The sequence below is a fragment of the Helicobacter cynogastricus genome, from assembly GCF_900197855.1.
In the GTDB taxonomy this organism is placed as follows: domain Bacteria; phylum Campylobacterota; class Campylobacteria; order Campylobacterales; family Helicobacteraceae; genus Helicobacter; species Helicobacter cynogastricus.
In genome coordinates, this window is sequence record NZ_FZMQ01000005.1 from 504,470 (window position 1) to 556,287 (window position 51,818).

Consider the following 51,818-nt stretch of genomic DNA (forward strand, 5'->3'; position numbering starts at 1 on the left):
TTGACATGCCAAATAGGGTTTTCTACACTACAGCCTGAAGCTGTGAGGTTTTTAATGTGATAGGTATTTTGATTGGCATGGGCAATATCTGCACTAATCCATATCCCACTCACACTATCTTGTACATAAAAGGGAAAAATGAGCTCATAACGCTCATTGAGTTTGATCTTGATGTGCTCGGCACGCACTAAAAGCCCCTCACCTCTGTAAATCTTGACATTTCCATTAAGAGTGGCCTCTTTTGTCTCTGTGTTATAGGAAACTTCATCAGCCATGATATATACATCGTAGTTGAGCAGGATCGCATGTCCAGTGGCTGTAACAATGCGATTTTTAGCTTCCACATGGTCGGCCAAAAGCTCAAAAATTTTATGATTTTTCTTGTCAAATTTTTGCACAGCAACTTGTTGCTTTGCTTCCACACTTGTCCACAAAATCCAACATAAAAGAACAAAGCGCCAAAGCATTCATTTGGTCATGATAATCAAAGTCTTAGCCCCTCTATCATGGAAAGTGCGCTGAAATTTATCTCTGGAAAGATAAAAAAAAGGACACAATAGGGCAAGCTCTTTGAGGGCATAACGCTTTAATCTCTCTGAAAAGGTGGGTCTATCTAAACTTTTTAAACTCACAACCCGTAAATGAAAAACCAATTTCCCCACACTTGCCCAAAAAAAACCCATAAAAACCCCCTCATAACACAAATGCAGAAAAGCATACAGCAGAATGTAGCGCAAAAAAACATGAGTATTGAGCAAAAAACCCAAATGTAGAGCGTCTAACCAATGCGTGTTAAAATCCCAAGCTACCAACCCCACCAAGAGCATGTCCACCCCATAAGCCCCCACACGACACCACCAAGGGGCAAGCACAAGTCGTTCTTTATAAATTGTTTCTTCAAGTTTGTAATAATCGGACATCAAAAGCCGATATCCTCGCGGAACTGCATGCCTTCAAATTGCACCTTGCGCACCAAATTGTAAGCATGCCCTCTAGCTTCCAAAAGCGTCTTACCCATTCCCACGCACACACCCACACGCCCTCCAGAAACTGAAAAGACTCCATTTTCTTGAACAATCTCACCCAAATCCAAATGCCCATTTTTTTCATCCATTGGATCGATATAGACGCTCTGACCTTCTGACATTTGATAAGGGTAATCCTTAGAAGCAAGCACCACGCCTAAGCAGTGTTGGGAGTGCAACTCTAGTTGCAATTCCTGCAAATTGCCCTCTAAAGTCGCTTGACAAAGATCCAATAAAGGAGTCTTGAGCAAAGGAAGCAACACGCAACACTCTGGATCTCCAAAATGCACATTATATTCGAGCAAATAGGGTTCTAAAGTTCCTTCCTCTTGAATAGCCATAACACCAGCATACAAAACTCCTACAAAAGGCTTGTTTGCAACTTGCATCGCCCTTAAGATAGGCTCAATAATTCTAGTTGCGATTTTTTGTTGCAAAATCACATCGCATATATCTGCGGGCACAAAAGCCCCCATCCCCTCTGTGGTAGGCCCTCCTCCGGCAAGCTGTTTATATGTCTGACAAGGAGGTAACAAAAGATAACTATCATGGTGTGCAAGGGCAAAAATGGAAAGCTCTACACCTTCTAAATAGCTTTCGGCCACTACTTTTTTTTGCCCCTGTCCATTAAAGAGATGATCCAAAGCTGCCATACTTGCGTCTTCATCTTGTACAACCACCACCCCGTCGGTACACAAACCATCAGCCTTAAACACCAAGGGGTAGCGCAATCCTTGAAGTTGATCTAAGTTAGGGCTTGTGAGGATTGTAAAGGGAGGGAGTGGCACATGATGGAGCTTGGCCATTTCCTTAGCAAAGCTCTTGGAGCTTTCTAGCAAGCTAGCTTGCTGGCTAGGTCCAAAAACTTTAAGCCCTGCACTCTGGCAAAGATCGCTCAAACCTTCCACTAGAGGTTGTGTAGCCCCTACCACAATTAGATCGATCTTTTTTTCTAAGGCGAATGCGACCAGCTGTTGGTGATCAGAATAGCTAATATTCACTCCAAGACTTTGAGTCCCCCCATTGCCCGGGCAAAAATAAATATCGCCCACACGCGTATCCTCCCTAAATTTGCGTCCCAGCGCATACTCGCGTGCCCCACTCCCCATGATTAAAATTCTCTTCTTCATCTAAACCTTACATTCACCCAGATGATCGTTACTATGTTGCGTAGTTCAATGAAGCTACGAATAAGCCATGAGGGCTTTCTTAGGTGGCAGATCCTTTAAAAAGGAAATACCAAGCACACAAAAGCCACTACACCAGCCTCCAAAGATAATAATAAACGAACTTACCAAAAGTAGAAACGCGAATCATCCAGGCTAAATTTGGCATGGCATTATACTTTAATGTAACTTAGATTGCGATAGTGATTGTATTAAAGTGGGTATAAAAAACATGGGCTCCGGGGGTTTTGGGCGCAAATTTGACATTTTTTCTTTGCGTATAATCCACGCGTACCTTAAGGGATTGCCTACTAGGATTTGGGCAAGTCAATTTAGCTAGTAAAGTGCAAGCCTTACTTAAAAGGGTTTCTGAGGGGTTGAAAGGGTGGGAAAAAATCACCATGTGAGAACCGGGCATATTATAAACATGCGCCCAAATATCGCGCGTACGCGCCATTTTAAGCAGATCGCGATTTTCCTGTTGGTTGCGCCCAATCACCACGCGCACCCCCTCAATTTCAAAAGTCTCTAAACGCATATTTTTGGCCATATGGCGGGTAATTTTAGGTTTCACTAGCTCCAAATCTTCTAACTTAGCCTCTTGTAAAAAATGGAGTTTGGCTTTTAAAAAGGCGATCTTGGAGGTGAGATTTTCTGCTTGCAAAGCAATATGGACAGCTTTTTGAGCACTCTTTTTAGCCATTTTGAAAAGTTTATTTGCCGCGTCGCTAAAGGATCGAGAACGCGGTGGCAACACGATACACTGATCTTCTAAAAAAATCTGTGGCGCGTAGAGATCGCTACTTTTGAGGGTGTGTAAATGAATGAGGAGTAAATTAGCGTGTTGTCGCTGTTCTAGGGCGTTTTGTTCAAGTTGTGTAGCACTGGGCAACCCAGCTAGAATAGTTTCTAAATTATCCTGTTTCTTGCGCCATGTTTGGCGGAGTTGTGTTTTTGCTTGCTCAAGCTTTTGCAAGCTGTATTTGGTGTGGATATCCTCCAAAGTGTGTAAGAGGGCAGAGGTGTCCATTTGCTCTAAAGGAGGGCGCATAAAGGAAGTTTTCTTGAGAGGAGCTAGGGTTTTGTGTTTGAGTACGGGGCGATAACTCTGCTCTAAGGTTAGAAAATGCAAGGCTTCTAAAACCCGTCCTTGAGAGTCCAGTAAAATAGCGTTGCTGTGTTTACCGGTAAATTCAAGCTGTAAAAAAGCTTGGATTTTTTTATAGCTGTGCGCGCATTCTAGGGCGATTTTGAGGATACGATCCTCATTTTCCAAAAATGCGTCCAAAATGGTGGCGTTAGAGGCATATTTCTCTAAAGCAAGATTGAGAGGGGTTTTAGGATAATTGCGCTCTTTGGAAGAATCCACAAAAATATAGCTTTGCCCCTTTTGCAAGCAAGCCTTAAAAAGATATTTTGGGGTGTCTAAAGAAAAAATATTTTGGTGGTGGCGGATGGTGATCTTGGGTTGTTGTCTTAAGAGTTGGGCGGTATTATATAAAAGATTATAGCTAAGAGCACTCAAGTTTCATCCTTGCATACGCTAGAGCTTCCTGCCCCAAATTAGAATCCACCATGCGCGCAATTTCCAAAATCTGCTCTTGTTTATTGAGTAATTTAGCCCGAGTGTTCTCTCCATCTTTGTAGACTAAAAAATGTGCATCGGCTAGGCTGGGAAGATGAGGGGCATGAGAGATAGCGATCACTTGATACAGAGCGCTTAATTCTTTGAGAATATTAGCCACACACGCGCTCTCTTGCCCGCTTAAATTGGTGTCTAATTCATCCACTAAAATCGTTTGCATAGATGTATCTTGTTGGCAACGCTTGGCTTTGATAGCTAAAATCGCTAGACGCAGACGATTAAATTCCCCCGCACTCAATGTAGCAGACACGCTATTATTCAAAGACAGCTGGAGATTATCTAGCCCGTGCGCGCTTAAATTTGTTGCTTCTAAGCGTAGCATGGGGTTTTTAAGCAAGAGTTTTACGCTGTATTCCTCTAGCATAGCTTGCATGGCGGGCAGATGTTCATGGCGGGCTTGTCTAATTTGTAAACCTAATTGCATACAAGTATTTTCTAAGCGCGTCATTGTATTTTGGGCTGTTTGAAGCGCGTCATCGTGATTGCAGTAGTGTTGATAATCTTTTTCTAGTTTCTCTTTTTGGGCGCGCGCTTGCGCTTCGCTTCCATATTTACGCAAAACGCTCCCAAGTTTTGCCATTTCATCTAGCAAAGCTTCCATATCAATATTTTCTAATTCCTCAAGTTTAAACACTTCATCTAGCAAAATTTGACGGGCATCTTCAAGATTTTGCATGAGCTGTTGGACAAACTCCACTGAAGCAGAGCTAGAAGTCAAAGCTCTATGAATAATACTTATGTTCTCTAAGGCTTGTAATCCTTCTTGGATACGCTCCCCTCTTTCTTCCTTGTTGCGGTGCTGGGCTTTGAGGGTTTCTAAACGCGCATACGCCCCTTCTTCTAAGTTGAGTGCGCGTAATTTAGAAAGCTCAAAATAAACCATCTCTTTACGCGTTTCAATGTCCTGATTTTCTTGTTGGAGTCGTGTTAAGCGATCGCACGCCTCCAAATAGCCTTGATACGCTTCTTGAAATTCAAGGCGTAAATTTTGATCCAAATAACTATCTAAAATCTCTAAGAGAAAAAATGATTGAAGTTCATAGGTGTGCTTGTGGCTGGAAATGTGTAAGATATGCGGATTAAAGCGCGTAGCAAGAAGTTTTTTAGAAATGGGCGCACCATCGCAAGCATAACGCGTTTGTTTCTCTTTAGAGGCGGTGATTGTATGATTTATAGGCACTTTCCAAGAAACTTCTAGGGTTTTAGCGTGCACAGGTGCGCGCCCAACACTCCCCAAGATACACGCCAATAAAACGCTTTTCCCACTTCCACTCACCCCGCTAATCACATTCAAACAAGGATGGAAACGCAAAGACAGGGTTTCAAAAACTAAAGCATCGCGTACCTCTAAAATCTCTATCATATTTTTATGCTACTACACAGAAGTTTAAAGCCGACTAATTGCGCCCGCCCCAAGAAAATTTTTCGCGCAAGACTTTAAAATAATCTCGATCAAGGGGCTGAAGCAAGATCGCCTGTTGAGAAGCGCGTTTGAGGATGAGCTTTTGGTAGGGGTGCATGAAGTAGTGCTTTTGCCCATCTACCACTACCATGCAGGATTTTTTAGGCCGTACTCCCAAGCGCATATGCGCGCCTAAAATTAAAGGTCTTTGTGTGAGGGAATGGGGGGCTATGGGTGTGATGAGGATATTTTCACAAAGAGGGTGCACCACTGAACCCCCCACACTGATATTATAAGCACTCGATCCTAACGGAGTTGCAAAGATGAGTCCATCCACTTGATAAATATTAGCCAATTTGCCATCTACAAATAATTCTAATTCTAAAATGCCATAGACATCTTTACGGCTCACTACCATGTCATTCACACATGCAAAGGGCGTACTTTTATCCTCCCCATCTTCAAAGTAAGCTTCTAACATCATGTGTTTTTCAATTTTGTAGTGCCCTCTTTTTAATTCCTCTAAAAAGTTCCCTAAATTTTCCAAATTTATCGCGCTCAAAAATCCCAAATGCCCCACATGTACTCCAAAGCATGTTGCCCCGCTCCGCAGAGCCCCTAAAAGTGTGCCATCTCCACCCAAGCAGAGTACAATTCCTTCAGACTTAGGGTTAAAATCATAGGCGATCTGAGCAACTTGCAAAGCTTGTTCAAGATTGCATATACACTCTGGGGGCACTAGAGGTCTGAGGATGATATGCACAAAAGACACAGGAGGGTTACTCATTTATAAAACTTATCTTTTAAAATCAAAAACCCCAAGAGAAAACCCCTTGGAGCTAAAAGGAGGGGACACGACCTTATCTAGTTTCTTCTAAGAGCTTTCTTAAAAAGCATAGCGCATGCCCACATTGCCCGTAATGTTGATGTCCTGGTAATTAATTCCAAAACGCGCACCGATTCCGGCATTAATGTAAAAAGAACGCCATAAGCGCACTTCGCCTCCAGTTGTTAGACCCGCAAAAGTGTTATAGAGTCCGCCCTTGCGGTAACTCAAGGTGTCATCTCCAATGAAACGCACTAACTTATCACCTCCTGAGCGCACAAAAAGGTCGCGTCCAATATCAGCCAGAACAAAGTAGTAGGAATTTTTCCCAAAGTAATGCCGACTTTCTAAGGCAAGATTGAGGGTGAAGACGGATTTGTTGGCCGGATTGGCGTTAGCTTTAAATTGGCCATAAAGGGGGTTATCCATTACACCCCGCAAACCTGAAAGACCAATGTAGTAATAACGCAAAGCAACTTGGGGTTTGAGCACCACATGTTTATTTTTAAAGAAGAAATCATAGCCGTAGTTAGCACCAACATTCGTAGTCCAAGTGCTATAGTTGTAGCGTTGATTGACAATAGTTAAAATGGGGTTAGATGCTTGGATATAGGTTTTATTATACCCCCAAGTCTCATTAGCACTCAAGGTGATCTCACTCCGCTTAACAAACACGCGGCTATAAACCCCCACATTGACATTATTAGAGCCAGAGTTAGCGATATTGCCCCGAAAATTGCTATACCCATAAGCCATATAGCCCCCCACAATCACCCCTTTTACAAAACGATCGTAACCTACATTGATTCCATAGAGTGTCCCTGTACCTCCAGCTACAAAACTAGCCCCACCCACACCCTGCATCCATAGGTTATTTTTGAGCACATCGCGTTGGGAGTATTTGAGGATCACATCCATCGCATTGGGCACAGCACTAGCAAATTTTTTGCCTCTCAGACTTTCTAGCATGTCTGCAAAACTAGGGGTGTCAGGCAGAGGACTAGAGAGTTTTGTCAAACGACTCATCTGTTGGGTGTAGGTGTTGATCTGTAAAATATCTGTAGAATTTGCCTTAAGATTGGGAGAGGCGATCAGATCGATGCTATTGGCGATGTCTTTAGCCACCTGTACTAACTCTTTGATGGAATGATCTTCTAAATAATAGGGTGCAAAGAGGGGGGAGTTTTTGGTGTTGATTAAGAGCTGTTGTAGCCAATTCATCACCCGCGCTCCCCCGGCTTGGTAGATGGCATCTACACTGCTTTGCCCTTGAATTTGTTGGATATAGTTTTGGACATTGGGCACGGAGATGTTGAGAGCTTGATTCACCCCTACTTGCATTTTATTATAAGCGATGGACGCGCTGACTATCTGTCCGTCTTGGTTTTTGTAGCTGACAAGCAGACCATCTTTGCCAATCTGCACCGCCTGACCATTGTAGGTTAAGCCATTCCCTTGCGCGTTGAGCTGGAGTTTTTGCCCATCGATGTCAAGGTAGGTATAAAGTGTGAGATAGTCTTGCCAACTATTGGGGTTGAAAGCTTGATTAACCAATCCATAGCGAATCCATTTATTGGCATCTATAAGAGTGTAAACTCTCTGAGTGGAGGCATTAGAAGTGGCTACCTGTGCAAGTGTGCTTGTTTGGGTCTGTGGGGTTGGTGTGGCTTGTGGGGTTGGGGCGGTGGTGTTAAGAATGAAAGCGTTCGCGCTGTTAGGATTGAGTGTGGCAACCCCTGCTACACTGATAAAGGGGTTATTGACACTTTGGGCATTGCTATTAAAAGTCATCGTGCCATAGCTGTTCAAATTCCCGCCTACATTAATTCCCCCCACCCCCGTGCTCAGAGTCGCTCCATTATAGAGGTTAAAATTTTGCGCCACACTCAGAGCACTACTAGAGGCGTTACTAAGTGTTGTGATAATGCCGAGATTATTGGCTTTTAAAGACGCGTTAGTGCCTAATTGAATCGTGCCAACTTGGGTATTTTGAGTTACTCTTGAGAGATCGATGCTCCCCCCTTTTGAGGCATCGATTGTGCCTCCCATGTAGAAATTTTGCGCATTCACTACCAAACTTTCATAGGGGTTTGTGGTAGCAATCGTCCCCTTTTGCACAAAGAGATTATTAAATTGCGCGTTGATATTCAAACCATCGCTAGCATTTAGCGTAGTGAGATTGATATTAGAGGTGTCATTAGAGAAAAAGTTAAGCGTGCCCTGAGAGTTGGTAAAATCAATGCTATTTTGTCCCATAAAGACAATCTGCTTGCCGGCTACAAAGTTTAAAGCCCCGCCTGTCGCGTTGCTAAAACTGCTATTGGACACCAACACATCCCCATTAGCCAAAAAGTTAAAATACCCCTTCTCCCAAAAATTGCTCAATGCCTTAGGAGCTAAGAGCGATCCCACCCCCAAACTTTGCAACTTTTCTTGTAAAGATTGGGGCAGAATGCTCCCCAAACCATTTGCCCAAATTCCCCCTAGTCCTTTGCCCGCGATGAGGGCTCGGACCACCTTTTGCACATCCTGATCTTGTTGGAGGTTTTTGAGCGTGTCCATTGCCTGAGCCCCAAAGATTTGGCTGATGATCTTCTCTCCAATATTTTCTGCCGCACTCACCATCTCTTTAGAAGGGTTGAGAGCATCTTGAAGCGCAACACTGATCATCTCGCTAAGAATTTGTGGACCTAACCACTCCACGGTTTTATTGAGCAAATCAGAATTAGTTAAAAGCCCCTCAAAAACCTGCCCAAAGGTGTTGTTTTTTAAGAAATTATTGAGCGCAGCCTGCCCTTGGGGGGTGTTAGGAAAATTGAGCATGCCATTGACATTCATATGGGAAATGGGCGATAGGGATCCAATGAGATTAAGCAAAGTGTCATTGCCAAAAAAACCATTAGCTAAGCTTGCAACAGTCTGAGACCCTCCTAGTGGCAACATTTTATTAATCTCGCCAAAAATTCTATTCTGCTCCTCTTGGCTCAGACTATAAACCAGCCCACCACTCCCTAATACAGAGCTCACGGTTTTAGTGCTCAAAATATCTTTGATCACATTCTCCATGCCCGGCATTTGCAAAAGCGCGCCCATGTCTTGAGCGCTCAAAAAATCGCTCAATTTGAGATTTTTAAGCTTATCGCCCAAATCTTTCACTAAGGGCGCGGGGAGAGAATTGGTGATCCCATTGGGAATCAAATCGGGGAAGATTTGAGAGCCGGAAGCTACGCTGTAAATATAATTGCCTAGCATCTGCGGGAGACCTTTCTGCCCCAAGAGTTTTTCAACCCCCCCCTGCCCCAAGAGATTAAAAATCCCATCCGTAGCCTGTGCTTGGATTTTGGCATCATTGAGGGTTAAATTGGTCGAACTATTAAAGGTAACATCGGCACTCCCCCCCATGCCCCACGCATTCCCACTCCCTACAGTCCCAGTGATGTAAATATCTTTAGCATTAAATTGGGTTTGAATATAGCCCATCGCTGTAGCCGTGGAGCCAAAAAGTTGTCCTATATTGGTGCTTCTGAGAGCTTGGCATCCAGAATCGCCAATAGCACAAGGTTGGCTATACCCATTGCCCCCAAACCACACCACGCTACTACTTCCAGTTTGACCTGCCTGCGGACTCCCCACGACCAAAGTTCCATTGCTAAAAGTTTGGTTGATATTGCTAGAAAGCCCGTCGATGAGGTCTAAGAGTTGGGTTTTTTGATCGGGAGTAAGGCTAATATTAGCACCCAACAAAGCCTGCAAGGCCTTATTGGGATCGTTTAAATCATTGAGGATTCCACTCTTGAGCAAATTCTCCAACTGAGGCACAAGGCTTGAGGCGATGTTATAGAGATTGTTAAAAGTGTCTTTACCCAAAATGCTATTAGAGATATAAAGCCCTTGAAGAGGTTGCCCATTAGCACTATAAGTGCCCGGGACAATAGGAGTAGCTACTTTACCATCTGTGCCTTTAGGCGTGAACGCCCCTTTTAAATTGCCATCTAAAAAGAAAGTCCCGGCGCGATTATCGCTGTAGTTAAAATCCGCCCCTGTGGTGTTTTGTTTGGATTGTTTGTAAAAATAGAGCTCGGGGGCGATGTTGTAATAAGAGGTAGCTACAGGGTTAGAGTTTTTAGAAATTTTGATGGTGAGTTTGCCATCTTTGATCTCTTCTGTGATGGTTTGCGCGCCATCAAGGGGGTTTGTAAAGCTCCAGCTTTGAGTCTGAGTCCCATTGGTGCTAGAAGTGCTGTAGGTGGCATCATCAATCTTGATGCCATAAAAATCAATCTTTTGATACCCATCTGCCCCACTGATCCCCTCGATGTCTTTAGCCTGTAAAATGTCATAGATGGTGCTCGCGTTATTGGCTGAGAGGGGTGCGGAGAGATCGATATTAGCAAGATTGAGCAACCCGCCTTGAGCGCCCAAACTAAAGGTGTCGTCCACTTTGATGAGGGGTTGGGTGTTACCACTCCCCAAAAGCCCGCTAAATTTCAATACTCCGTTGAGATTAAAGGCATTATTAAAAGTAAATTGGCTATTGCCCTGCAAATTTAAATTGGTGCTCCCGCTTGCTACCCCGCTAGTTGCCTGCACCTTAGAGTTTTGTAAGAGAAAATTCCCCCCATTTAAGCTAAGAGTGCCCGCATTCAAAAGACTATTAGCCATGTTCACGCCGACATTTTGGCTAAAAGAGGTCGCCTTACTTTCAATCGCGGCACTATTGAGGGTGAGGGTGGCATCTTGGTTAAAATTCAGGTTTTGAAATTGTGCTTGGTAGTTGGGTTGGGTTTTATTTTGCTGGTTTTGTTGTTGTGGATTTGGAGGTGTGTAATCGCCGGATACATTTAAAAAAGACTGATCGCTAAAAGTCGTGCTGGGGTTAGTAGGCGTGGGCACGTTGGGGATTTTTTTTTCTTCTTCAGTTGGGAGAGAAGTGGTGTTAAAGGTAGCGCTAGTCCCCTTGGTCAAAGTGATACCCGAATCGTTGCTAAAGGTCGTGTTACCTATGAAGGTGGCTTTAGCACCATTGATTAGATTGAGATTGGCATTGCCTGAAAGGGTAGCTCCTTGCCAAAATGCGATCGTGCTATTGTGATCCAGATTGAGGATAGTTGTCCCTGAAAGCGTAGTAGGTCCGTAAAAATCCGCACTAGAACCTAAGTTGAGAAAAGAAACCGTGTTATCAAGAGTAGTTTTGCCATGGAACCAAAGACGGCTTTGTTGGTTGAGGTTGAGCGTGCTGTCATTCATTTGCACGCTGATGTCTTTGAGATAGCCAGTTCCGCCGGACGCTTGGTTAAAATCTAGCGTGCTCCCATTTCCTAAGAAAAAAGCGGAGTTTGTAAGAGAGGTTTGGGGCGAGTAGATAGTAACCTGTGTAGCACTTCCTTGTATGGTGCTTTGCTCAAAACTGATACTCTGGTTCCCGGTAAAAGAGAGAGTTCCTGCTATATTTTGCTGAAAAGAGGAGTTATTGATGTTTAATGTCTTTGCTTGAAAATACGCTTGGGATTTTTGAATCAACTCTGGGATGAGTAGCTTATTAAGACCGGGGAAAGCGGTAATGTAGTCGTGATAAGTGAGGCCATCAGTGGTAAGGTTATTGCTTGCCTGAAAAGTCATACTAGCCCCCCCCCCACTCAAGGAGCTCGTGCCCACATTAATGGTATTGGTCATAAAAATATTATAGGCATTAAATACATCGGTGATGTAGCCTAGATAACCTATTTTCCCAAATTGAATCGTCCCCCCTGTGGCAGCTTGCGTGGCGTTGTTGCCAATGATTAAAGTTCCCGTGCCTGTTACGGTGAAAGTGCCCCCATTGCCCACCCCCGTCCAAGTGTTTAAAAAATTCCCATTGGGGTTATTGTAGGGTTCGGATTGGTATTTGAGATTGGGATCGATGTAAAAAATCCCCCCATCTTTGCCATCAAAAGTATGTTGGGGTGGGTTTTTATAGCAGTAGTCCCACACGATTCCGCTTCTTTGCATACAATACACATCGGGCCAAATGTCTTGGATATTGGTCAAGAGTTGGAGGCTAAATGTTTTATCATTCAGGGTTTCTGCTATTTTAACAGTGGTCCCCCCAAAATCAAAGCCCACAATGTAGCTCCCATTTTGTTCCTCTAAAAGTTTCCCGGCTTGGCCTTTAAATTGGATCAAGTTCCACAAACTTTTACCCGCATCGGCATAGGTATCGCCATTCCAGTTGATGGTGTTGCCTGATAAAAGGGTGTAACTTGCTTTGTATGCCAAACGCATCACATCAAATAAGGCCTTACTGCCCAATGTGATCTGTCCTCCAAGCTTTGCAAAGGGGCTAGCGGGTGTGCCCTGATTGGTGGTGCTAATGGTAGTAGTGCCCTCAAAAGTAGTCTTTTGCAAGCCCGGAAAGCTGTATTGAGAATAGCCATTAAAGGTGTCGTTGTTAAAAGTGGCGTTTATGATTTTAAATTGGTTGGAAGAGTTAGAGTCATAGCCCGTGGTGTCAAAGGTGGTGTTGTTAAAAGTGGCATTTTGTGCGGTGATATTGATTTGCTTGCTTTGATCAAAGGTGGTATTGTCTGTGGTGAGATTTTGCACGGCAGCGGTCGTGTTGTTATTACTGCCTGCGCCCAAAATGCGCACTTGGTTATTGTTCCCCTCAAAAGTGGTGTTGTTTAAGGTGATATTTGCACCCTCTAGGGAGATCGTGCCCGCACTGCCCGAACCATCCCAAGGATCATTAAAAGTCGTATTGTTGATGTTAATGGTGTTGTTATTAGAAGTGTAGCTATTGTTATTGTCATGGACATTGAAGGCAAAATTGGTCCCATTGCCAGTAAATTGTGCGTTGTTAATCGTGGTGTCTTGGGAGTTAAAATACATCGTCCCACCGGTGGTATTGAAGTGGGAGTTTTGGATATTAAGCTTTTGTTGGGCTGTGAACCAGTCGGTGGAGTAACTATATATCCCAGCTGAAACCTCCCCATAATAGGCGGTGAATTGTAGGCCGTCCATAGTCATGGTGTTATTGGCTTTAATGCCAATATTTCCGGTGCCATGTAAATTAAAAGCCCCTACACTTGCAGGTCCAATCACTAAGTTATTGGTCATAAAAACATTATCCGCGGTGAGGCTAGTATTGGAGTGATAGGTGCTAGCTTCGTCCGGATCGATGTAAATGGTGGGGCGTTTATTGATCTCCTCTTGTGTGCTGGGCATACTAGCGGCCGTGGGGGTGTTATTCCCAATGACTAAAGTCGCGTTTGTGCCTTCAACAATGGTGCTAGAGCTTGTGAAAGACTTAGAGGGCCACCATTGGTAGTGAGCATTAGCCGATAGGGAGTTGTTGGAGGCGTTATACCCCGGATCGTTGTGGTTATGGGCTGGATCGATGTAGGCGATTCCATTTGTGCCCACATTGGGTCGCCATGTTTGTGAATCGTTCATATCGTAGACATTTTTCCAAATGTCCATGCTCTTTGTGATAGAGATAGAAATATCTTTATTGCTAAAAGTTTCCCCAAAGATGTATTCCACGCCACTTTCATTAAACACCACATGGTAAGTGCCCAAACCGGTTGGGTTTATGCCTGTCAATGTCCCGCTTTGACCTCGGTAGTGGATGAGTTGCCATAAGTTATGGAGATACTTGCTGTCATAGTCGATAGTCTTAGAAGTGCTCAAAAGCTGGTAACTACCCACTGAGCTTAAGTCTTTGGTGATATTGAAAATGGTGCCTTCAAGTTTAATCGTGCTATCAAGATTATTTAGAGGTGAGTTTTGCTGTAGGGTAATGGTATTTTTCAAGGTAAGAGTGCCATTATCTGCAATGGTACTATTAGCACTATTACTAAAGGTAACATTTTCAAAGGTGATATTATCACTCTTAAAGTGAAAAGGGGCGTTGCCAGTAAAGGTGGTGTTATTAAAACTCTCGCTTTGAGCATCGAGATTCATGCCCTGAGAATCATTGCTTGCGCTAATGGTTACATGGCTACCATTATAGCCCTGAGTGGTGATACTCTCCGTGGCTTGGAGGTTGAGGTTATTATAGTTTGTGGTGAGGTCTTGGCTAATGGTAATGTTGCCAGCCTTAAAAGTGTCGTTAAAATAGTTGTTGTGATAGTAAGATCCAAATTCATTCCCTCCAACCCCATTATTTCCCGGGGTGTAGCCTAAATTTAAATCAGCGTTGCCCAAATCAAGGTTAAAATTCCCCCCACCTTGCCAATTAAATCGAGAGAGATAAAATTGTTTCAGATTGTTATTATTGTGCAGGGTTACGGGGTTATCGGTGTTGCACCAATAGTTGGCACAATAATATCCCTGTTGTGTGTTGTGGTAGAAGTCATTCCCATGATACCACGCAAGCCCACGCCAAGTAACACTATGCCGATTGACATACCCACCAATATGGGACTGGTCATCTAAATTGGAATCGCGTAACCACCCATCATAGTAGGCTCTTAAGGGGTTGAAACTAACCGCCACAACCCCCAAAACCCAAAACCCTTTAGAAAAAACAGAACCCACCCCTAGAGATTTATTCTTTTGAGCGCGTTTTTTTAGAGGTTTTTTGTGAGTCAATAGACCCAACCTCTTGAGCCGTTCTTTAGTCGTGGCGCGCCCAACTAACACATGCCTAATCTTGAAAACGATTCGACCCCTACTAAATTTTACCATACTTCTCATAGTTAACATTCTAACATGATTGTGTTTAATACGGGCGTGCGCGACTAACATGTTAAAATGCAATTTTGGCTTAAAGGATTGGGATGGGAATTATGGAATTGGGTCTATTTGCTCTATTAGGGGTGGGAACGGGTTTGCTTTCCGGATTTTTTGGGATTGGGGGGGGGATGGTGATTGTGCCTGTGATGCTGGTTTTAGGGCATTCTTATGATAGTGCGGTGGGTATTTCCATTTTACAAATGGTCTTTTCTTCTGTGGTGGGGAGTTGGACTAATTTCAAAAAAGGGTTTTTAGATGTGCGCACGGGGATTTTTGTGGGGCTTGGGGGAATGGTGGGGGCGAGTTTTAGCGGGCTGATTTTGCGCACTTTTTCGCATAAATTCCTCTTAGGGATTTTTATTTTAGTGACTCTTTACTCTTTTTTGCGCTTTGCTTTTAAAAGTAAACGCTCTGCTGTGGATAGCTATCAAGACCTTAACTTGGACACTAAAAACAAGCTCATTTTAGTAGTTATTGGCGCGCTCACAGGGATTTTTGCCATTAGCTTAGGCATTGGAGGGGGCGTGTTGATGGTGCCCTTATTGGCTTACTATCTGAAAATCCCTCCTAAACAAAGTGTACCCCTAGGGCTTTTTTTTGTGATTTTTTCTTCTGCAAGTGGAGTGCTCTCTTTAGCTGGGCATGGTTTATTGGATTTACACGCCCTGCAATGGGGTTTGATGGTAGGTGTGGGGAGTGTTATGGGTGTAGTCATAGGAGTGCGTCTTATGCCCTTAGTGCCTGCCATTTGGCATCGGCGTGCTCTTTTAGTAATTTATGCAATTGCAATTGCAGTGTCTATTTACAAATGGTTTTAAAACGCTGGGGAAGTGGCAGTCTTTTAAAACGCAGACCGCGTGCAAACTGAGCTAAAGATCGTTTTTCTTTAACTCCGATTTGATAGTGAATGTCTCTTAAATACTCAAGAATCTGCGCGCGGGTAAGTCCGCTCTGCACCGCACGCTTTTGTAAGAGATAATGAGGGATTTTAACCCTTTTGCGTACAAAGGCGCGCGCTAGGGGGGCATATAGACTAGCATAACGCCCCACACAGAGTCGCCCAAAGACAAATGGCAGGTGAGTTTTTTCATGCCAACGCGTAGCCAAATCAATAAAGGAGCTAGGCGGATTGTTGTAATAAAAACGCAGGGCTTTATCTCCAATCAAAACTTTGCCTTCAATCCCTAAAAGCGCGCAAAGAGCGTTAGAGCTGGCTGACTCGCTATCAGTTTTAGGGGGCTCTTTAATGGCTAGCACACTGCGCACCTGCTTAGAAGCGATGATTCCACAATCTAGGGCGTGCGGGGCGCGTAAACTTGCAATAGAAGAGATAAACCCTGCATCAATACGCCTAAATAGAAAATCTTGATTGAGCTTAGCTGGGTAGGTTTTTTTGAGGTGTAAAAAGGTTTTAAATCCGGGCAAGCACAGGGGATAGGCTTTGATAAACACATCAAAGGGGAGCAAATTCAAATAATCGATCTTGCCAAAACGCATGCTAAACCTTTTTATCCCATTTTACTCCAAAAACCCACGCTAAAAATCTTAATCCTCTTTATATTCATAAACTATGGGCATAGGGTGCCAGTCCACCACGCCATCCCCACAAGCCCCCTGCCCAAAAAAGATCTCTAGCCATTCTTGCTGTTCTCCATAATCTTTTAAAGCGGGACAATTGGATGCAATGGTACAAATCTTGTCTCCAAGATAAGTATCCTCGTCCCCACAACCCCCGTAGCCATCGCTACGATCCAAGGCGTTGTAAACCGCTTGAATCCACGCGATTCTTGCGCGGTTGTCCTTGAGACAATGGGCTTTTTGAATCAGAGGCTCTATGTAATAATTATCGTAAGCCCATTTGCTCTCTGTGGGCACTAGGTGGAGGGTTGCGTTTTTGAGCATTTGGGGCAAATTCTTCACGATCTCTAGGCTACGCTTGTAGGCGCGCATTTCGCTAAGATTCTCGCCATTTCCGGCTGCTAAAAGGATGTAGAGTTGTTTGGCACGGGGGTTTTCAGAGCGCAAAGTGATGATGCTGGACTTGGGGATACGATCAAAGAGGGTGTTGAAGTCATGGGTGTAATAGCGTTCATTGGCTTCTTTTACCCATTGGATACTTTTTGTCATCTCTTTAAGGACTTGTTTAGGTCCAAAGGCATGCTCTAGACGGATAGCAAAACTCAAGTTTTGATCTAAAAGCCACGCGCTGTAGGTGGAGGTTTGTTCCCCATAAAATTCATCCTTATGTGCTTGATTATAATCCTTGATAATGGCAATTTGAAAAGAGGTTCCGGGTAGGAGCTTTAGAGACAAGAGGGCGGGAAATAGATAACTCACCTCTTCCTCTTCTTCATTGACTCTTTGCCTGAAAAGGTCTTTGATTTTAGGGGGCGTGGCAGCTAGAGCGCGCGCTTCTTGCACGCGTGCTTGGATAAAAACTTTTTGTTTGGGTGTGGCGCGCTTTAAAAAATCCTTAGCTAGATAAACTTGGGTGTTGTCTTGATTGGCGACAACGGCATAAATTTTTTCTCCCTCTTTTAAAATGCGCACATTAAACGCGCTGTCTAAACGGGTGGTCTCTAAGAGGCTTGCATCGCTCAAGTCTACCCCTCTTAAGAGAACAAAAGCGCATATGCATAACAAGGTAAGACGCATGGAACTCCTTTAGTGGATTTGGTAAAGTAGGGGCAAATACGGCTCAATGCCCTTTAATATGTCAAATTTGGACGCCAAATTCAAATTCTCTTGAATACGATCCAAAAAGGGCTCTTTTAAGGGGTCTGTGTTAGCGGACATGTCTTGATCGCTCCATTGTTTTAAAAGCGCGATTTTTTCTGGTGTGCTAGAGATTGCTTGCAAACCCTTGAGATAGCCAGCCGCATCATAGGAATCGCTTGTATCATCCTCATTAGGAAGTGCGCCCAACAACACCACATACACCCTTGCCTCTTTGAGTAATTTTTCTAGCTTGGCAATAGAGGTGAGGTTTAAATCCTGTTGTCCCCTAGCAAAAAAGTAAAATTCCTTAGAAGGGTGCTTGGAAAGAGATTCTAAGAAAATCGTATTTTCTGAGGGCAAAGCCTTGATCAAGGCTTGAAAATCTTTGTGGTGCACGATAAAAAAATTGTGTTTGACAACTTGTTTATATAAAGATCGCAACTGCGCGCTCTCTTTTTTATCTGGTAAAATAAAATCCCTACCCAACAACACCCTCAAAGAGCTTTTATTATCGACAAGCAAGATCTGTTGGATTTGTGCTTGGTTGTTTTGCACCAAGAGGACTTGAAAGGGGAGTGGAGCGTGTAAGCGTACTTGTTTTAAGATTTTGAATTGGGCGTTGAAATCTGAGGGATCAGCCATAAGAATTTGGCAAGCTAGGCAAGTTGCAGTGGTTATTTTAGCCAAGCTAAGCATCAAAGTATCCTTTAATCAGATGACTATGACCATCCGCAAGTATTTCAAATTATTATATACTACGATTAACACCTATTTTATTAAGGAGTTATATGCAAACTTTTATCCAAGAATATAAAGCCACCCAGCAAGAACGCGCGCAAGAAAACATCCCCCCTTTGCCCTTGAGTGCTAAACAAGTAGAGAGTGTGGTAGAAATTCTCTTGCACTCTAAAGATAACGCGGAATGCGCCTTTGTTAAGGAATTACTCATCCACAGAGTGAGTCCGGGCGTGGATGAGGGCGCACAGGTCAAGGCGGAGTTTCTAGGCAAACTCGCGCTTAAAAAGCTTACATGTGCGCATTTTAGCCCCTTAGAAGCGGTGGAGTATTTGGGCACGATGTTAGGGGGCTATAATGTCGCTCCCCTCATTGAAGCGTTGCAAAGTGGCGATCAGCAAACCGCCAAAGCCGCTTGTCAAGCCTTAAAATCCACTCTTTTAGTTTATAACGCCTTTGAGAGTATCGCTAACTTAAGCAAAACCAACCCCTTAGCTAAGGAAGTTCTAGAATCTTGGGCAAATGCCGAATGGTTTACTAATAAGCCCGCTCTGCCTGAAAAGCTAGAGCTATGCGTGCTTAAAATTGATGGGGAGACCAATACAGACGACTTGAGCCCGGCTAGCGATGCTTTTACGCGTAGCGACATCCCTTTACACGCTAATGCCATGCTCAAAAACCGCGTGGAAAATTACCAAGAACGCCTAAAAAACATCAAATCTAAGGGCGTGCCTGTGGTGTATGTGGGCGATGTGGTGGGTACGGGGAGTTCGCGCAAGAGCGCGACTAACTCCATCATGTGGCATTTTGGCACGGACATTCCCTATGTGCCCAATAAGCGCACTGGGAGCGTGGTGATTGGAGGGGTCATTGCCCCCATTTTCTTTGCGACATGTGAGGATAGCGGGGCGTTGCCCCTTGTAGCCGATGTGAAAGATTTACACGAGGGGGACATGATTGAAGTCTACCCCTATAAGGGCGAAATCCATAAAGGGGGTCAAGTGGTGAGCACCTTCAACTTAGAGCCCACCACTCTAGCGGATGAATACCGCGCAGGCGGACGCATTGCCTTAATTATTGGGCGTGGATTGACCAATAAGGCGCGCAAATTCTTAGGGCTAGAGCCCTCAGAAGTCTTTGCCAAACCCAAACAACCCGCCCAAAGCCAAAAAGGCTACACTTTAGCCCAAAAAATGGTGGGGCGTGCATGTGGGCTGGAGGGTGTGCGCCCGGGCACTTACTGCGAGCCCATTACCACCACTGTAGGAAGCCAAGACACCACCGGAGCGATGACACGCGATGAGGTTAAGGAACTCGCTAGCTTGAGTTTTGAAGCCGATTTTGTGCTGCAATCTTTTTGCCACACCGCCGCCTACCCCAAACCCTCCGATGTGAGTTTACAAGCCACCTTGCCCCAGTTTTTTACTAGCCGTGGAGGAGTCGCGCTCAAACCCAAAGATGGAATCATCCACTCATGGCTTAATCGCATGGGCTTACCCGACACTTTAGGCACGGGCGGGGATAGCCATACGCGTTTTCCTATTGGGATTAGTTTCCCCGCTGGGAGTGGTTTAGTGGCCTTTGCTGCGGTTACGGGCACGATGCCCTTAAACATGCCCGAATCGGTCTTGGTGCGCTTTAAAGGAGAGATGCAACCCGGGGTTACTCTGCGCGATCTGGTGAACGCAATCCCTTATTATGCTATTAAACAAGGTTTGCTCACCGTGGAGAAAAAAGGCAAGAAAAATATCTTTAATGGGCGCATTTTAGAGATCGAGGGCTTGGGCAATATTAAGATTGAGCAGGCCTTTGAGTTTAGCGATGCGAGTGCAGAAAGGAGCGCGGCAGCTTGCACCGTGCGCTTGAATAAAGAGCCCATTATTGAGTATTTGAGTTCCAATATTAAGCTCATTGAGCAGATGATAGAAAGCGGGTATGAGCATAAGGAAACCTTGAAAAGGCGGGCGCAAAAAATGCAAGAGTGGATTGATAACCCCGTGTTATTAGAACCCGATCCGGACGCGGAGTATGCCGCTGTGATTGAGATCGATCTCAATGAGATCAAAGAGCCCATTTTAGCATGCCCTAATGACCCAGATGATGTGGCGACCTTAAGCGAGGTACTAAACAACCCCAAACGCCCCCAAAAAATCGATGAGGTCTTTATTGGTAGTTGTATGACCAATATTGGGCATTTTAGAGCCTTTGGGGAGATTGTCAAGGGAGCGGGGGCATCGCCTATTCGCCTTTGGATTGTGCCCCCCACTAAAATGGACGAACAGCAACTCATCAAAGAGGGGTATTTTGCTATTTTTGGGGCAGCTGGGGCGCGCACAGAGGTGCCCGGCTGTAGCTTGTGTATGGGTAACCAAGCACGGGTGCGCGATAATGCGGTGGTGTTCTCCACTTCTACGCGTAATTTTGATAACCGCATGGGCAAGGGGGCGCAGGTGTATTTGGGCAGTGCGGAGTTGGGTGCGGTGTGTGCGCTCTTGGGCAAAATCCCCACGCCTCAAGAGTATTTAGATTTGGTGGCTTCCAAGTTAGAGGCGCGCAAAGAGGAAATTTATCGTTACATGAATTTCCACTTGATGGAAAAAATGGCACTCTAAGTTTTTAAGCGCAACCTTAGCTTATTGTTCTAAGATAGGGGCTTTTGAGGGGGTGGAAAGGTTGCGGTTTGGATTTAGACTGGGAATTTATGCGCCATGCCCTCCCTGCTTTTGGGCGGGGGCTTTGGCTCACCTTATATATCTCCTTTGCGGGCATTGTGGGGGCTTTGGGCGTGGGTTTTGTGTGCGCACTAGGGCTCTATTTTGAGGGCTTTTATAGCAAGCCTATCGCCTTTTATGTGCAATTAGCGCGCAACACGCCTTTACTCATCCAGCTTTTCTTTTTATACTATGGAATCAATCAGATCGGTTTTTCTTTGAGCGCGGGGGCGTGCGCGGTGATCGGGCTAAGTTTTTTAGGCGGAGGATATATGACTCAGAGTTTTTTACTAGGGCTTAAAGCCCTGCCTAAAATCCAGTTAGAATCGGCGTTAAGCTTGGGTTTAAGTCGCCTGCAGGTCTTAAGATATGTCCTATTCCCCCAGAGCTTGGCGATCTCTTTGCCCTCTTTGGGAGCCAATGTGATCTTTTTGCTCAAAGAGAGCTCAGTTGTGAGCGCGATCGCCCTAGTGGATGTGATGTTTGTCGCCAAAGATTTGATGGGCATCTATTATAAAACTAATGAAGCCCTTGTGCTCTTGATTTTGGTATACTTGGGGGTGCTCTTGCCTTTAAGCGCGCTGTTTGTGTGGCTAGAACGCTATTATAAGAGCAAAACATGCTAGAGGCGTTGTTTTCTGCGGACAATTTGGCGCGCTTGGTAGGGGGGTTATGGGTTACACTATATACCTCTTTGATTTCTATTGTGATCTCTTTGTTAGGTGGGGTGATCTTGGGTGTGGGGATGGCTTTTGGGGGGCGATGGCTCAAAGTGTTTTGCCGTGTTTATTTGGAGAGTGTACGCATTATCCCCCTGCTTGCATGGCTTTTTTTAGTCTTTTTTGGGAGCGCGACTCTGCTTGATTGGCATGTGAGCGCGTTAAGCGCAAGCGTGATTGTCTTTAGTTTGTGGGGAGTAGCTGAAATGATGGACCTAACACGCGGGGCACTCACTTCCACCAGCGCACACCAAATCCAAAGCGCGCGCGCTCTAGGACTCAATGGCTCTCAGGTGATTAACTATATCATCTTCCCCCAAGCCTTTTTGGCTCTTTTACCCGCTAGTATCAATCTCTTTAGCCGTATTATTAAGACCACTTCCTTAATGTCCCTCATTGGCGCGGTAGAATTGCTCAAGGTGGGGCAGCAGCTCATTGAGGTCAATATTTTAAAAATCCCAGATGCCAGCTTTTATGTTTATGGCCTGATTTTTGTGCTTTATTTTGTGCTCTGTTATCCCCTTGCATATCTAAGTCAATATTTAGAGAAAAAATACCAACACAATCGAGGCTAAATGGCAATCTTGCAAACCATCCAATTAGAAAAACGCTATGGCGATCATGCTGTGCTAAAGGGCGTTGATTTTAGTTTGCACAAGGGGGAGGCGGTGGTGATCTTAGGGCCTAGTGGATGTGGGAAGAGCACTTTTTTAAGGTGTTTGAACGGACTAGAGCCTATACAGGGAGGCAAGATTATTTTTAATGCTCAAGAGATCAGCGCGCCTAAGATTGATTGGAATGTTATCCGTCAAAAGATCGGTATGGTGTTTCAAAATTACGAACTCTTTCCCCATTTGAGCGTTTTACAAAATATTTCACTCGCCCCCCTCAAAGTGCAAAAAAAACCAAAGGAAGAAGTAGAGGCGCGCGCGATCGCGCTTTTAAAACGCGTAGGGCTAGAGCATAAAAAAAACGCCTACCCCAAAGAACTCAGCGGGGGACAAAAACAGCGAGTCGCCATTGTGCGCGCACTGTGTATGCAACCTGAAGTGATGCTTTTTGATGAGGTTACGGCTAGTCTTGATCCAGAAATGGTTAAAGAAGTCTTAGAGGTGATCTTGGAGTTAGCCAGCGAGGGGATGAGCATGGTCATTGTAACCCATGAGATGAAGTTTGCTAGAAAAGTGGCGCACCGCATTGTGTTTTTTGATCAGGGCATAGTGGTGGAGGAGAATAGTCCGCAGGGTTTTTTTGAAAACCCTCAATCTGAGCGCGCCCAAAAATTCCTAGAGATTTTCCATTTTTTAGGGAATTGTTGAATTTATTATGTTAAAAATTCAGTTTAAAAAAAGTTTGGTTTTTGTTTGAGGAGCGTTTGTGCGAACATGGACGAAGATATTAGCTACTTTTTTAGCTGTTTTGGGCTTAGGTTTAGCTGGCTGTGGGGATCACAAAGATCGGGCTAAGGGTGGCTTGGCTATGGTCAAAGAGCGCGGAATACTTAAAGTGGGTGTGTTTAGCGATAAGCCTCCCTTTGGCTTTGTAGACAGCAAAGGGCAGTATCAAGGCTTTGATGTTTATATTGCTAAACGCATGGCTAAAGACCTCTTAGGAGATGAAAAGAAGATTCAATTCGTTCCTGTGGAAGCGGCTGCGCGCGTGGAGTTTCTCAAGTCCAATAAAGTGGATGTCATCATGGCGAATTTCACTAAGACTAAAGAGCGCGAAGCGGTGGTGGATTTTGCACACCCTTACATGAAAGTGGCTTTAGGGGTGGTCTCTAAAGATGGAGAGATTAAGAGTATTGAGGATCTCAAGGATAAACCCTTGATTGTGAATAAGGGCACGACCGCAGACATTTACTTTTCTAAACATTATCCTCAAATTTCCTTGCTTAAATACGACCAAAATACCGAGACTTTTTTAGCTCTGAAAAACAACCGCGCGCCTGCCCTAGCCCATGATAACACCTTGCTCTTTGCATGGGTAAAAAACAATCCGGAATTTAAAGTGGGCATTCCTAGTTTGGGGGATCAAGATGTGATCGCCCCAGCGGTCAAAAAAGGGAATAAAGCTCTGTTAGATTGGCTTAATAATGAGATCGACAATCTCACCAAGAGTGGGTTTATTAAAAAAGCTTATGATGCTACGCTCAAACCCGTTTATGGAGATGAGATCGATCCTAAGGCGGTGATTTTTGAGTAAACCTTCCCCCCCCCCCCAGTCTTTGGGGGCGTTTCTCTGCATGTCTTGATAAATATTATCTTGTTAAAATTAGTAGCAATATCAACCGATTATGAGGATCGGAAGTCGGAAATAGGTTAGTGCCGACCCCCCCTTAGAGCCCATGCGCTCTAACCAGTTCAGTTATTACTAAGGAGATTCGCTTGTTTTTCATGAAAAAAAAGAATAATACGCATATGCAAAATATTGCCGAAGAATGCCACGAGTTGAAGGCAGTTTATAAAGCTATTGATAAATCTGCTGCTATGGTGGAATTTGACCTAGATCGCAAGGTGATCAGCGCGAATGAAAATTTCTTAAATCTTATGGGATATACGCTAGATGAAATTCAAGGAAAATCCCACGCCTTGTTTTGCGAACCTGAATATACAAACAATACAGAATATCACCAACATTGGGATACCTTAAAGTCTGGACAATCCATGTGTGGCACTTTTAAACGCGTGGCTAAGGGAGGTAAAATTGTCTTTTTGGAGGCAAGCTATACGCCTGTTGTGAATGCTCAAGGCAAACTCTATAAAATCTTAAAATTCGCTGCAGATGTTACTCCGCGCGTCTTAGAATACAATGACCTAAAAGCAGTTTATAATGCCGTCAATCGCTCAATGGCTGTGATCGAATTTGATGTTCAGCTTCATGTACTGAATGCAAATGAAAATTTCTTAAAACTCATGGGCTATACTCTCAATGAAATTAAAGGTAAGTACCATGCAATATTTTGTGATCCTGTCTATGTTAAAACCCCTGCATACACGGCCAATCATGACAAGTTGCGTGGCGGACAATTTATTGGAGGCACATTTGAGCGTATCACAAAAAGTGGAAAAAAGGTGTACTTAGAAGCTACTTATAACCCCGTTTTTGACGATCAAGGCAAGGTCTATAAAATTATTAAAATCGCTCACGATGTTACCAGTAAAGAGGATGATACAAAAAATAAACTTGCCATGACTTTGGAACTTATCAAAGAAAGTCAGCAACTTACCAGCGATGGGAGTGCTATGGTAGAAAAAACCGTGACCAATATTCAAAGTGTAGCCGACACTATGAAGAGCAGTACAGATTTAGTAGACACATTAAATTCACAATCTGAGTCTATCTCCTCTATAACCCAAACTATCAAAGACATCGCCGATCAAACCAATTTACTAGCTCTCAATGCTGCCATTGAAGCGGCGCGGGCGGGCGAACACGGGCGAGGTTTTGCGGTGGTGGCTGATGAAGTTAGAAAACTAGCCGAGCGCACGGGCAAATCAGTTGCTGAAATTGGGGCGATCATCGGTTCGATCCGCGAGATCACTTCCCAAGTGGTAGGACATATCACAGCTGGAATGGAAGCCTCTGATAAAACCGTGGAGTTATCTCAACAAAGTAAGGCTTTGATGGATAAAATTAAAGAAGCAAGCGACAAAGTAGCCCAGCGCATGGAATGTGCTAATCTCTGTGGCAAAAAGTAAAGGAGAAACAATGAAAGTTAAAGCGGTAATGCTAGAAGCAGATTCCTTAGGGCGAACTAACAAACTCGCCCCATTAGAGGAATTTGTTGACTTAACCTCTTATCCAAACACACCCAAAGAGTTAGTGTTAGAGCGGTGCAAAGATGCCCAAATTGTCATTCTTAACAAAATTGTAATGGACGCACCCACACTTAAAAGTCTGCCTAAACTTAGGCTCATCTGTGTTACTGCTACAGGGACAGATGTTATTGACCATGCTTGTGCTCAAGAATTAGGTATTGCGATCAAAAATGTAGAAGGGTATTCCACCCACAGCGTAACCATGCATACCTTTGCCTTAGTCTTTGCCCTTTTGTCAAATATGGCCTATTACGATCGTTATTGCAAGAGTGGGGAGTATTGCAAGAGCAAGATTTTTACTCATTTTAATAAGGATTTATTGGCTTTGGAAGATAAGGAGTGGGGAATTATCGGTCTGGGCAATATTGGAAAAAGTGTGGCTAAGAGTGCATTAAGTTTTGGAGCGCGAGTAAGCTACACTTCCACGAGTGGGCGTAACCACAATGACACCTACCCTCAAAAATCTTTAGAAGTTTTGCTAAAAACTAGCGATGTGATCACCATCCATGCCCCGCTCAATGATCAAACCCGCAATCTTATCAACGCCTCTAATTTACCTCTCTTAAAAGAAAAAGCAATTTTGATCAATGTGGGACGCGGGGGAATTGTCAATGAAGAAGCAGTGGCTAAGGCACTAAAAATACAGAATTTTTACTACGGCGCAGATGTGTTTGAAAAAGAACCTATGCGCGCTGATCACCCCTTTTTAGACCCCACGATACAGCCCAAACTTTTACTCACTCCCCATATCGCTTGGGGTTATGGCAACACTATCAAAAAACTTGTAGCAGGCACGATTGAAAATGTCAAATCCTATCTGGCAACTAAGGGCTAAGTCTAATCCCTATTCCAAAGCGATTAGAAAACACATTGTATTCATAAATCCCATCTCCATAGCCATTAAAGTATTGGGCATAAATGCCCACAAAGGGATTAACACGGAAGGTGTAACCCAAGCGTACCGCGCCATGCCAGCGTTTGAATTTCCAGTAAGGGGTGAAAATGTCATAAAGGCGCATTTCAAAATGGTGTCGCCCACGCCTATATTCTACAAAGGCATTCCCATAACCCATATAGTCGATCAGGTTTGGATTAGACTGATTATAGGGAATATAGGGCCAGTAGGAAATTCGAACCTTTAGCCCCCCCTTTTGCCATCCTAGACGAAAAACCGGGCGCACCCCCGCACTCACAGAGCGACAACCTCCCTCAATCTCTGTTTGACCATTGCTATATTTCACCACACGCACCGGACCCCCGGGAAATGCTCCTAAGGCGTTGCCATCTTTATATTGTTGGTAGCATTGTCTACCACCAATTCCATTAGAAATATGTTGTCCTCCGATCCAAAACTCGCTTAAAGTTCCCAATTTGCCATGCCAAATGCGAAGATTGAGAGGGTAAACATAAAAAAGTTCTGGCATGTAATTGACCATACGCATGGGCGCGCTTTGGGGGTTATTGTAAGTTTGAAACCAGTTTGTTTGGGTGTAGGCTAAATAGAGTGTGCCTTTGGTAAAAAGAAAATTCCTAAAGACTGGCACCTTAAAGCTAATTTGAAATTTAAATTCCGTATTCTGATAGCGGTTAATATCAGGATGATACCACTGGTAAATGGGAGTAAAGCTGTGGTAATAGGGAAGAAAATAAGTTCCTCTATACTCCATAAGTTCTAAATATTTTTGAGCAAAATCAAGAAAGGGATGAGATTTTTTGGGCTTGTTGGGGGCGATTTCCCAACTATTCTTGAGGCTATAAAAATCCGGCTTGTAAAAATCATCACGAGGTGCGCTGATATAGCCCGTGTTCTTGAGTTGGGACTTACTGAGTCGTCCTCCAAATTCTTCGCCCTCCAAACATAGAAGACAGCAACCAAAAGCTAAAACGAATTTACGCACTTTTGAAAAACTGCAGACACAAGATTGAAGCCACTACCACAGGGGCAATAAAACGCACACTAAAAAACCACACCAAAAAAGCAGGGCGGCTCAAAAAGCGCGCGCTAGCCTTATAAATGCGTTTTTTCTGCATAAACCACCCCAAGAAAATCAAAGAGAATAGCCCACCCAAAGGCATCCACACCGCCGAAGTGATGAAATCCGCCCAATCAAAGACACTCTTGTGAAAAAAAGTTAGGCTCTTAGCATAATCCTTGTGATTAGAGAGAATCACCAGCAAGCCCAAAAGAAAAATTCCTAAGCCCACTAAATAAGACGCTTTGAAACGACTCCACTTCAAGCGGTGCATTAAATAGAGGATCGCAGGTTCGATCAAGGACACCGTGGAAGTGATTCCTGCAAAAATCAGGGCTAAAAAGAATAAAAAGGCGATGAAAGAGCCCGTTGTGCCCATGCTATGAAAAATTAAAGGCAGAGAGATAAAAACCAGTCCTACACCCTGAGAAGGTTCGCCATTAAAATTGAAAATAAAGGTGAAGATCATCAATCCTGCCACTAAAGAAATTCCAATACCGGGCAAGACAACCCACAGCGAGCTACCCAAAAGATTTTCATCAGAGCGCGTGAAGGCCGCATAAGTGGTGATCGTTCCCACCCCCAAACTCAAAGAAAAAAACATCTGCCCCAAAGCCTCTAAAATTACCTCAAAATTAATCTTGCCAACATCAAAGTTAAACATGTAGACAAGTGCCTTAGAAAAACTAGGCAGAGTCATGGCATAAAAGAGCAAACCAATGAAAACCAAAAATAACAAGGGCATTAGCCACAAACTCAAACGCTCAATCCCCTCTTTGATCCCCCTAGAGACAATCCACACGGTGAGCCATAGCCAAAGGCTAAACCCAATCACCTGCCAAAGTAAATCGCTAGAGCTCAATATACTAAAGGTCTGCTTGGCTTCTTGCAAGGAAGTGGGTAAATGAAAACTCACTTTGAGTAAATAATAGAGAATCCAGCCCAGCACCACGGTGTAAAAGGACATGATGATAGGCCCACCCACCAATAAAATCGCACTCCAAGACCAAATTTTTCTGTGTTTAGTGTCAAGGTGTTGGTAACAAGAAACCACATCTTTGCGCCCCAAATTGCCAATCACCATGTCCACTAGGAGCATAGCCACTCCCAAAGTGAGAGTAAGTCCTAAATAAAGTAGCACAAAAGCCCCGCCCCCATTGCTCCCGGCCATGTAGGGAAAACGCCAAATGTGCCCTAGCCCAATAGAACTCCCCAAAGTCGCTAAGATGAAGCCTAATCTAGAAAAGCCCATACTAGCCCTGCAAAATCTTTACGGCCCAAATCACTAAAATCACAATCGGCGCGATGAATTTAAGCAAAAACACCCACACTGAAAACATCCATCGGCTTAAAAAGTGTGAACTTATTGCATAGAGTTTCGTCTTACTCACCACCCAACCCACAAAGATCACAGACACTAACCCCCAAAAGGGCATTAAGAGGGAGGTAGAAAAAAAATCGGTGAGTTCAAAAAGACTTTTGTGGAAGAAAGTTAAATGCGCACCATATTTAGCATGCAAGGAAAAGATCAACGCCACGCCCACGACAAAGACTGCCCCAGTAATTGCCCATGTTGCCTTGAAACGAGAATAATTTTTATCTACCAAATACTGCACGGGGGGCTCTAAAAGAGCGATTGTGGAAGTGATGCCTGCAAAGGCCAAGGCGCATAAAAATAAGATAGAAACCACACTTCCCATCATTCCCATTTTAGAAAATACCACAGGCAAGGAGACAAAAATAAGCCCCGCACCTTCTGAAGGATTAGCCCCATATTCAAAGACAAAAGTAAAGATCATCAAACCGGCCATCAAAGAAATGGCAATGCCAGGCAAGACAATCCAAATTGCGCTTTTGAGCAAATCCTGTTTGCGATGTGTAGAAGAAGCGTAGGCGATGTTGATTCCTATACCCAAACTCAAGGCAAAAAAGACCTGCCCTAGCGCGCTCACAAAGGCTTTTTGATTAAACTCAGCCAAGCGAATCCCAAACATGAAATCTAAAGCTTTTTTAAAAGAATCTTGCATGGAAGCATAGATAAGTAGGCCAATAAAAATGATAAATAGCAAAGGCATTAGAACGAAATTGAGTTTTTCGATGCCATCCTTCACACCCCTAGAAACCACCCAGGCGGTGAGTAAGAGCGTTACAGCCAGCCCAGCGACTTGCGTGCCAATGGAATGGCTTAAAAGATTTGTCAAAACCTGTTCAGAGGTTTTGATGTCTGTAGGTAAATTGAAACTCACCACCGCTAGATAGTAAAATACCCAGCCTAGCACAATCCCATAGAAGGTCAAGATGATAGGTCCAGTAAAGAGCATTAACCCGGCATAACGCCAAGTTTTGCGTTCAGGGTTGGGATCTAACTCCACAAAGGCACAGGCGACATCTTTTTGCGTGCTTTGACCTATCACCATTTCAGCAACTAACATCGTGAGCCCTATGGTGAGCGAGAGAATCAAGAATAAAATGACAAAGCCACCCCCACCGCTTGTACCAGCCATGTAGGGGAAACGCCAAATATGTCCCAATCCTATGGAACTCCCTAAAGCGGCTAGAATAAAGCCTAACTTGGAGAAGTTGTTCACTTAAGGCTCCTTTCTGTTGGAATGAAATAAAAAAAGTCGCATTCTAGCATAATTAATATTTACTTTACTTTATTTGTATATAATCCTTCCTTTTATGCCATTTGGATGGACATGCGCTATAAAGTTTATTATGAAGATACGGATTGCGGGGGGATAATCTACCACGCCAATTATTTAAAATACTGCGAGCGGGCTAGAAGTGAGGTCTTTTTTGCCAACGATCTTAGCCCCCATGATCAACAGGGTTTTTTTGTGGTGCAGTCTTTACAAGCGCAGTTTTTAGCTCCGGGCAAGCTGGGCGACACCTTAGAGGTCTTGACCAAACTCAAAGAGCTCAAAAAAGTCAGCGTGATCTTAGAACAAGAGGTGCTTAGAGTTGCGCCTCAAAGCGCGCGCCTCTTTTGCATGCAAATCAAATTGGGCTTTATCTCTCAAATCACCCACGCTCCCATACCCATTAGCCCACCTTTTGTAACCCTATTAAAAAGCTTGATTTAGCACCCCTGAGAATGCAACTCTGGGGGCTTTTTGCTCTGATTTGTGATGGGAGTCATGTTAGGAGAAAAGGTGGTGAGATCGAGATTATAGAAGACATTTTGCCCTTTTTCATAGCCTACCACTACAAGCGCGTCATCGATCAAAGCTAACGCGCTAGGATTACTAATTTGGCTAGGCAAACCATAGGCATCTAGTATCTGTGCGCTGGTTGGGTCAATCACCAGCAAGGTATTAAAAGCCTTGCTCAAGGCTAATAACTTGCCCTGATAGAGGGCTAGCCCAGTGATATAAAACTCACCTAAATGGCGTTGGGGTTTTAGAGGGGTATTTTTAGTGGCTTGCACCATACGCTCAGAATCCAAACCCAAATCTTGATCTAGCATGCTAATTAAAATCAAATCTTTATAGCGCGCATTGGGCACACTGAGCATGTAAGTGTAAGTGCCATCGCTACGCGCGCTCAATACATAGGAAGTGGAAGCCCGACTTGTGCGTAAACGATTACGCCCCAATTCCTCAAATTGATGTGCTCCTTGTAAGAATTGCGCAAAATTATTTCCCGCCTTGGGGTTGTAGCGCACATCTGCACTACTCTTATTTTGCCCCATTACTCTAATCACATTGCCCATCATATTCACGCCTACAAAATTCTCTATGGTAGCAGAATAGTATTTATCCAGCACAAAATGCGCCAAAATTGTTTTTAAGTCTTTATCTACCACATAAAAACCCTCTTTTTGTGTGCCGATCAAAAAGGTATTTTTCAATAGCACGTTGTCTCCAGCAAAAGTGTCGGGGGAAAAATAGGGGGCATTGCTTTGTTGAATGGGAGCACACCCCTCACTTGTAGTGAGCATGGCTAAGGGGTTGGCGGGGGTTTGAATAGGGGCAATGGGCGCGCTTAAAAATAAAAGATCGCTAATGGGAGCATTGAGAGTCAAAGAATTAGTTTTTTGTGATCGCAAGGGGAGTTCTTTGTGCACTTGCAGAGGGGCGTTGTGATAATCAGGATCCCATGCATGCTTGTCATCAGCTAAGATAGGGGTATCCACAACTCTTTTTCCCCATGCTCTAGGAAAGCCCATATATTTCCAGTTTTGCGCGCTCCAAACATTTTCTTTGAAGTTCCAAGAAAAACGGATAGGATCGCCCTGCCCTAGATAGGGAAAGGGACCCGTAGAAATAAAAGCTTGCACCATGTTTGTGATGGCGATCACACCCACAATGAGAAAAGCCCAGTTATTTGCCTTGCTCAAATCACGATAAGTGCGCCGATTTCCATGCGCATAAACCCCCCCTTCTTGAGCTAGCACCTGAAAACTGGGTGCAAAGAGTAACAAACCTCCCAAGACTAACACCACAAACCAAAAAACTACATGCGCCCAAAATTGTGTGTGTAGCCCCAAAACAGAGAGCGCAAAACCCTGCCCGACATCCTCTAGGGCATGGTTGCCATAGTGATAAAAGCTTTGATACAAGCCTCCCGCTACGATTAGGAGCAAAATCGCTAAGTATTTGGGCTTGAGTCCATAGCGCAAGATAAACAGCCCGGCCAAGCCCACATACATCATGCTTTGACGCTCTGCCCAACACTGAATACAGGGCGAATCCCCATAAATAAAGCCCAAAACTAGATTAGCAATCCCCACAGGTAAAGAGACAATCCCAATGACAGCCAAAGAAAAGAGGAAGTAAAATTTTCGAGTCTGCTCCATATTCTCACTTCAAAGAAAGTTGATCGATCATTTCAAGAAACTCTTGACTGAGGCGTTGAGTCCTAACCTCAATATTTGAGGCATCCCATTGTGATACATTTAAAATTTCTTTCGTGGTAGAGAGACGATCATAGTTAGATAAGTTTTTCTTTTTGCTACCATCGCCATAGAGTTTAGTGTGCCACCCATGGTTGCCTATGGCTGTATTTAAAGTCTTTTCAAGCAAAACCATGTTGCCAATTTGATAAATCAGTCTCTCCGCCCTGCTCTTTTTCTCTAAATCATTTCCCTCTGTACCTACCACATTAGACCAATGGGCTTCCCATTTGACAGGCATCAAATGCTCCAAGCTATAGTCATAAGCTAATTTAGAGGAATTGCCCTCATGTTGCCTCCTCCTGTAGAGCTCAAGACTAAAGAGCACTAGGGCTGCTCGATCATTAGAAAGTAGCACTCCCTCAGAGGATTTTAAATACTGCTCAATCTTGGCTTTTTCAGGTTTGTGTTTTAGAAGAGATTCTTTGAGGAATTGTAAAAGTGCCTCAGAATTTTGATTTTTCTGTTTGCAAAGATCGCGCGTGAGTTTCCCAAAAAAGAATCCAAAGTTTTTGTAAGATTCCTTGCAAAGCCAATAGGTCAGAATCAGCATTTCGAGCCAACAAAAACCCTCTTGAATCACTTTGGTATCCCCAAGTGCTTGAATATAAAGAATTAAAGGGATAGCTGAGTAGATTTTTGTTACCCTCATCGTGTTGAATAGTTTAAGTGTAAAATCATCAAAGCCAAATTCTTGTGTATGATCGTGAGGAAGGTCTTTATAAAGAAGGGCATAGCGATGGAGCTCTTGGAGTAAATCCTCTAAACACTCTTTATCTAAACCTTTAATGTGTTTTTTATAAACCATACTCAGTTTTTCTAGGGTATCTTTTTCTACATCAAAAAAGCCCTTGATGATAGCAAAAGCGTGTAAAAACACTTCGCTTTGGATTCTCTTTAGACTTCCTTTACCCGTTTCTTGCTCCCAAAATTTGCGTTGTGTATCATCTTTCTCAAAAACCGATTCCCAATACTTTGTATAAAGGGTTTCATAATCATCTCTTAGAGACTTTGTGCGATCAAAAAGAGCATTTTTGATGATATCTGTTGCACTGAGACGCAAACCCGCTGTATTGATGGAGTCAAAAATTTGTTGCGCATCCTCATAGGTATCTAGGCGAATAACAACCCACAGATCGCTCTCTGTTAGGTAGTCCAAAAACTCTTGAGAATGCTCCAATAATTGTTTATCTTTAAGCGTTTGAGAAAAATGAATATAGGCTTGTAGCAATCGATTATCCCTGGGAGCATCTCCTAAGTCTGTACTTGTATTTGCTTGTAAAATTCTAGTAAAGTGGGGGGCATCGCATTTAGAATGCTGGATTTTGGGCATCTTTTTTTGAACGGGTTTTTGAAATAAGCATTGCTTATAGTCTTGCTGTTGCTCATCCTCTAGGGTGTCATACAGAGCCTTGATTAAAATAGAGAAAGTGGTGAGTCTTTGTTGTCCATCAATCACTAGAGTGTCTTGAGAATAGCCTCCCGATGTGGAAGGGGTATCTTGCAAAATGACAGAACCTAGAAAATGCGCTCTATTGAGTTTGTAACTGCTATGTAAATCTTCAAAAAACTGCTTCCATTGCGCTTCTTTCCACACATAAGGGCGTTGGAAAAAAGGAATAATAACCTGACCACTTCCTGATAAAGATGAGAAATTTCCAGCCTTAACTTCCATGAGAACTCCTTACAAATTTATATTGGGAAAGAAATTAGAGGTATGGGCAACAAACATTACCAGCTCCACCAGCCACGCTACCACGAAAATTCCAAAGGCTAATTTTTCATAGGTGGGCTTGAAAAAGAGCAAACACACCACCACAAGCATCGCCATAAAGCCCAAAAACTCCACCGCTACACTCCTTAACTGCTAAAAATCAGCGAGGCTTTGAGTATAACACAAACAGATCAAAAATTAGGACTTATGGCTTAAGGGGGGTGCGCCCCTTTATTCTCTAATCTATTTTATTGGCAATGATAACATTCAAAGGATCGATCGAGCGCGCCTGTTTCTAAACTTGGGCTAGCCGTGCGCAGATAATAAGTAGACTTTAAACCCAACTTCCATGCCAAGTGATAGATTTCATGCAAAAGCTTGCCACTTGCCTGATCGGGGCGTAAAAAAAGATTGAGGCTTTGCCCTTGATCGATCCACTTTTGGCGCACAGCTGCTAGGCGGATGATGGCTTTAGGATCGATGTCGTAAGCAGAAGTGTAATAATGCCAAGTCTCTAAACTAAGTTCAGGCACCACAACTGGGATCATCCCGCTTAAATTTTCCTCAAACCATTTTTTTTGATAAATGGGCTCAATCGTTTGAGTCGTGCCCACCAAAATAGAAATCGAACTTGTGGGGGCAATAGCCATCAAATAGCCATTTCTCAAACCATGTTGTTTGACCTGCGCTTTTAAACCCTCCCAATCGCAGGTAGGTTTATGAGGACTGAGTTCCCAAGTCTGTGGCTTGGCTTTATCCATAGGAAAGATTCCTCGACTCCACTCGGAATTTTCAAAATGAGCATAACTCCCACGCTCTTGGGCTAGCTTGCAACTCTCTAAAATAGCTCTGTAACTGATTTTTTCCACTAACGCGTCAATGTGGCGCGCGTGCTCCACACTCCCCCACTCTATTTTGGCTTGAGCCAAAGCCTGCGCTTCGCCCATCACCCCAAGCCCCACGGCGCGACTTTGCAAATTCGTCCGCTTTGCCTTATCAATGGGATAAAAATTCAGATCAATAATATTATCTAGCATGCGCACAGCAATAGGCACAACCCGCGCAATGTCCGCATCGCTTCGCACCTTGCTAAGATTTAAACTTGCCAAGTTACACACCGCTACCTGCCCACCTTGAGCAATTTTTGTGGTCATGAAAATGCGCTTGCCCTTTAGGCTATCGTTGCTGGTAAGTTTATTAGCTTTTTTGGTGATGAGCGCATCCGTTGTGATAAGGTCTTTTTCCTCATAGTATTCCAAACTTCCATCTACAAACTCTACCGCCACTTTATAATGGCTACTGCCCGTCATTTGGTAAATTTCGGTGCAAAGATTAGAGGAGCGGATAAGTCCGGTATGGCCATTTAGATGAGCACCATTAGCGTTGTCTTTAAAACCTAAGAAAGGCAATCCGCTTTCAAAGTAGTTTGTAAGGATTCTTTTCCACAGGGTGCGGGCTTCAATTTGCTGTTTGACAATGCCTTCATCATTCTCATACGCCAAATATTTTTGAGTAAAAACATCACCATAGCATTCTGTCAAGTCAGAACAAACATAAGGATCAAAGAGAGTCCAAACTCCATCTTCTTCTACCCTTTGCATAAACAGATCACAAATCCACAATGCCGGGAAGAGATCATGGGCACGGCGACGCTCATCTCCGCTATTTTTACGCAAGTCAATAAACTCTAGCACATCTTTATGCCAAATCTCCAAATAAACTGCAATCGCCCCCTTGCGTGTGCCTAGCTGATCAACTGCAATCGCGACATCATTAACAATTTTTAAAAAGGGGATTGCCCCCGCGCTTGCCTCTTTATGCCCATCAATATAGCTCCCCAAACAGCGCACTTGAGAAAAATCCCAACCAATCCCCCCGCCGTATTTGGAGAGCAGAGCCATATCCTTGTAGCTATCAAAAATCCCTTCAATATTGTCTGGGGTTGAGCCCACATAACAAGAACTCAGCTGATGGTTAGGCGTGCGCGCATTAGCTAGAGTAGGTGTAGCACACATCAGCTCAAAGCGGCTTAACACCCCGTAAAAGGCTAGAGCTTTTTCATTAGGATCGCTCTCATTTTGAGCTAAAAACATCGCTATGGCCATAAACATATGCTGAGGCAACTCGATAGGATGATCGTGCTTATCCTTGAGCAAATAGCGATCATGGAGGGTTTTGATACCCAAGTAATTAAATTGCAAATCGCGCTTAGGCTCTAGGGCTGCATTGAGTCGATCTAGATCAAATTTTTCTTTAAAGCCACGCACAATGCGCCCTTCTCTCTCGCCCACTTCAAAATACTCTGCTAGGTGTTTGTAGCCCATAAAGCCACTCACCTTGTGGTAGAGATCGAATAAAAATAAGCGTGCTGCAACAAAACTCCAGTTAGGGGCATGGACATCAATATGATCGATTGCAGTTTTAATGAGCGTTTGTTGAATATCCTCAGTTTTAATGCCATCTTTAAAAAAATGCGCTTCTAACTCTAATTCATCTTTATTAATCCCCTTTAACCCTTCTGTAGCACTCCTAATGTATTTTTGAATCTTCTCCACATTTAAAGGCTCGGTACGCCCATTGCGTTTGATCACCCTCACTTCCATGTCCTCTCTCATTTCTTGGCTCTGCGGCGTGCCGTGGGGTCTAAGAATTTCTTGCGGATACGCAAATTCAAAGGCGTAACCTCCAAAATCTCATCTTCCTCAATCCACTCTAAAGCTCTTTCCAAAGCCATGCGTCTTGGAGGCGTGAGCTTGATCGCATCATCGCTTCCGCTTGCGCGCATATTGGTCAGATGTTTAGATTTAATAGGGTTAACTTCTAAATCATTATCTCGGCTGTGCTCACCAATCACCATGCCCACATAAACTTTAGTCTGAGGGTCGATAAACAGCGCGCCCCTTTCTTGAATATTAAATAGAGAAAACGCAGTTGCTTCCCCATTTTCCATGCTCACCAACGCGCCGTTCTTGCGCGATTCCACACTTCCACTAAAGGGACGAAACTCTAAAAAAGAATGATTCATCACCCCCTCGCCCTTCGTGTCGGTTAAAAATTCGCTACGATAACCAATGAGCCCCCTAGCCGGAATCTCAAATTCCAAACGGCTATAGCCATCATTCATAGGATTCATCGCTTTCATTTCTGCTTTACGCCGCCCTAATCGCTCGATAATCGCCCCGCTAAAATCTTGAGGGGTGTCAATCACCAAATGCTCAAAGGGTTCTAACTTTACCCCATCTTGCACCTTTACAATCACTTCTGGGCGGGAAATGCTAAACTCAAAGCCTTCACGGCGCAAATTCTCAGCCAAAATGGTAATTTGCAACTCTCCGCGCCCACTCACTTTAAATTTTCCCTCGCCCATTTCCTCGCATTTCATGGCGATATTGGTTTGCATTTCTTTAAGCAGGCGATCTTTGAGCTTGTTGGCCGTAACATGCTTGCCCTCTGTGCCTGCTAGAGGGGAATCATTGATGGCAAACACCACACTCATGGTGGGCTCTTCTAAGTGCATGGGGTCTAGGGGCATAGGATTGTTGGGATCAACCACGCTATCGCCCACATCCATCGCGTTAAAACCGGCAATAGCGACAATATCACCCGCTTGCGCTTGTTCGATTTCCATACGCGCTAACCCTAAAAATCCAATTAGTTTTGTGATCCTGCCTGTCTCCTTGCTCCCATCACTTTTATACAAGGCGACCATGTCTCCCTTTTTAATTTGCCCATTAAACACCCTCGCAATCCCAATTTTGCCGACATAATTATCATAATCCAAAGTAAAAATCTGCATTTGTAGTGCGTTACTAGCATCTCCACTAGGAGCAGGCACATGGGAGAGAATGGTTTCAAACAAAGGTTCTAAGTTTTTGCGCTCATCACTTAGATCTTGAATCGCATAGCCATCCCGTGCAGCTGCATAGACAACTGGAAAATCTAGCTGGGCATCGCTTGCCTCCATCGCTACAAAGAGATCAAAAACCTCATTGACCACCCGATCAGGATCAGCTGCGGGCTTGTCGATCTTATTGACAACCACAATAGGACAAATTCCAAAACTTAAGGCCTTTTTGACCACAAATTTAGTTTGAGGCATCACCCCTTCTTGGGCATCTACTAAGAGCAACACGCCATCGACCATTTTTAACACCCGTTCTACTTCGCCTCCAAAATCGGCGTGTCCGGGGGTGTCAATGATATTAATTTGGGTGTCTTTATAATGGATGGCCGTATTTTTGGACAAAATAGTAATGCCTCGCTCTCTCTCCAAATCGTTGCTATCCATCATACGCTCATCAACCTTATCCCGTTCACCAAAAGTGCCCGATTGGGTGAGCAAACCATCGACTAAGGTGGTTTTGCCATGATCGACATGCGCAATGACGGCGATGTTCCTAATGTGTTGCATTCAAGCCTCTTGATTGATGATTTTTTTGAGGGCTCAGTATAACGATTTGCGTATTAAAAAATCCTATATTCTAAAAGAGGTAAGCAATTCAAAGAGTTAGAGAAGATGTTGTAAATGGGCATATCACCCCCCCCCCCCCCCCTATCGACCCGTGGCGTTTTATCCATGCTTTTAAAACACGAAAGGCTTTAAAAGTAAGTTTGCATGAGCCTCTTACAATACGATATAGATCGATAACACAATGATAAGCCATGCGCAAACTCTGATAAAAGATATTGTCCGGAGTGATACCCACATCCCAAACAACTTTTAGGATCAAGCTTGTGTGCACGGGGCGATCAACGGGAATTAGATCAATGATGGGCGAATCGATGCGGATGTCATCGATATAACCCTCCGGCTTGAACTCCCCTAATTTTAGGGCTTGCATTTTTTCCTGAACAAGGGCATTTTTATGCGGACTTAAGGGCAGGATTGCAGAAAGCGCGCTGTTAGGGATGAGGGCGTAAAGTTGAGCGTATTGTTGGGCTAATTCAATCCCCTTTATATCGAGGTCTTTTGTGTGCTGGGAATCAGGAGAGAGGGTAAAATGCGGACTTTTGGCATGGTAAAAGTGTCCCAAACCCTCTAGGTAAAAATCCAACCCAGCACAATAGATTTCTTTGTAACCTAGAGCGATCGCCACAATGATCATCATCACGCCACTAGTGAAGTGTTGTTGATAAAAATTGCGCCTAATCGTGTGGAGTTTATAAAAAGGCTCTAGACTTTGCAATAAATCGTAAGTGTTGCGCGCCCCCGGGTAATGTCGATCTAGATAATCTTGAGTATGCGTGTAGATATTGCTACCAAAATATGTAAAGGGGGCAATAGTCGAGCAAAAAAGGTCTTCAAAATAATATTCTTGGCGCAAACTCAACTCTCTAGCCGTTCTCATCTGTGCATCAAAGACTTGAGAGTTAAAAAACACCCCCTTAACCTCTTTGCCTAGATAGTACTTGTCCTCAAAATAAAACTGGTTGCACCTAAAGACATCAAAATCCGGAGGGAATAAACTATAATCGAGGTTTTTAATGCTTGGGCCATTACCCGCAACAATGAGGGGTTTAAATGACATGCAATTCTCCTTGTTTAAAACCGATCCTTGTGCCAGTGAAACCACCAATTACCCCCCCCCCCCCCAATATCAGGCGCATCCGGAGGAACTCCTTTTCTGTATTTCCAAAGTAATTTAAGGCCTTTTTTGTTGGTAAAAAATCGCACAAGACCACGCAAGAAACGACATAAATCCAACAAGAAAGAAACAATCATATTGGAGGGATCTAAACCTGCACCACTCAAAACCCGTTTTAAAAGAATTTTGCGCCCGATTGGCATAGAGGTTTTTGGAGAGGTTTTTGGAGAGGCTGTTAAGATATCTTGGGTATATCCAGGGGGTTTTTCATGTCCTAAGTGCAGAGCTTGCATTCCTTCTTGAGAAAGAGCGTTTTTATGCGGACTTAAGGGCAAGATTGCAGAAAGCGCGCTGTTAGGGATGAGGGCGTAAAGCTGGGCGTATTGTTGGGCTAGCTCTATAGCCTGCATGTCTAGCTCTTTGGTGTGCATGGGTGCATGATCCAGAATAAAAAACCGACTGCTATCTGGATAAAAATGCCCCAATCCTGTAGCATAAAAATCAATCCCTGCTAAATAAATTTCTTGATAACCTAAAGCAATCGCACTAATAAGCATCATAATTCCACCCGTAAATTGTTGACCCTGAAAATTACGCGCCTTTGTGTACAGGTCTAAAAAGGGTTTTAGAGTGACTAGGAGCTCATAGGTATGGGTGATATTGGTGAAGTGTTTGTCCAAAAAAGAGCGTGCATGTAGAAGACGTAAAGAACGGTAGCGATCGCCAAGATTACTAGGCAACTCCTCATCTTTGTGATAAAAGGGATTGAAAGGACTATACTCTGTATCTGTAGTGCAATAAATAGTATTGATTTTATATTCATCGCGTGCGACTAGTTGGCTAGCTGTGCGCATCTGTACATCAAAAATCCATGAATTAAAAAACACCCCCTTAACTTCTTTGCCTAGATAATACTTATCCTCAAAATAAAACTGGTTGCACCTAAAGACATCAAAATCCGGAGGGAATAAACTATAATCGAGGTTTTTAATGCTCGGGCCATTACCGGCGATGATTAAGGGTTTCATGGCCTGCGGGGGGGGGGGGGGTGGGATTACACATCAAAATCCTTTAAAGAGTCAATATCTAGGGCGTGATCTAGGGCGATCTCATAACCTATAAGCGCATCGTTTAAACTGGTGTTGGGCGTTAGGGTTTCTACTTGGTGGATGTAGATCGCTCCATTGATTTTATAGTAGGCGGGCAAATCCTGACGGCGCACAGAGCTAGGCGCATTTAAAAGGGGTTTGAGGCGGTGGTTGTGCAGGGTGCGCATAAATAGGGGGTGCTCTGTAACCAAGTGCACGCTGGCTAAGGGCAAATAACCCTCTTGCTTAAAGAGCCTATAAGCCCCCTTGATGTCCTTAGCATCTCTTAGAGGAGAGGTGGGCTGGAGCACCACCACATGATCAAAATGCACTTTTAAATCCTTGTAATTTTGCAAAGCTTCTAAAAGCCCGCTAATGGTGGGGGCGGTGTGGCCTGAAGTCTCTTTGGAGCGTAAAAAAGGCGCGCTTGCGCCATAACTTTTAGCAATTTTGGCATATTCTGGGCTATCTGTGCTGACTAGAATCTGGCTAAAAATCCTAGCTTTCTTGGCGGCTAAAATGGTGTGCGCCATGAGGGGCAACCCTTTAAAATCTTTGATATTTTTATGTTTCACGCCCTGAGAGCCACTTCTTGCCGGGATGTAGGCTAAAACTTTAGTCATGGGCAAAATACTTTTGGGTGGGGGTGTCAAAAAGTGCAGGGCTCAAGGCATTTAGAAAATGCGCCACACTTTGGCCCGTACCAAAATGATAGGTAGGCTGGTGGCGGGGCTTGTTTTTTACTTCTAAAATCGCCTCTAAAATGGCGTGGCGCTCCTCTTTAACTTGTGTGATGTGGCTTGCCATGCTGCGCTTGTGCTGGCGGCTACCAAGATTTAAGCAGGGCACGCCATACACCCCCGCCTCTCGAATGCCCGCACTTGAGTTGCCGATGATAAACTGGGCGTTTTTGAGTAGGGTTAAAAAATACTCAAACTTCATGCTCGGGAAGCACACAAAATGGGGGTCATTTTTAAGGGTTGCTAGGGCGTTTAAAATGGCTTCAGAGCCTAGATCGTTGTTAGGGTAAATGCATACAAAATTTTGCCCTTTTTGTGTGGCCAATTTGCACCCCTCCAAAATCTCGTAAATGGTGTGGGGGAGGTCTATAATCTCGCTAACCACCGGGTGGTAAATGAGGATCGCATACTCTCCCTTAAAGACTTGGATTTGAGAATAGCGCGCTTGCACTTGAGAAAAACTAGGCAAATCTCCTAACATCACATCAATATCGCTAGAGCCGATCACAAAGATATTTTCAGCCCGCTCACCCATTTGCAATAAAATTTGGCGCGCGCGCTCCTCGCACACAAAGTGCAAATGCGCTAATTTAGACACGCTGTGGCGGATACTCTCATCTAAAGTTCCGCTAAGCTCCCCGCCCTCAATGTGCGCGCTCAAAATGGAGTTAAAACTCCCCACAATCGCACACGCCAAAGTTTCTAAGCGGTCGCCATGAAAGACAATGAGATCGGGGCGTTGCAGGGCAATAAAGTGGTGGAATTGGGTAATGGTGTCTGCTAGGGCTAAATCCATCTCTTGGGAAGTGGCTTTAGCTAAAAAGACATGTTCAAAGCCGTCTTTAAAAATTTCAATGTAAGTGCTGCCGTATTTCTCCAAAAGGTGCATGCCACACACAAAGATCGCATAACTGATCTTGCCCGCCATAGGGTGATCTAATGTGCCCTTTTCTAGCGAGTTTATGGCTTGGATCAAGGGTTTTAATTTGCCATAGTCTGCCCGACTATTGGTGACAAAAACTAAATGTCTTTTCATACCAGCATGTCAGCGCAAATGTGGCTATCTTTGGGGATAAACACCCTAGCCACCCGTCCCAAAGTCTTTTCATAATCCTTAGCCAAAATCCCCCGTGTGCCCGGGCGTTTCACCCAAGAGTTTTCTTTGCTAATTGCCTGCCCGGGGGCAATGTCAGCAGTGGCGACCATCGTAGCAAAGGCAAAATCTCTAGTAACCTGTTCCTCTTTTAAGTGGGTTTTAGAGCCTCCACGCATTAAAAAGAGCTCATGGGCACTTTGCACTAAATCCTGCGCCTCTTGTGGGTCCATAGAGCAAATAATATCGGGTCCCTCACGCTCTTTAGAATCTGTAAAATGCCGCTCGACTAAGCTTGCCCCTAAAGCGATCGCCCCCTTACAGGCGTTGTTGTTTAAAGTGTGATCACTTAGCCCTACAGGTACACCGGGGAATGCTTGGGCTAAATCTAGCATCGCACCCAAGCGCACTAAGTGGGGGGCGGTGGGGTAAAGATTAGTGGTGTGCATCAAGGCTAGGGGGACTTTATCTAGCAAAAAGCTGACATGCTCTTTGACCGACTCTAGGCTGTGCATCCCGGTAGAGATGATCATAGGCTTTTTAAAGGTGGCAATGTGGGCTAAAAGAGGGGTGTTGTTCATCTCGCCTGAGCCGATCTTAAAGCCCACCACCCCGATGTCCTCTAAAAAATTCGCCGCTGCACGACTAAAGGGGGTGGAAAGATAAATCATCCCCTGTTTTTCCACATATTCTTTAAATTCCCGCTCCTCTTTGGGGCTTAAGGCGCATTTTTTCATGATCTCATAGATAGAGGAAGAGCTATTGCCCGGGATGACTTTTTGGGCTAGTGGGCTCATCTCATCCTCGATGATGTGGGTTTGGTGTTTTAACACCTCAATGCCCGCTGCCTTAGCTGCATCGGCCATGAGCTTGGCGATCTCTAAACTCCCATTATGGTTGATCCCCACTTCAGCCACCACTAAGGGCGGGTGGTCTAAGCCAATTTGGCGCGTGCCTAAATTAAATGTCATCAAGGAGACCTTTGAAAAATATGGTGTATTTTAACCAGATTTACCTAACAGGTAAGCTATTTCTTTGTTGGCAGTATTGGGTTTGTTTGGAATGAGGAGTTGGTGAAAAATGTGTAGCCCCCATACTAATTGCTACTTAGGTGTTAAATACCAAGCCTCACGATTATACCAACCAACACTCAAAACTCTCCATACTCCCTACACTTTCCCACACTTAAAAAGCGCAGTGTCATCGCTACAAGAGAGGATAACACTTTAGCACAAAGAGCATTCCAAAAACCCCAATCACCCCCAACATCACTCCCTGCAACACCGCCCAACTCCCATAGACAAGAATCAAACCCACAGACGAGCTAGCGCACAAATTTACCCCAAAGACAAACATGCTATTTAGCCCTTGTAGGCGCAGTTTGTGATCGGATTTAGTGGCATTGAGCATAAAAGTGCCTCCATTAAAACTGAGTGCCCAACCTACTCCTGCTAACATCAAGCATGCCCAAAAGGCTAACAAGTTTGCACTACAGAGAGCAATGACGCTAGCTCCCACATAGCACAATATGCCCAACACGATTAAGTATGTAGGGCTTAAGCTTTTGCTAACAAAAGCTAAAAACAAACTAGGCGCATACATGGCAATAAAATGCGCGACTAACACGCTTTTAGTTTGAGTATGGCTAAAATGAGAAGCACGCATGGCTAGCGGGGTAACGTTCATCACCAAAGTCATTAAGCCAAAGCCTAGCGCACACGCACAGGTAGCTAAGAGAAAATGAGGTTCTTTGAGGAGGGTCTTCATGGACACTTTGGGACTTTCTTTGGCACTAAAGGGTTTTAATTTTAGAAAAAAGCTAAATGCCATATTAAGCGCGCAGAGTAAGCCCGCAAAAACAAAAGAGCCCACAAAGGGCACGCTAAAGAGATTAACCCCCATGTTGCCTAAATTAGGTCCTAAAATACCTCCTATGATCCCCCCGCTCACCACGAGAGCGGTAGCCCTATTTTGGGTGTTTTGATAGCTAAAGTTAATGGCTTCTATTGCCAAAAAGCGGTAAAACTGATTGAGTGCACTAAAAAAACCCAGCAAGAAGGTCGCTAAACAAAAGAGCAGAAAGCTTTTGGCAAACAAGGCTATAATAGCTAAGCTACCACCCATCACGCCGAGTAAAGACGCGCCTACAAAGGCTCTTTTTCTCCCCCATCTTTGAAAGATTGAAGCGGCAAACAACACTGCCACAAACGCCCCACAAAGGGTAGCCGAAATGGGCAGAGTGGCTAGAGTGGTGTGCCCTAAAAGCCACTGCCCCGCGAGCGCACTACTAAAGGTCAAAAGCGACACCACCGCTCCACTAAAACCTTGTCCTAAGAATAAAAAAAGGATATTTTGATTGAACATGGGAGGGATTTTAGCGCGTTTTTGTATAACCCCATGCTTTTTCTAGTCTCTGCTTTGAGCACTTCAATTCTCTGTTAGTTTTTCTAGGGTTTTTGTGCGCGCTTTAATCTCCACATGTTAGAATGTCTCAGTGTATTTTGCATGGTTGAGGGTATGAGCGTGAGGGTATTTTTACCCTTATTTTACTTTGTCTATGTGCTTATGGCACTCACGCCTGCAGGAATCATTTTTTGCTTGCACAATGCGACTTTTACGCTCTTAGAACTCGCTTTTGTTTTGCTAGGGGGGTTAGTCTGTGCTTTGTTGTCTCGCCTATACATATGTTTTGTTGAAAAGCATATTGCACCCTCCGATGAAATGCGCGCTGTGGAGATGGTAGAAGTGGCCGAGCCTAAATATATTCCTGTTTATATTGCCTATTTTGTAATTGCGGTCAGTCTTGAAAATTGGTTCATGTTTGCGGTGGTGTTTATCATCATTTATCTTTTAATTCTCAAAGGGAAGTTTTCCTATTTTAATCCCTACCTTTTGTTTTTTGGGTACCATTTTTACGAGGTTGCTATCGATCCTAGCCAAATCACCAGTGATTCCCACATGTACGCAAAATATAAGGTGTTTTTGATCTCAAAAAGAAAGCTCAAAATAGAAAAGCAATATCCAAAGCTCATTAGACTCAATGATTTCGTTTTTTTAGATAAGGAAAAGGAATAAGCATGCTCTATGTTCAGATACGGGGGAAAATCTATTGTGTGAGCGATCAGTCTTTGAAGGGAATATGGAATTTTAAGGCATATGAGAATCGCCAAGAGGTGGATTATATCAAAGGGCATGGGAGAAATCTACAAAAAGGAGAGGTGTTTTCTATGCAAGCCCCTCTTGAGGCTCTCAAAGATTACAGGCTTGTGATATCTGGCGAAACATCTAGTATCAATGCTGTTAGCAAGGATATTTTAGAAAAAAATAAAGAAAATAAGAGGAACGAATCTAAGGTGTTATTTGTCCGCGTAAAAGAAGAAAATAACCTCAAATTATATTTTCAAACGATCAAGCAGGGTTCTATTATTAAGAAAAATTCCATCTCTTTTTTCAATACCAATGGCATGGCACATATTGACGACAAGCCAATTATTCTAATCCAAAATCGCACAGATGTTTATTGGAATCAGGCAACAGGGAAGCTTTATTTTAGACAAATTGAGGATGTGGAGCGTGTGTTGCCCTACTTTTTTGAAGATAAGGTTCGAGAAATTAAACAAGGGCTCAAAGACATCAGGGACTCTAATTACTCGTATTTGCGTTTAAACTTAGATCCGAATGAAATTACATCTGCTATGCCAAAAGCAAAACTCGTTAGAATAGAATTTTTGCTTCAAAAGGGGCACTTGGAAATATTCAAAGATGATAGAAATCTAAGTAAGCGGGATGATTATTTCGTATATGCCAAGCAATATAAGTCTCCAATACTTAAAGGTGGAAAACTCATAATTTGCGAAGTATCTGATTTAGATGAGCTCCATCACATCATCTTTGAGGCTTATTACACTACAAGAATAGGGGGACAAGAACAGCGGGTCGTTGCCGCTTTTAATGCAAAAAAGCGCTAAACCCAACCTGTTGCTGTGAAGTATCCAAAAAATAGAGTGGCATAAGGACATATAAAGTCAAGTCTAAGAATTATCTCTCACCTCCACCCCCATACCCCTGCATTTTAGTCTCACTTTGCTTTAGTCCTGCAGATCAAAACCCTTGCAAATTTTTCCTTGCCCTCAATATAAGGGACATATTTTGATAGTTTGACAATTTTAAACCCACACTCCAGCACACCATTTAAAATTTGGCGTGCAGACACGGCAAAAGGCGCATCATAATCGCTAGGGATATAGTTATTATCCACAAGCAACACCCCGCCATCATCAAATCTTTTATAGCTATCTGGGATTTGCTCTAGGAGCATAAGTCTTAGCCGTGCAATATTAGCTCTATTTTTGATAGGAAAATTGGTGAAAAAATGCGCAGCAGCACGCACTACTTGGCGCTTAGGAGTTAAAAACCAATCCACACTATGAAAGCCCGCCCATGCCTTCTTTTTGGCAAAGTAAGGGATAAAGGCGGTATTGACGCAATTTGTGATATTGGAGAGGATGATGAATTTCTTTTTGCTTTGAATGAGGATTTGCCAATATTTTATGGCGCGCGAAAAGGGCGGGTTGGTGCAGACAATGTCGGCTTCTTCATTCAAAATTCTTAAGGACTCCGTCTCTTCAAAGCCGCCATTATAATTTGGCGGGGTGTGCTTGATCTCACTCGCCCCCTCTTTGGTAAAAATATAGCCCTTTTTGCCCGCATGGAATAAATCCCGCTTACTGCCATAATGCGTGCAGATGAGTTTTTTCAGCTTGAGCCTGAAAAAGTGCTTTAAGAAATACAGGGCAAAGGCACTGGAGTCGGTATAATCTCTATTCTCTCCGATCGCATCATCGCAGTTACAAAACACGACCTTGTCTTGCCATATTTTTAGAGGGTAGCAGGATAGCTCTTTTTCCACATCCTCATACCTTGTATAAAACTCATCATCTTTAACTTCTCTGGCTTTGTCTAGTAGGGTCTTTCTAGTAACGCCCCGATCAATCATGCTGGGCGTGACTAAGGGCTTGGGCTCTTTTTTTGGCTTGGGGGGTTTGATGTTGATTTGGGCGATGAAACCCGGGTGAGCTTTGATGTAGCTTAGATAATTCTCAAAAAGGCTAGGGTTATAAAAATAAATTTCGCGGCTCTGTATTTCTCTTAAATGCGCAAAGGCGTTTTTAATGTCTTGCTCTATTTGGCGCATATTAGCCACTTCACAAGTGAAAAGATAGCTATAAGTGTTCTCTTGGGATTGCCCCGTAATGTTATTGTATTCTTTAAGCCGTCTTTTTAGGTCATTGGTGATACCCATTTTGCATTTGCTAGGTTCTAGGCTGGATTGGACAATGTAGAGGTATTGTTTGGGCATAAGACCACCTTTAAGAGTTTGCAAAGAGGCATTTTAGCACAAGGTTAACTATAAATTTAAGACTTGATGCGCCCCCATCTTGCCCACCCTTATAAAGGGTAACAAGGGAGATTTTTAAACTAAAACAATCCTTTCACCTTTAGCCTTTAAGGCTTCTTGCACCTTTTTAAACCACTCCTTAACGATTTGGGTGCTTGGTGTGCCCTCTGTGCATCTAGTTAAAGTTTCTTGCCATTCTGGAAATTTTAGACCGGCTTTCATCTCCTCACGCATCATATCTAAAATCTTAACAGGCCGTCTGTAGGTGATCCAATCCACTAAGGGGCTTTCTTTTTCTGTGGTATAAAAACTTCGATCCTTGCGAATATCATACGCCCCACCGATAACCTGCGTTAAGGCGATGAGTTTATTGCCTTTTCTTATCGCCACAATGTCATTAACTCGCATTGCACTGAGAAAATTCCTGATGAATGCAGATGCCCTCTTATTCTTCCAATTTTCTGGCTGACCATACAAGCCAATGAAACGATATGTTTCTAAGATTTTATGCACATCCCAATTTTGGTTCTCCGTGCCCGGATGCATTTGCATGTGCCAAAATCCTTGAAAAGGGACATTTGAAACATCTACAAACATCAAAACCTCCTCATTTTATATTCATGTACCCTTACCCCATCCTTAACTTTAGCCCCCTAAAATCCATAATTTTAGCCTTAAGGATTATCGCACATAAAACTTAAAGATTGGCATTTGGACTATTTTTGCATTTTATCATAGGGTCCATATTTGTGTTGCGTTGTTGAGAATGAATCATCATACGATCCAGTATCCATATCTAAAGGCTTGATTCTTCTATCAGGAAAATCTTTTTCTCGATTTTTCTTGATAGGGCGTTTTTGAGAGTTAATATAACTTGCCACATCATAAGCTTCTTCTAGTGTCAGTGTTGGATTGCCCAAAGGCATACTTGCTTTGATGTAAGAGGCTGCTTTGATGAGTCGATACATGCCTGCACCAGTATTATAAGAATCTTTACCCCATAGAGGAGGATAGAGATAATAGCCACCCTTTCTTTCTTTATTTTTGACTCCTAGACCATTTTCTTGATGGCAAGCCGCACATTTTTCCAGGTAAACAACTTTTCCTTTCTTAGGATCAGCGGGACGGCTTAAAAATGCGATTTTTTCCACTCCTTGACCCTTTGTTTTTGCACCCACAGGAATACCTTGGGAAATCCAATGCATGTAAGCTACCATCGCTCTCATCTCTTTAGAATCAAAAGGCAACTTTCTTCCATCCATGCTTCTTTCAAAACAACCATTGATGCGTTCTTCAAGCGTAACGACAGCATCGGGGCGTGGGCTATGTTGTGGGTAACGCCCATAAATGCCTACAAACCCTGCACGATTAGGCACACTTCCACCTAAAGCGTGGCAACTAGAACAAGAAAGATTGTTTCCTGCAAAACGCTTTTTTGGATCTTTGGCCTGAGGCCCTACATAATATGCAGTCTCATTCAGAATTTTATTCCCCAAGATGACTAATTGCGCATACTTGGAATCCTTTGGCATCATGTTTTCATCGATATAACCATCATCTTGCAAGGCTTTAGGCGTAGTCCATTCGCTTTGTGGTAAATTAATTCCTGTGGCTTGCTTGGTTTGTAAAGCTTGTTTGTCAAACGCCCCAAGATTTGCATATAGGGCAAGAATTGAAGCTATAAAGATAAACTTTTTGATGGTGTCTCCTTTAAGCCTGTGAGCGATATTTAGAAAATGAGAAAATTATTATAGCTTTTTATTAGGCTTGAAAGAGCTTAAAGACTTTTTACTTACTTTCAATCGTTGAGAAATTGAGAAATTGAGAAATTGAGAAATTGAGAAATTGAGAAATTGTAGCATAAAAAACTAAAAAACACTTTAAAAACAACTCCCCCGCATCACCCTACTTTCCCACCCTTGCAAAGGGCAGTATCATCGGCGTTAGAGAGCTTGACTTCCAGGTTCGGGATGGGGCTGGGTATTTCCTCTCCACTAGGGACACGGGGAAAAGCAAGAAGCTTTTCTAGGTGTTGCTAGCTCAAAAAGCCAAACTCTAAGAGTTTTAAAAACCTTCAGAGAGGCTAGACCCCACTAGGCTTGAGTTTCTCTTAAGAGAGAAGGGCAACACCCCTTGAAAGACAGATGCCATTCTAGCAATTTGTCCTCAAGCTGTCAATAACCTACGCTCCAGTTCCTACAAAGCTTTGATTACACTCAACAAGGCGGTGATACCTTATCAACCAAACAAGCCAAACGCTCTATTAGTAGTGGTTAGCTAAATGCATTACTGCACTTACACACCCACCCTATCAAACATGTAGTCTTCATGCGAGCTTCAGGGAAAGCTTATCTTGGAGTTGGCTTCGAGCTTAGATGCTTTCAGCTCTTATCACAACCATGCGTAGCTACCCAGCGGTGCTCTTGGCAGAACAACTGGTGCACCAGTGGCATGTCCATCCCGGTCCTCTCGTACTAGGGACAGCTCTCCTCAGCTTTCCTACGCCCACAGCAGATAGGGACCGAACTGTCTCACGACGTTCTGAACCCAGCTCGCGTACCGCTTTAAATGGCGAACAGCCATACCCTTGGGACCTGCTCCAGCCCCAGGATGCGATGAGCCGACATCGAGGTGCCAAACCTCCCCGTCGATGTGAGCTCTTGGGGGAGATCAGCCTGTTATCCCCGGGGTACCTTTTATCCTTTGAGCGATGGCTCTCCCACACGAGAACCACCGGATCACTATGACCGACTTTCGTCTCTGCTTGAGTTGTCTCTCTTGCAGTTAAGCTAGCTTGTGCCATTACACTCAACTGGCGATTTCCAACCGCCATGAGCTAACCTTTGTAAGCCTCCGTTACTTTTTAGGAGGCGACCGCCCCAGTCAAACTACCCACCAAGCATTGTCCTGCTAGAGGATAACTCTAGCCAGTTAGCTAACAAAAACGCCAAGGGTGGTATCTCAAGGATGGCTCCACAGACACCAAAGTGTCTGCTTCAAAGCCTCCCACCTATCCTGCGCATGGCATTCCCATTAGCAGTGCTAAGCTGTAGTAAAGGTCCACGGGGTCTTTCCGTCTTGCTGCGGGTAGGAGGAATTTTCACCTCCACTACAATTTCACTGGATCTCTCTTTGAGACAGCTCCCATCTCGTTACGCCATTCATGCAGGTCGGTATTTAACCGACAAGGAATTTCGCTACCTTAGGACCGTTATAGTTACGGCCGCCGTTTACTCGGGCTTCAATTCAAAGCTTCGCTCTTGCGAGCTAACCCATCCTCTTAACCTTCGAGCACCGGGCAGGCGTCACACCTTATACTTCCTCTTACGAGTTGGCAAAGTGCTGTGTTTTTGGTAAACAGTCGGGAGGGACTCTTTGCTGAGACCTACTTGCGTAGGCACACCTTATCGCGAACTTACGGTGCTAGTTTGCAGAGTTCCTTAAAGAGAGTTCTTCCACGCGCCTTAGAATACTCATCTCATCTACCTGTGTCGGTTTGCGGTACGGACAATTGCAACTAAACTTAGAGACTTTTCTTGGCACGATAGTATCAGTGATTCTCTTCTTAGTCCGAAGACCTTAAAGAGCCTGTCAGGTTTCAAATACAGGAGCGGATTTGCCTCTCTCCCAATCTACACCCTTCGACTAGCACTTCCATCAGCTAGCTCACCTAACTTTATGCGTCCTCCCATCGCACATTGCAATTGGTATAGGAATATTAACCTATTTCCCATCGCCTACCCCTTTCGGACTTGGCTTAGGACCCGACTAACCCTACGATGACGAACATCGCGTAGGAAACCTTAGATTTACGGCGGATACGATTCTCACGCATCTTATCGCTACC

37 protein-coding genes, 2 rRNA genes and 1 pseudogene are annotated in these 51,818 nt (G+C 43.9%); 11 read left to right on the forward strand and 29 right to left on the reverse strand.

Annotated elements, in window-relative coordinates:
* The 7 genes from C6H00_RS03850 to C6H00_RS03880 form a co-directional block, all read right to left on the reverse strand.
* Window positions 1-467 (reverse strand): LPS-assembly protein LptD (locus tag C6H00_RS03850; protein ID WP_199769161.1); only part of this gene is annotated, 467 nt, incomplete at its 3' end.
* Window positions 468-920, reverse strand: a complete 453-nt coding sequence (locus C6H00_RS03855) for an RDD family protein (RefSeq protein ID WP_104749681.1) — start codon at window positions 918-920, stop codon at window positions 468-470. It lies immediately after the preceding gene.
* Complete coding sequence (gene purD / locus C6H00_RS03860) at window positions 920-2,155, reverse strand: phosphoribosylamine--glycine ligase (protein ID WP_104749682.1); 1,236 nt, start codon at window positions 2,153-2,155, stop codon at window positions 920-922. Before purD ends, C6H00_RS03855 begins: the two co-directional genes overlap by 1 nt.
* Before the next feature lie 226 nt (window positions 2,156-2,381).
* Complete coding sequence (locus C6H00_RS03865; RefSeq protein ID WP_104749683.1) at window positions 2,382-3,716, reverse strand: NFACT family protein; 1,335 nt, start codon at window positions 3,714-3,716, stop codon at window positions 2,382-2,384.
* The gene (locus C6H00_RS03870; protein WP_104749684.1) at window positions 3,703-5,199 is read right to left on the reverse strand and encodes a DNA repair protein RecN; all 1,497 of its coding nucleotides are present in this window, start codon (window positions 5,197-5,199) and stop codon (window positions 3,703-3,705) included. The genes C6H00_RS03865 and C6H00_RS03870 overlap by 14 nt, the downstream gene beginning before the upstream one ends.
* Before the next feature lie 34 nt (window positions 5,200-5,233).
* Complete coding sequence (locus C6H00_RS03875; RefSeq protein ID WP_104749685.1) at window positions 5,234-6,025, reverse strand: NAD(+)/NADH kinase; 792 nt, start codon at window positions 6,023-6,025, stop codon at window positions 5,234-5,236.
* Window positions 6,026-6,124: 99 nt separating this feature from the next.
* On the reverse strand, window positions 6,125-14,686 hold the full coding sequence (locus C6H00_RS03880) for a vacuolating cytotoxin domain-containing protein (protein WP_158655724.1): 8,562 nt from the start codon (window positions 14,684-14,686) through the stop codon (window positions 6,125-6,127).
* 137 nt (window positions 14,687-14,823) lie between these two features.
* Here C6H00_RS03880 and C6H00_RS03885 point away from each other — a divergent pair, with 137 nt between their 5' ends.
* Entirely contained in the window at window positions 14,824-15,597 is a 774-nt protein-coding gene (locus tag C6H00_RS03885; RefSeq protein WP_104749687.1) for a sulfite exporter TauE/SafE family protein, read from the forward strand.
* Here the strand turns inward: C6H00_RS03885 and C6H00_RS03890 are convergent.
* Genes C6H00_RS03890 through C6H00_RS03900 form a run of 3 tightly spaced genes read right to left on the reverse strand, consistent with a single transcriptional unit; the run spans window position 15,578 to window position 18,193 of the window.
* Complete coding sequence (locus C6H00_RS03890) at window positions 15,578-16,276, reverse strand: MqnA/MqnD/SBP family protein (RefSeq protein WP_104749688.1); 699 nt, start codon at window positions 16,274-16,276, stop codon at window positions 15,578-15,580. The two genes, C6H00_RS03885 and C6H00_RS03890, sit on opposite strands and share 20 nt — an antisense overlap.
* A 48-nt stretch (window positions 16,277-16,324) precedes the next feature.
* Window positions 16,325-17,434: a hypothetical protein gene (locus tag C6H00_RS03895; protein WP_104749689.1), complete on the reverse strand. Its 1,110-nt coding sequence runs from the start codon at window positions 17,432-17,434 to the stop codon at window positions 16,325-16,327.
* Window positions 17,435-17,443: 9 nt separating this feature from the next.
* The gene (locus C6H00_RS03900) at window positions 17,444-18,193 is read right to left on the reverse strand and encodes a hypothetical protein (protein ID WP_104749690.1); all 750 of its coding nucleotides are present in this window, start codon (window positions 18,191-18,193) and stop codon (window positions 17,444-17,446) included.
* Between the two features lie 92 nt (window positions 18,194-18,285).
* Here C6H00_RS03900 and acnB point away from each other — a divergent pair, with 92 nt between their 5' ends.
* The 7 genes from acnB to C6H00_RS03935 all read left to right on the forward strand — a co-directional run bounded on the left by acnB (window position 18,286) and on the right by C6H00_RS03935 (window position 26,318).
* Entirely contained in the window at window positions 18,286-20,844 is a 2,559-nt protein-coding gene (acnB, locus tag C6H00_RS03905; protein ID WP_104749691.1) for a bifunctional aconitate hydratase 2/2-methylisocitrate dehydratase, read from the forward strand.
* Between the two features lie 68 nt (window positions 20,845-20,912).
* Window positions 20,913-21,569, forward strand: a complete 657-nt coding sequence (locus C6H00_RS03910) for an amino acid ABC transporter permease (protein WP_104749692.1) — start codon at window positions 20,913-20,915, stop codon at window positions 21,567-21,569.
* Entirely contained in the window at window positions 21,563-22,237 is a 675-nt protein-coding gene (locus tag C6H00_RS03915; protein WP_104749693.1) for an amino acid ABC transporter permease, read from the forward strand. The genes C6H00_RS03910 and C6H00_RS03915 overlap by 7 nt, the downstream gene beginning before the upstream one ends.
* Window positions 22,238-22,981, forward strand: coding sequence for an amino acid ABC transporter ATP-binding protein (locus C6H00_RS03920; protein ID WP_104749694.1), 744 nt, complete (start codon window positions 22,238-22,240; stop codon window positions 22,979-22,981).
* A 58-nt stretch (window positions 22,982-23,039) separates the two neighbouring features.
* Window positions 23,040-23,867 (forward strand): cysteine ABC transporter substrate-binding protein, encoded by an 828-nt coding sequence (locus C6H00_RS03925; RefSeq protein ID WP_407645526.1) that lies wholly within the window; start codon window positions 23,040-23,042, stop codon window positions 23,865-23,867.
* Window positions 23,868-24,049: 182 nt separating this feature from the next.
* The gene (locus C6H00_RS09065) at window positions 24,050-25,363 is read left to right on the forward strand and encodes a methyl-accepting chemotaxis protein (protein ID WP_233704399.1); all 1,314 of its coding nucleotides are present in this window, start codon (window positions 24,050-24,052) and stop codon (window positions 25,361-25,363) included.
* A gap of 10 nt (window positions 25,364-25,373) precedes the next feature.
* Window positions 25,374-26,318 carry a D-2-hydroxyacid dehydrogenase gene (locus tag C6H00_RS03935; RefSeq protein WP_104749695.1) on the forward strand — a complete coding sequence of 315 codons (945 nt, stop codon included), beginning with the start codon at window positions 25,374-25,376 and terminating at the stop codon, window positions 26,316-26,318.
* On the opposite strand, the pseudogene C6H00_RS03940 reads toward C6H00_RS03935, so the two are convergent.
* The 3 genes and pseudogenes from C6H00_RS03940 to C6H00_RS03950 form a co-directional block, all read right to left on the reverse strand.
* Window positions 26,308-27,189 (reverse strand): annotated as a pseudogene (locus C6H00_RS03940) (phospholipase A); the annotation flags it as partial. The gene C6H00_RS03935 and the pseudogene C6H00_RS03940 sit on opposite strands and share 11 nt — an antisense overlap.
* 184 nt (window positions 27,190-27,373) lie before the next feature.
* Entirely contained in the window at window positions 27,374-28,708 is a 1,335-nt protein-coding gene (locus tag C6H00_RS03945) for a sodium-dependent transporter (RefSeq protein ID WP_104749697.1), read from the reverse strand.
* A gap of 1 nt (window position 28,709) precedes the next feature.
* Entirely contained in the window at window positions 28,710-30,044 is a 1,335-nt protein-coding gene (locus C6H00_RS03950) for a sodium-dependent transporter (RefSeq protein WP_104749698.1), read from the reverse strand.
* A 111-nt stretch (window positions 30,045-30,155) separates the two neighbouring features.
* Here C6H00_RS03950 and C6H00_RS03955 point away from each other — a divergent pair, with 111 nt between their 5' ends.
* The gene (locus tag C6H00_RS03955; protein ID WP_104749699.1) at window positions 30,156-30,542 is read left to right on the forward strand and encodes a YbgC/FadM family acyl-CoA thioesterase; all 387 of its coding nucleotides are present in this window, start codon (window positions 30,156-30,158) and stop codon (window positions 30,540-30,542) included.
* Here the strand turns inward: C6H00_RS03955 and C6H00_RS03960 are convergent.
* From C6H00_RS03960 to C6H00_RS04005, 11 genes are all read right to left on the reverse strand, one after another.
* Window positions 30,539-32,257, reverse strand: coding sequence for a disulfide bond formation protein B (locus C6H00_RS03960; RefSeq protein ID WP_104749700.1), 1,719 nt, complete (start codon window positions 32,255-32,257; stop codon window positions 30,539-30,541). The two genes, C6H00_RS03955 and C6H00_RS03960, sit on opposite strands and share 4 nt — an antisense overlap.
* A 4-nt stretch (window positions 32,258-32,261) precedes the next feature.
* Complete coding sequence (locus tag C6H00_RS03965; RefSeq protein ID WP_104749701.1) at window positions 32,262-34,028, reverse strand: DUF262 domain-containing protein; 1,767 nt, start codon at window positions 34,026-34,028, stop codon at window positions 32,262-32,264.
* Between the two features lie 9 nt (window positions 34,029-34,037).
* On the reverse strand, window positions 34,038-34,202 hold the full coding sequence (locus C6H00_RS08615; RefSeq protein WP_199769163.1) for a hypothetical protein: 165 nt from the start codon (window positions 34,200-34,202) through the stop codon (window positions 34,038-34,040).
* 113 nt (window positions 34,203-34,315) lie between these two features.
* Window positions 34,316-36,670 (reverse strand): ribonucleoside-diphosphate reductase subunit alpha, encoded by a 2,355-nt coding sequence (locus tag C6H00_RS03970; RefSeq protein ID WP_199769164.1) that lies wholly within the window; start codon window positions 36,668-36,670, stop codon window positions 34,316-34,318.
* An 8-nt stretch (window positions 36,671-36,678) separates the two neighbouring features.
* The gene (gene typA, locus C6H00_RS03975; RefSeq protein ID WP_104749703.1) at window positions 36,679-38,478 is read right to left on the reverse strand and encodes a translational GTPase TypA; all 1,800 of its coding nucleotides are present in this window, start codon (window positions 38,476-38,478) and stop codon (window positions 36,679-36,681) included.
* 88 nt (window positions 38,479-38,566) lie between these two features.
* Window positions 38,567-39,595: an alpha-2,3-sialyltransferase gene (locus C6H00_RS03980; RefSeq protein WP_104749704.1), complete on the reverse strand. Its 1,029-nt coding sequence runs from the start codon at window positions 39,593-39,595 to the stop codon at window positions 38,567-38,569.
* Window positions 39,596-39,609: 14 nt separating this feature from the next.
* Window positions 39,610-40,680 (reverse strand): alpha-2,3-sialyltransferase, encoded by a 1,071-nt coding sequence (locus tag C6H00_RS03985; RefSeq protein WP_104749705.1) that lies wholly within the window; start codon window positions 40,678-40,680, stop codon window positions 39,610-39,612.
* Window positions 40,681-40,706: 26 nt separating this feature from the next.
* On the reverse strand, window positions 40,707-41,363 hold the full coding sequence (locus C6H00_RS03990; RefSeq protein ID WP_104749706.1) for an acylneuraminate cytidylyltransferase family protein: 657 nt from the start codon (window positions 41,361-41,363) through the stop codon (window positions 40,707-40,709).
* On the reverse strand, window positions 41,356-42,516 hold the full coding sequence (gene neuC, locus C6H00_RS03995) for a UDP-N-acetylglucosamine 2-epimerase (protein WP_104749707.1): 1,161 nt from the start codon (window positions 42,514-42,516) through the stop codon (window positions 41,356-41,358). Before neuC ends, C6H00_RS03990 begins: the two co-directional genes overlap by 8 nt.
* A complete protein-coding gene (locus C6H00_RS04000) occupies window positions 42,513-43,544 on the reverse strand; it encodes an N-acetylneuraminate synthase family protein (RefSeq protein ID WP_104749708.1) in 1,032 nt (343 codons plus the stop codon). Before C6H00_RS04000 ends, neuC begins: the two co-directional genes overlap by 4 nt.
* Window positions 43,545-43,779: 235 nt before the next feature.
* Window positions 43,780-44,937 (reverse strand): MFS transporter, encoded by a 1,158-nt coding sequence (locus C6H00_RS04005; RefSeq protein WP_104749709.1) that lies wholly within the window; start codon window positions 44,935-44,937, stop codon window positions 43,780-43,782.
* 114 nt (window positions 44,938-45,051) lie between these two features.
* On the opposite strand from C6H00_RS04005, the gene C6H00_RS04010 reads away from it, so the two are divergent.
* A complete protein-coding gene (locus C6H00_RS04010; RefSeq protein WP_104749710.1) occupies window positions 45,052-45,648 on the forward strand; it encodes a hypothetical protein in 597 nt (198 codons plus the stop codon).
* 2 nt (window positions 45,649-45,650) lie between these two features.
* Complete coding sequence (locus tag C6H00_RS04015) at window positions 45,651-46,541, forward strand: hypothetical protein (protein ID WP_104732808.1); 891 nt, start codon at window positions 45,651-45,653, stop codon at window positions 46,539-46,541.
* A gap of 110 nt (window positions 46,542-46,651) precedes the next feature.
* Here C6H00_RS04015 and C6H00_RS04020 read toward each other — a convergent pair whose 3' ends face one another.
* The 5 genes from C6H00_RS04020 to C6H00_RS08620 all read right to left on the reverse strand — a co-directional run.
* Window positions 46,652-47,932 (reverse strand): adenine-specific methyltransferase EcoRI family protein, encoded by a 1,281-nt coding sequence (locus C6H00_RS04020; protein ID WP_104749711.1) that lies wholly within the window; start codon window positions 47,930-47,932, stop codon window positions 46,652-46,654.
* A 114-nt stretch (window positions 47,933-48,046) separates the two neighbouring features.
* Window positions 48,047-48,568, reverse strand: coding sequence for a hypothetical protein (locus C6H00_RS04025; protein WP_104749712.1), 522 nt, complete (start codon window positions 48,566-48,568; stop codon window positions 48,047-48,049).
* A gap of 119 nt (window positions 48,569-48,687) precedes the next feature.
* Window positions 48,688-49,536 carry a c-type cytochrome gene (locus C6H00_RS04030; RefSeq protein WP_233704400.1) on the reverse strand — a complete coding sequence of 283 codons (849 nt, stop codon included), beginning with the start codon at window positions 49,534-49,536 and terminating at the stop codon, window positions 48,688-48,690.
* A gap of 327 nt (window positions 49,537-49,863) precedes the next feature.
* Window positions 49,864-49,979 (reverse strand): 5S ribosomal RNA (rrf, locus tag C6H00_RS04035).
* A gap of 234 nt (window positions 49,980-50,213) precedes the next feature.
* Window positions 50,214-51,818, reverse strand: a 23S ribosomal RNA gene (locus tag C6H00_RS08620); the annotation flags it as partial.

Bases quoted from the DNA above. Each gene is read 5' to 3' on its own strand.
- C6H00_RS03935 (WP_104749695.1), top strand. From the start codon at position 25,374: ATGAAAGTTAAAGCGGTAATGCTAGAAGCAGATTCCTTAGGGCGAACT.
- C6H00_RS03960 (WP_104749700.1), bottom strand. From the start codon at position 32,257: ATGGAGCAGACTCGAAAATTTTACTTCCTCTTTTCTTTGGCTGTCATT.
- C6H00_RS03875 (WP_104749685.1), bottom strand. From the start codon at position 6,025: ATGAGTAACCCTCCTGTGTCTTTTGTGCATATCATCCTCAGACCTCTA.
- C6H00_RS03970 (WP_199769164.1), bottom strand. From the start codon at position 36,670: ATGGAAGTGAGGGTGATCAAACGCAATGGGCGTACCGAGCCTTTAAAT.
- C6H00_RS03985 (WP_104749705.1), bottom strand. From the start codon at position 40,680: ATGAAACCCTTAATCATCGCCGGTAATGGCCCGAGCATTAAAAACCTC.
- purD (WP_104749682.1), bottom strand. From the start codon at position 2,155: ATGAAGAAGAGAATTTTAATCATGGGGAGTGGGGCACGCGAGTATGCG.
- C6H00_RS04025 (WP_104749712.1), bottom strand. From the start codon at position 48,568: ATGTTTGTAGATGTTTCAAATGTCCCTTTTCAAGGATTTTGGCACATG.
- C6H00_RS03980 (WP_104749704.1), bottom strand. From the start codon at position 39,595: ATGTCATTTAAACCCCTCATTGTTGCGGGTAATGGCCCAAGCATTAAA.
- C6H00_RS03870 (WP_104749684.1), bottom strand. From the start codon at position 5,199: ATGATAGAGATTTTAGAGGTACGCGATGCTTTAGTTTTTGAAACCCTG.
- C6H00_RS03990 (WP_104749706.1), bottom strand. From the start codon at position 41,363: ATGACTAAAGTTTTAGCCTACATCCCGGCAAGAAGTGGCTCTCAGGGC.
- C6H00_RS03890 (WP_104749688.1), bottom strand. From the start codon at position 16,276: ATGCGTTTTGGCAAGATCGATTATTTGAATTTGCTCCCCTTTGATGTG.
- C6H00_RS04010 (WP_104749710.1), top strand. From the start codon at position 45,052: ATGTTAGAATGTCTCAGTGTATTTTGCATGGTTGAGGGTATGAGCGTG.
- C6H00_RS03965 (WP_104749701.1), bottom strand. From the start codon at position 34,028: ATGGAAGTTAAGGCTGGAAATTTCTCATCTTTATCAGGAAGTGGTCAG.
- C6H00_RS03885 (WP_104749687.1), top strand. From the start codon at position 14,824: ATGGGAATTATGGAATTGGGTCTATTTGCTCTATTAGGGGTGGGAACG.
- C6H00_RS03895 (WP_104749689.1), bottom strand. From the start codon at position 17,434: ATGCGTCTTACCTTGTTATGCATATGCGCTTTTGTTCTCTTAAGAGGG.
- acnB (WP_104749691.1), top strand. From the start codon at position 18,286: ATGCAAACTTTTATCCAAGAATATAAAGCCACCCAGCAAGAACGCGCG.
- C6H00_RS04000 (WP_104749708.1), bottom strand. From the start codon at position 43,544: ATGACATTTAATTTAGGCACGCGCCAAATTGGCTTAGACCACCCGCCC.
- typA (WP_104749703.1), bottom strand. From the start codon at position 38,478: ATGCAACACATTAGGAACATCGCCGTCATTGCGCATGTCGATCATGGC.
- C6H00_RS04005 (WP_104749709.1), bottom strand. From the start codon at position 44,937: ATGTTCAATCAAAATATCCTTTTTTTATTCTTAGGACAAGGTTTTAGT.
- C6H00_RS04015 (WP_104732808.1), top strand. From the start codon at position 45,651: ATGCTCTATGTTCAGATACGGGGGAAAATCTATTGTGTGAGCGATCAG.
- C6H00_RS04020 (WP_104749711.1), bottom strand. From the start codon at position 47,932: ATGCCCAAACAATACCTCTACATTGTCCAATCCAGCCTAGAACCTAGC.
- C6H00_RS03955 (WP_104749699.1), top strand. From the start codon at position 30,156: ATGCGCTATAAAGTTTATTATGAAGATACGGATTGCGGGGGGATAATC.
- C6H00_RS03900 (WP_104749690.1), bottom strand. From the start codon at position 18,193: ATGCTTAGCTTGGCTAAAATAACCACTGCAACTTGCCTAGCTTGCCAA.
- neuC (WP_104749707.1), bottom strand. From the start codon at position 42,516: ATGAAAAGACATTTAGTTTTTGTCACCAATAGTCGGGCAGACTATGGC.
- C6H00_RS03920 (WP_104749694.1), top strand. From the start codon at position 22,238: ATGGCAATCTTGCAAACCATCCAATTAGAAAAACGCTATGGCGATCAT.
- C6H00_RS03855 (WP_104749681.1), bottom strand. From the start codon at position 920: ATGTCCGATTATTACAAACTTGAAGAAACAATTTATAAAGAACGACTT.
- C6H00_RS03915 (WP_104749693.1), top strand. From the start codon at position 21,563: ATGCTAGAGGCGTTGTTTTCTGCGGACAATTTGGCGCGCTTGGTAGGG.
- C6H00_RS03945 (WP_104749697.1), bottom strand. From the start codon at position 28,708: ATGGGCTTTTCTAGATTAGGCTTCATCTTAGCGACTTTGGGGAGTTCT.